Raw genomic sequence first — 46,424 nt, forward strand, 5'->3', positions numbered from 1 at the left:
GCGCGCCCCCTCGTCGGGAGCGCGCCGTCGTCGCGCCGGCCGGCGGTCGTGGCCGCCGCCGGGAGGGGCTCAGTGGCCGGAGGAGGCCCGGCGCGGCGTCACGCCGTCCTTGGGCTGGCCGAGGCCCATGTTGCGGAGCACGAGGCCGAGCACGAGCGAGGCGGCCACGATCACGGCGCCGACCCAGACCACCGCGTCCGGGACCGGGGGCAGCATCCCGACGGCGCCGACGGCCACGCCCAGCATGATGCCGATCATCGCCGTCCACGCGGCGGTCGTGTGGCCGTGGTTCGTGGGCGGGACGGCCGGGGGCAGGTAGGCGACCTCGGCGTTGCGGTTGTCGGTCATTGGAATGTGATGCCCTTTCGTGACGTGGTGCGCGGTCCAGCCTAGCGGTCCGCGGACGGGTCCGTTCCCCGGGAGAGCGCGTCCCACGCGTCATGGGGGTCGTGCTGACCAGGCGCGTCGGGGTGGTCCCCCGACGGCGCCGACCCGCTGCGGAGGTCCGTGCCGTCCGTGTCGCCGGTACCGGGTTCGGCGTCGGCGCGCTCGTGGCGCCCGGAGGTGGCTCCCCAGGCGGGTGCGCCGGCCGCCGCGAGCGCCGCGACGAGCACGGCCGCGACGCCCAGCATCGCGGTCAGCCAGGGCCACACGGCGACGGCGACGGGCGACGTGAGGTCGGTCACGCCGGCGGTCGCCGACGCACCCGACGTCGCGGCGGGGACCGGGTCGAGCAGCACGGCCGCGGCCGAGGCGGCGGCCAGTGCGCCCGCGAGCGCGACCACGACCAGCGCGACCCAGCGCGCCACGCGGCCCGCGATGGCGAGGGCGACGCCGCCCGCCACCACGACGAGCGCGGCCGCGCCGACCGCCGGCGCCGCCGTCGTGCCGGTGACCGCGACGTCGACCGTGGGCTCGAGGGCCGTCGACACCGTCGTGCTCACCCAGGTGGGCGAGGCCGTCGCGAGCGTGAGCCCGCCGACCGCCACCACCGACCACACCGCCCGCGCCCGCGCGCGCAGCGGCCCGCGACCCGGCGGGCGACCGCCGTGCCCCTCGTGCGTGGTCCGTGCTGCGTCGTCCATGTCTGCCTGTCCGTCCGTCGCGCTGTCCGTGCCGTGCTCAGAGCGCCCGGAACCGTGCGGCCAGCTGCACCGCGCGTACCGCCGCGGCGGCCTTGTTGCGCGACTCCTCGTACTCGAGCGCGGGCACCGAGTCGGCGACGATGCCGCCGCCGGCCTGCACCCACGCCCGGCCGTCGCGGATGCACGCGGTGCGGATCGCGATGGCCATGTCCATGTTGCCGCCGAAGTCGAGGTAGCCCACGGTGCCGCCGTAGATCCCGCGGGAGGCGGGCTCCAGCTCGTCGATCAGGGCGATGGCCCGCGGCTTGGGCGCCCCCGAGAGGGTGCCCGCGGGGAACGTCGCGCGCAGGGTGTCGAGCGCCGTCGCGCCCGCCCGCAGGCGGCCGACGACCGTGGAGCACAGGTGCATGATGTGGCTGAACCGTCGGGTGGCCATGAACTCGACCACCTCGACCGACGTCGGCTCGCAGACCTTGACGAGGTCGTTGCGCGACAGGTCGACGAGCATGAGGTGCTCGGCGCGCTCCTTGGGGTCGGCGAGCAGCTCCTCGCCGAGCGCCACGTCCTCCTCGACCGTCGCCCCGCGCGGGCGCGACCCGGCGATCGGGTACGTGGTCACGTGCCCGTCGGTCACCTTCACCAGCGTCTCCGGGCTGGAGCCGACGACCGAGAAGTCGCGCCCGTCGGGGCCGGTGAGCCGGAAGTAGTACATGTACGGGCTCGGGTTGATGGTGCGCAGCGCGCGGTACACGTCCAGCGGCGCGGCCGGGCAGTCCAGGCCGAGGCGCTGGGACAGCACGACCTGGAACACCTCGCCGTCGCGGATCGCCTCCTGCCCGGTGCGGACGGCGGACTCGAACTCCTCGCGCGTGGAGCGGAACTCCAGGGCGGGCTCGGCCACCTCGTCCGGGCTGCGCAGCACGGTGGGCTGCGGCGGCGCCGGAGCGGCGAGCCGCGCCTGCATCGCGTCGAGCCGGGCGACGGCGTCGGCGTGGGCCTCGTCGACCCGCTCGTCCGTGCCGTCGCCGTTGATGGCGTTGGCGATGAGCCACGCGCAGCCCGTGTGGTGGTCGACCGCCACGAGGTCGGTCGCGAGGCTCAGGGCCACCTCCGGCACGCCGAGCTCGTCGGGCGCGTTCGCGGGGAGCGTCGGCTCCCAGTGCCGCACGACGTCCCAGCCGAGCGCACCCGTGAGCCCGCCGGTCAGCGGGGGCAGCCCCTCGATCGGCGGCGTGCGCAGCGCCTCGAGCGCCGCGCCGAGCACGTCGACGACGTCGCCCTCGCGCGGGATGCCCGCCGGGACGTCACCGTGCCAGACGGCGCGGCCGTCCTGCGCGGTGAGCGTGGCGCGCGAGTCGACGCCCACGAACGACCAGCGCGACCAGCCGCCGGACGACTCCGCCGACTCGAGCACGAAGGTGCCCGGGCGGTCCTGGCCGAGCGTCCGGTACAGGCCGACCGGGGTGACGTCGTCCGCCAGCACGCGCCGCACCACGGGGATCACGCGGCGGTCGGCGGCCAGCGCGCGGAACGTGCCGAGCCCCGGCCACGTCGCGCCCCACGCCAGGTCCTGCTCCGACGGGCCCGCCACGGGGGCGGGGCGCGGGGCGGGGTGGGGCTGCGCGACGGTGGGCGTGGTCACCGGTCCTCCTGAGGATCGTCGGGCTGGTCGGGGCTGGTCGGGTTGATCTGCTGGGCTGGGTGCGTCGTCGGTGCCGGCGGCAGGGACGAGGGGCGGGATCAGGCGGCCGGCGCGTCGGGGCCGACGACGGCGCCCAGGTCGCCGCCCGCCTCGAAGCAGGTGCGGGTGCCGGTGTGGCACGCGGCGCCGACCTGGTGGACGCGCACGAGCAGGGCGTCGCCGTCGCAGTCCAGCGCGACGGAGCGGACGAGCTGCACGTGCCCGGACGTGTCGCCCTTGCGCCAGTACTCCTCGCGAGACCGGCTCCAGAACGTCACGCGGCCTTCGGTGAGCGTGCGGCGCAGCGCCTCGTCGTCCATCCAGCCGAGCATGAGGACCTCGCCCGTGTCGTGCTGCTGGACGATCGCGGCGACGAGGCCGTGCTCGTCGCGCTTGAGCCGGTCGGCGACCCCCGGGTCGAGCGCGGGCACGGGGGCATCGGTCAGGTCGGGCACCCGTGCATCTTCCCACGCCCGGCGGGGCCGCGGGGCCCCCGTCCGGCAGTCCCGCACCGGCCCGGACGGTCAGCGGGTCTGTGCCACCCAGCTCGCGTGCATCCGCGCGTAGACGCCGCCCGCGGCCGCCAGCTCGGCGTGCCCGCCGACCTCGACCACGCGCCCGTCGTCGACGACGACCACGAGGTCGCTGGCCTCCGCCGTCGAGAGCCGGTGGGCGATCGTGATGGTGGACCGGCCGGAGGTGAGCGAGTCCAGCGCCCGGGCGATCCGCACCTCGGCGGCGGGGTCGACGGCCGACGTGGCCTCGTCCAGCACCAGCAGGTCGGGCGCCGCGAGGTAGGCGCGCGCGATGGCGACGAGCTGCCGCTCCCCCGCGCTCAGCGCCTCGCCGCGCTGGCCGACGGGCGTGTCGAGGCCCTGCGGCAGCCCGGCCACCCAGTCGGTGAGGCCGAGCGCGTCCACGGCCCCGGTGACGCGTGCCCGGGTCTCGGCGGGGTCGGACGGCGGGTCCGGGCGCAGCCCGTAGGCGACGTTCTGCTCCACCGTCCCGTCGAACAGGAACCCCTCCTGCGGCACGAGCACGACGCGCTCGCGCAACGAGGCGAGCGTCAGCCGGCGCAGGTCGACGCCGTCGAGCAGCACCTCCCCGGCCGTGGGGTCCATGAGGCGGGCGACCAGCTTCGCGACGGTGGTCTTGCCCGAGCCCGTCCGCCCGACGACGGCGACCTTGCGGCGCGCGGGCAGCTCCAGGTCCACCCCGTGCAGCACCTCGGGCCCGTCGGGGTAGGCGTACCGCACCCCGCGCAGCGTCACCGCGGCCGGGCCGCGCGGGCTCGCCGTGGCGTCGTCGGCGTCGGCGACGTCGAGGGGCGTCTCGAGCACCGCGAGCACGCGCCGCCAGCCCGCGACGGCGTTCTGCAGCTCGTTGAGGATCTCCGTGGCCTGCTGCACGGGGCCGGTGAAGAGCTGCACGAGGAACAGGAACGCGACCACCTGGCCCGCGGTCAGGCCGCCGCCGACGCCGAGCAGCGTGCCCACCACCACGACGACGGCGAGCACCAGGTTGGCGACCAGCACGCCGCTCGAGAACACCGACGAGACGAGGAGCTGGGCGCGGGCCTGCGTGGCGCGGGTGTGCTCGACGGCCGCGTCGACCCGGCGTCCGGTCCGCGCCGCCACGCCGTACGCGCGCACCGTCTCCGCGCCCACGACCGCCTCCGAGATCGCGCCGAGCATCGCGCCGACGGCCTGCCGCACCGCCGCGTACGCGCGGTTCACCGTGCCCTGCGCGCGGCGCAGCACCAGGAACAGCGGCACGAAGCACGCCCAGACCACCAGGGTGAGCTGCCACGAGTACACGGCCATGAGCGCGGTGGCCACGAGCACCTGCAGCGTCGACACGAGGAGCTGGATGCCGCCCCACTGGACGAACAGCGAGATCGTGTCGACGTCGGAGGTGACGCGGGACACGAGCGCGCCGCGGCGCTCGGTGCCCTGCGCGAGGGTGGACAGGTCGTGCACGTGCCGGAACGCCTGCACCCGCAGCGCGGCGAGCCCGGCCTCCGTCCGGCGGAACAGGCGGACGTTGACCACCGCGGTGCACAGCCCCGCGACGACGACCGCCCCCGCGGCGAGACCGGTCAGGAGCGCCACCCGACCGGCGTCGGGCCCGCCTCCGGCAAGGATGCCGTCGTCGATCGTGCGCTGCACCGCGACCGGCACGACGACGCGCCCCGCGGCCGCCAGCACGGCGAGCGCGAGGGTGAGCCACAGGCCGTCGACGATCTGCGGCGAGATCTGCACGCCCCGGCGGAGCGTGGCGAGGACGCCCAACTCGCTGGCGGCGGCGATGCGCGTCGTGCTCACGGTGTCCCCTCCAGCTGCTCGTCCCCCGGCAGCCGCTCCCCGGCGGCCGCCTCGTCCGCGAGCTCGCGCGCCCGGCGCTCCGTCTCCTGCTCGTACGCGGTGGCGAGCGCGCGGTAGCCCGGGTCCCGGGCCAGCAGGTCGGCGTGCGGCCCGACGTCGACGACGCGGCCGCCCTCGAGGTGCACGACGACGTCCGCGAGCGCCACCGACGACATGCGGTAGGCGACCATGACGACGGTCGTGCCCGGTGCGTCGCCCCCGCCGCCGCGCGCCGACGCGAGGGAGCCGAGGATCTCCGCCTCGACGCGCGGGTCCACCGCGGACGTGGCGTCGTCGAGCACGAGCAGCCGGGGCCGGCGGACCAGCGCCCGCGCGACGGCGAGCCGCTGCCGCTGCCCGCCGGACAGGTTGGCCCCTCGCTCGCCCAGGGGCGCGTCGAGCCCGCCGGGCAGCGCGCGCGCGACGTCGTCGACGCGGGCGACACGCAGCGCCTCCCAGACCTCGGCGTCGTCGGGGGCGCCGTCGTCGCCCGGGTCGGTGAGGGTCACGTTGGCGCGGACCGTGTCCTCGAAGACGAACGTCTGCTGCGTCACGAGCGCCACCTGGGCGGGGATCTCGCCCGCGGCGAGGTCGCGGACGTCCGCGCCGTCGAGCAGCACCCGGCCGCGGCTCGTGTCGCTGAGGCGCGCCAGCAGCGACACGAGGGTCGTCTTGCCCGCGCCGGTGCTCCCGACGACGGCGACCGTGCTCCCGGGCGCCACGTCGAGGTCGACGCCGTCGAGCAGGGTGACCGTCGTGCCGGCCGCCGGGACGTCGACGCCGACGCCCTCGAGGCGCACCGCCAGGCCGCCCGCCGCGTGCGGGAGCGCCTGCGTGCCCGGGACCAGCGTCGACGGGGCGTCGAGGATGCCCGCGATCCGGTCGTAGCCGACGAGGGCGCGCGGCAGCTCGCCGAGCACCCAGCCGAACGCGCGCACCGGCACCGCCATGACCGTCAGCAGGTAGGCCGCCGTCACGACGTCGCCCGCGTCGACGGCCCCGGTGGCCGCGCGCCAGGTGCCCACGCCGAGCACGGCCAGCGTGCCGAGGGAGGGCAGCAGCTCGATGACCGGGTCGAAGACGGCCCGGACGGTGCCGACGCGCACGTTCGCGGCACGCAACGCGTCCGTACGCTCGGCGAACCGCCGCTCCTCGCGGTCCGCGGTGCCGAGCGACGTGACGAGCAGCGCGCCCTCGAAGGACTCGTGCGCGACGTCGGCCACCTCGGCCCGCAGCTGCTGCGCCCGCGTCACGGCGGGCGTCATGTGCCGCTGGAAGACGACGTTCGCGGCGATCGCGGCGGGCACGACCAGCAGGGCGGCGACGGCCAGCCACACGTCGACGGCGAGGAGCATCCCCGCAGCGACCCCGATCATCACCACGACGCCGAGCGCGAAGGGCAGGGGATTGAAGACTCCGGTGGCGGCCTCGACGTCGGCGCTCGCCGCGGACAGCAGCCGGCCCGCGGGGTGCGCGCGGTGCCACGACACGGGCAGGCGCAGGTACTGCCGGGACAGCCCGCGCCGGTGGTGCGCCTGGATCGCCGCGAACCCGTAGCCGGCCCAGATGCGCCGACCGGCGACGCCGAGAGCGAGGGTGAGCGCCACCGCGGCGAGCACGAGCCCGGCGACCCAGATGCGCGAGCGCGCGTCGGGGTCGCCCGCGATCGCGGGGACGACGACCGCGTCCGTGGCCCAGCCCACGGCGCGGCTCACCGCGACGGTGGCGGCGCCGAACACCGCGGACGCGCCCACGGCCAGCACGTACAGGCGCGGCTCGGAGCGCATGCCGCGCCACACGAGCGCCGTCGAGCGGCGCAGCCTCGACCCCGTGAGCGCGGTCGTGACGGCTCCGCTCACGGCCGGCGAGCCAGTCGCCCGACCGACCCCGCGCTCACCTCCGCACCTCGATGCCCGCCTCGGCCAGCGCCGTCTTGACCTGACCGACCGTCAGCGCGCCGAAGTGGAAGACGCTCGCGGCGAGCACCGCGTCGGCGCCCGCGCGGGCCGCGGCGACGAAGTGCTCCGGGGTCCCCGCGCCGCCCGACGCCACGAGCGGCACGTCGACCTTCTCCCGCACGGCGGCGAGCATCTCGAGGTCGAAGCCCGCAGTGGTGCCGTCGGCGTCCATCGAGTTCAGCAGGATCTCGCCCGCGCCCAGGTGGGCGACCCGCGCCGCCCACTCGACGGCGTCGATGCCCGTGCCGCGGCGACCGCCGTGGGTCGTGACCTCGAAGCCCGAGGGGGTCACCGTCTCGCCGGTGACGCGGCGGGCGTCCACCGACAGGGTCAGCACCTGCCGACCGAAGCGGGCCGCGATCTCCGCGACCAGCTCGGGCCGCGCGATGGCGGCGGTGTTGACGCCCACCTTGTCGGCGCCGGCGCGCAGCAGGTGGTCGACGTCCTCCGTCGAGCGCACGCCGCCGCCCACGGTGAGGGGCACGAAGACCTGGTCGGCGGTCCGCCGCACGACGTCGATCATCGTGTCGCGGCCGCCCGACGACGCGGACACGTCCAGGAAGGTCACCTCGTCGGCACCCTCGCCGTCGTACCGGGACGCGAGCTCCACGGGGTCGCCCGCGTCGCGCAGGTTCGTGAAGTTGACGCCCTTGACGACGCGACCGTCGTCGACGTCGAGGCACGGGATCACGCGGACGGCCACGGACATGCGGGACTCACCCTTCCTTGCTGCTGTCGTCGCTCCCGGCGGGCTCGTCCGAGCCCGGGCCGGACTTCTGCTCCGGGTCACCGCCGTCGTCGCCCTTGCCCTTGCCGGTCGACTCGTCCTCGGTGACCTGGAAGTGCGCGTCCAGGATGTCCACGACGTAGACCAGGGTCTCGTCGGCGAGGTCGCTGCTGGTGCCACCGTAGCCGAGGCTCGGGGGGACCACGAGCAGCACCTGCGAGCCCACGGTCTGCTCGACCAGCCCCTGGTCGAGGCCGTCGACGAGCTGGCCGATGCCGATCGTCGCGGACTGCGGTCGCGTCCCGGCGGTCCACGTGGTGTCGAACTGCCGGCCGTCGCTCCACCGCACGGCGGTGAACCGCATCGTGACGACCTGCCCCACCTGCACCTGCGGCCCGGTGCCCCGCACCAGCGGCTGCACCTGCAGGTCGGCGGGCGCGTCGGCCTTCCGCGGCACGGTCACGCTCGGTGCGCCGCCGTCGCCGCGCTTGACGGTCGGGAGTCCCTTCGCCGCGCTCACCTCGGCGCCGGAGGCGTGCGTCGGCAGCACGTCGACGACGAGGATCACGGGCACGTCGCCGTCCTGCTCGAGCAGGAGCATCCGCGCCCCCACCTTCTGGCCGCGCAGCGTGTCGTAGAGGTTCGAGCCGAGCGACTCGGGCGACATCGAGTACCACCCCGGCGCGTCGATGTACGTGCTCGAGATGACGGTGCCGTCGCGCCCGTCCTCGGCGTACATGTTCAGCAGCACGGGTTCGCCGTCCACCACGGGCTCGCCCGACCCGGGCCACACCGTCCGCGCGCCCGCCTGCACGACGTCGTACGGCTGCTCGTAGTCGAGCGCGGGCGGCTCCCCCACCGCCCCCGAGACCTGCACGGGCGCCGCCGACGGCGCGGACGACGGCCGCTTGCCCAGGTCGTCCAGCAGCGACGAGCCGCACCCGCCCAGCACGAGCGCGCCACCGAGCAGCAGCGAGATCAAAAGGGTCAGACGGCGGAGCACCGCGACAGTCTGCCACGCCCGCCGCTCACCCCTGATCAGCGGTCCGCGCCCGACCTCCGAGCGGCCGCGCCCACGCCCGACCTACATCGACTCGATCAGCCGATCGACGCGCTCGTCCACGCTCTTGAACGGGTCCTTGCACAGCACGGTGCGCTGCGCCTGGTCGTTGAGCTTCAGGTGCACCCAGTCCACGGTGTAGTCCCGGCGCGCCTCCTGCGCGGCGCGCACGAAGTCGCCCCGCAGCTTGGCGCGCGTCGTGGGCGGCGGCACCGCCGTCGACTCGAACACCTCGAGGTCGGTGACCACGCGCTCCACCATGCCGCGCGCGGCGAGCAGGTTGTACAGCCCCTCGGTGCGGGAGATGTCGTGGTAGGCGAGGTCGAGGCGCGCGATGCGGGGGTCGTCGAGCGGCAGGTCGTGCTTGGCCTGGTACCGCTCGATGAGCTTGAGCTTGATGACCCAGTCGAGCTCGCGGTCCACGAGGGACAGGTCGCGGGACTCCAGCGCGCGCAGCCCGCGCTCCCACAGGTCCAGCACCTGCTTGACGACGGGGGTGGCGCCGGCGTGCGCGTCGACGTGCTCGCGCACGCGGTGGAAGTACTCCCACTGGATGTCGACGGCGGTGGCGGTGCGGCCGTTGGCGAGCTGGACGGGGTGCAGGCCTGTGCGGTCGTGGCTGATCTCGCGGATCGCGCGGATGGGGTTCTCGAGGGTGAGGTCGCGCATCGGCACGCCCGCCTCGACGAGGCGCAGCACGAGGTCCGTGGCGCCCACCTTGAGCATCGTGGTCGGCTCGGCCATCGACGAGTCACCGACGATGACATGCAGGCGGCGGTAGCTCTCCGCGTCGGCGTGCGGCTCGTCGCGCGTGTTGATGATCGGCCGGGAGCGGGTGGTGGCGCTGGAGACGGCCTCCCAGATGTGGTCGGCGCGCTGGGACAGGCAGTAGACGGCGCCGCGCGGGGTGGCGAGCACCTTCCCCGCACCCGTGAGCACCTGGCGGGTGATGAGGAACGGCACGAGCACCTCGGAGAGGCGCGAGAAGTCGCCCTGCCGGCGCACGAGGTAGTTCTCGTGGCAGCCGTAGGAGTTGCCCGCGGAGTCGGTGTTGTTCTTGAACAGGTGCACCTTGCCGGACAGGCCCTCGTGCTCCAGCCGCTGCTGCGCGTCGGCCACCAGCCCCTCGAGGATGCGCTCGCCGCCCCGGTCGTACGCCACGAGCTGGTGCACGTCGTCGCACTCCGCCGTCGCGTACTCGGGGTGCGACCCCACGTCGAGGTAGAGGCGCGAGCCGTTGCGCAGGAAGACGTTCGAGCTCCGCCCCCATGCCACGACCTTGCGGAACAGGTAGCGGGCCACCTCGTCCGCGGACAGGCCGCGCCCGTCGTCCGCCGCGCACGTCACCCCGTACTCGGTCTCCAGACCGAAGATCCTGCGGTCCACGACGTCTCCCCTCGCTCGGCCCTGCTGCCCGACCTGCTGCCCCACCTGGTGCCCGACTACGGTGCGACCTGCTCGCCCGTCTCAATCGCCAGTCTCACTCACCGGGCTGCTCGAGCAGCCCGGCCAGCGTCGCGCCCTGCAGCCGGCGGAACGCCCGCCGCCGGCCCGCGCGCTCCAGCACCGCCACCTCGAGGCCGGCGGGCGCGATCTCGCGCTCCTCCCCCTCGGCGGCGACGGAACCGTCCGACCCCACGGCGCCGAGGGTGCGCACCGCGAGCGCGAGCACCTGCGGCAGCGTCATCCCCTCGTGCCAGGCCTCGCCGACGCGCGCGCCCAGCTGCTCCGCCTGGCCGCCCATCACGACGTGCCCGTGCTCGTCCGCGACGGAGCCGTCGTAGGACAGCCGGTAGATCTGGTCGGCAGCCGGGCTGTCCCCCACCTCCGCCACGACCAGCTCGACCTCCAGCGGCTTGGACTCGGTGGTGAACACCGTGCCCAGCGTCTGCGCGTAGGCGTTGGCCAGCCCGCGCGCGGTGACGTCGGTGCGGTCGTAGGAGTACCCGCGCAGGTCGGCGTAGCGGACCCCGGCGACCCGCAGGTTCTCGAACTCGTTGTACTTGCCCACCGCGGCGAACGCGATGCGGTCGTAGATCTCCGAGATCTTGTGCAGCGCTCGCGACGGGTTCTCCGTGGCGAACGCGATCCCGCCCTCGTACGCGAGCACGACGACGGACCGGCCACGGGCGATGCCCTTGCGGGCGAAGTCCGCCCGGTCCTTCATCAGCTGCTCGGGCGAGACGTAGAACGGCATCGTCATGCGCGCGCACCCCCCTGGTTCCCGGTCCGGGGACCGCCGGCGGGGCGGTCGCCGTGGGCGGCCCGGTGGGCGGCCCCGCGCTCGTCGACGATCCTCTCGACCGTCGCGGAGAGCTCCTCGTCCGCCACCCGGCGCACGCCGTCGGCGGTCACGACGTTCACCACGGGCCAGATCTGGCGCACGGGGTCGGGGCCGCCGGTCGCGCTGTCGTCGTCGGCCGCGTCGTAGAGCGCCTCGACCGCGACGCCGACCGCCGCGTCGGCGTCGAGCCCGGGCCGCCACAGCTTCTTCAGCGCGCCGCGCGCGAACACCGAGCCGGAGCCGACCGTGTGGTGGTCGTGCTCCTCGTACCGGCCGCCGGTGACGTCGTAGCTGAACAGCCGCCCGTACCCGCGGTCGAGGTCGTAGCCCGCGAACAGCGGCACGACGGCCAGGCCTTGCAGGGCGAGGGGCAGGTTGCCGCGGATCATCGTCGACAGGCGGTTGGCCTTGCCGTCGAGGGAGAGCAGGGAGCCCTCGATCTTCTCGTAGTGCTCCAGCTCGAGCTGGAAGAGCCGCACGAGCTCGATCGCCACGCCCGCGGACCCCGCGATGCCGACCACCGAGTACGCGTCGGCGGCGAAGACCTTCTCCATCTCGCGGCTGGCGATGAGGTTGCCCGCCGTGGCCCGGCGGTCGCCCGCCATGATCACGCCGCGGCCGCCGTCGTCGGTGCCGAAGGTCAGCGCGACGATGGTGGTGGCGTGCGGGGCGAGCCCGTCGGCGCTCGCGCCGCCGACGTCGCGACGCCCGGGCAGCAGGTCGGGCGCGTGGCCCGCGAGGAAGTCCACGAACGAGGACGAGCCGGGGCGCAGGAACGCGTCCGGCAGCCGTCCCGAGGTGTCAGCGTGGGTCATGGGCGCTCACTGACCGCCCTTCTGCACGAAGCCCCGCACGAACGACTCGGCGTTCGTCTCGAGGACCTCGTCGATCTCCTCCAGCAGGGCGTCCACCTCGGCGTCGCGCTCGGTCGCCGCCGGGGCGACCGGGGCGGGGGTGTCCGCGTCGTCGTCGGGCGTGCGGTCCTCGTGCTGCGGGTTGATCCGTTCCTGACCGGCCATGGTCCGCCTCCTTCGCTGCTGCGGAGCTCCCGACAAGGAGCTCCGGGAGAGTCTCGCGACGCCAGCCTATGCGCTGCGACCGACACCGCGCGGCGACGTCCACGCCGGTTGCGCCCAGGGCTGAACGACTCCACCCCGTGCACGGACGGGGCACGGCTGGGGCCCGTGGTGGGCACGGGGTGGGCACGGTCCGGACGACGTCGTCGCCGGTCAGGCGGTCACCCGTCGCCGCGCAGCCCCTTGAGCAGCGCCGCCGCGTCCGGGCTGGCGTCCAGGAGCGCACCGATGTGCGCACGGGTGCCGCGGGAGGGATCGAGCATCGGCACCCGCTGCAGGGCCGCGGCCCCCGGGACGTCGAAGATCACCGAGTCCCAGCTCGCCGCCGACACCTGGTCCGCGTACCGGGCCATCACCTCGCCACGGAACCAGGCCCGCGTGTCCGCCGGGGCGTGGTGCACCGCGTCCGCGACCCGCTCGTCGTCCACGAGCCGCTCCACGGCGCCCGACGCGACGAGCCGGTGGTAGACGCCGCGCTCGGGCCGTACGTCCGTCCACTGCAGGTCCAGCGCGTGCAGCCGGGGGTGGTCCCAGCCGAGCCCGTCCCGCGACCGCATCCGCTCCAGGAGCCGGTGCTTCGCCACCCACTCCACCTCGCGCGCGCACGTCGACGGGTCCGTGCCCAGCCGGTGGAGCACCGAGCGCCAGCGGTCCAGCACCGCGGCGGTCTCGTCGTCGCCCGGCCCGCCGGAGGCTGCCGTACCCCCTGTCGTACGCGCTGCCGCGAGCGCCGCGACCGACCGGGCCACGACGTCGGCGTACGCCTCCTGGATCCCCAGCGCCGTGAGCCGGCGGCCGTCGGCGAGCTCGAGGGGGGCGGCGAGGGTGAGGTCGCGCGACACCCGCTGGACGTCGGCGACCGGGTCGGCGAGCCGCAGGGCGGCGAGCTCCTCCCGGGCGGGGACGCCCGCCTCGGCCAGCTCGTCGAGGTGCTCGAGCACCCACAGCACCAGCGAGGTGGTACCGAGCTTGAGGAAGGTCGCGACCTCGAACAGGTTGGCGTCGCCGATGATGAGGTGCAGGCGGCGCCACCGCGTGCGGTCAGCGTGCGGCTCGTCGCGGGTGTTGACGATGGGGCGACGCAGCGTCGTCTCGAGGCCCACCTCCGCCTCGATGTAGTCGGCACGCTGCGAGAGCTGGAAGCCGGCCTCCGAGCCCGTCGGGCCGAGGCCGACCCGCCCCGACCCGGCGAAGACCTGCCGCGTCACGAGGAACGGCGTCAGCAGCTCGACCAGCGTGCCAAACGGCAGCGCCCGGTCCACCAGGAAGTTCTCGTGCGTGCCGTAGCTGGCGCCCTTGCCGTCCACGTTGTTCTTGTAGAGCACCACCTCGCCGCCGGGCACCTCCGCGAGCGACCGCACGGCCGCGAGCATGACCCGCTCCCCCGCGACGTCCCACAGGACGCCGTCGCGCGGCCCGGTGACCTCGGGCGACGAGTACTCCGGGTGCGCGTGGTCCACGTAGAGGCGCGCGCCGTTGGTGAGGATGCAGTTCGCGGCGCTCGGGTCGTCGTAGTCCTCGACCGACGGCCGCTCCACCTCCTCCGGCTCCTGCCGGACGGGGCGCGCCCGACCGCGGGACGCCCCGGGCGTGCCCGCCGCGGAGGCCACCTGGGCCGACGCGGGGGTGCTGCCGGACGTCGGGCCGGACGACGAGGGTCCGGACGGCGCGGGGCGCGACGGGTCGTCGGTGAGGAGCGAGGGGTGCGCCGAGGCGCGCTGGAGGTGGAACCCGCGTGCGTCCTGCAGCGGGTCCTCGTCGTCGTAGTCCCAGCGGGCCGGCGGGCGGGCGCCCGCCCGCGCCACCAGGGCGCGGTACGTCATGACCACCTGCGAGCTCATGAGCATCGGGTTGGCCATCGGCCGCCCCGGTGCCAGCACGCCGTACTCGGTCTCGATCCCCATCACGCGACGAACGCTCACGCCACCACCCTAGGTGGCCGGGAACGAGATCGAGGTACCCGTCTCGAAGTCGACCCACGGTGGGTCGATCTCGGGACGGGTACCTCGATCTGGCGTCACCCGCGGCGGGCACGTCCTACAGGTACTGCCCCGTGCTGGTCACCGTGTCGATGGTGCGCGGGGTGCCGTCGCCGCCCTTCTTCTGGACGATCGTGCGGATGAAGACGATGCGCTCGCCCTTCTTGCCGCTGATGCGCGCCCAGTCGTCGGGGTTGGTGGTGTTGGGCAGGTCCTCGTTCTCCTTGAACTCGTCGACGCACGCCGACAGGAGGTGCTCGACCCGGATGCCGCGCTGCCCGGTGGCCAGGAAGTCCTTGATCGCCGACTTCTTGGCCCGGTCCACGACGTTCTGGATCATCGCGCCGGAGTTGAAGTCCTTGAAGTACAGGGTCTCCTTGTCGCCCGACGCGTACGTGACCTCGAGGAACTGGTTCTCCTCGTCCTCGGAGTACATCCGCTCCACCACGCTGCGGATCATCGCCCCGATGGCCTCGTTCTGGCTGCCGCCGTGCTCGGCCAGGTCGTCGGGGTGGATGGGCAGCTCGGGGGTGAGGTACTTGCCGAAGATCTCGGTGGCGCCCTCGGCGTCCGGCCGCTCGATCTTGATCTTCACGTCCAGGCGGCCGGGCCGCAGGATCGCCGGGTCGATCATGTCCTCGCGGTTCGACGCGCCGATGACGATGACGTTGTCGAGCCGCTCGACGCCGTCGATCTCGGCGAGCAGCTGGGGCACGATCGTCGTCTCGACGTCCGAGGAGAGTCCCGTGCCGCGGGTGCGGAACAGCGACTCCATCTCGTCGAAGAACACCACGACGGGCGCACCCTGCGTCGCCTTCTCGCGCGCGCGGGCGAAGATCAGGCGGATGTGCCGCTCGGTCTCGCCCACGTACTTGTTGAGCAGCTCCGGGCCCTTGACGTTGAGGAAGTAGCTCTTGGCCGTCGGGTCGCCGCCCTGCGCGCTGGCGACCATCCCCGCCAGCGAGCTGGCCACCGCCTTCGCGATGAGCGTCTTGCCGCACCCGGGCGGGCCGTACAGCAGCACGCCCTTGGGCGGCCGCAGCCCGTGCTCGCGGAAGAGGTCGGGGTGCGAGAACGGCAGCTCGACGGCGTCGCGGATCTGCTCGATCTGCGGCCCCAGCCCACCGATGTCCTCGTAGGCGATGTCGGGCACCTCCTCGAGGACGAGCTCCTCGACCTCCGACTTCGGCACCACCTCGTAGACGAACCCGCTGCGCACGTCGACCGTGAGCGCGTCGCCCACCCGCAGCTCCGCGTCGGCGACCGACCCGGCGAGGCGCACGACCCGCTCCTCGTCGGCACGCCCGACGACGAGCACCCGCTCGGCGTCGAGCACCTCCTTGACGGTCACCAGCTCGCCGGTGCGCTCGTAGCCGCCGACCTCGACGACCGTCATCGCCTCGTTGAGCTTGACCTCCTGCCCGGGGCGCAGCTCGGCGACGTCGAGGCCCGGGCTCGCCTGCACGTGCATCTTCCGGCCGGCCGACGAGATGTCGACCGAGCCGTCGTCGTGCGCGGCGAGGAACGTCGCGTACGTCCCCGGGGGCTTGGCGAGCTCGTCGATCTGGCCCTTGAGCTCCACGATCTGGTCGCGGGCGGCGCGGAGCGCCTCGGCGAGCCGCTCGTTCTTGGCGGCGAGGAGGGCGAGCTGTGCGTCGTGGCTCGGTCCGGTGGGCAGCGCCGGCTGCTCCGGTCGAGGCTCCGGGCGGACAGGGTTGTCGGACATCGCATCCCCTCTCGTGCGGCCCGGGTGACCGCCTCCCCGGGCGGGAAGGCGTCCCCGGAGTACAGCACCCTAGACATCAACACGGTCGTCCGGGGGTTCATTTCACGGAGCGGTCGCGAGGTTCACACGACCGAGACCTCCCGGTGACCTGCCGACGACCGCCCGTGGGCCGTCAGCCCTGCGCGTCGTCGGGGGCGACGCCGAGGTCGCGACGGACGCGGCGGATCTTCTTGTCCGAGACGGCGCGCTCGCCGAGCTCCTCCTCCGACCACTCGGCGTCGGGGGCGGGGTAGGAGCCCTTGGCCGGGCGCCGCGTGCGCTCCGGCGGCGTGACACCGTCGGCGAGCCGCCGCGCCGTGACGAGGAAGCCGGTGTGCCCGATCATCCGGTGCTGCGGGCGGACCGCGAGGCCCTCGAGGTGCCAGCCGCGCACCATGGACTCCCACGCCTGCGGCTCCGCGAACCGGCCGTCGGCGCGCAGGTCCTCGGCCGTGCGGGACAGCTGCGTGGCGGTCGCGACGTAGCAGATGAGCACGCCGCCGGGGACGAGGGCCCGCGCGACCGGGTCGACGTTCTCCCAGGGCGCGAGCATGTCGAGGACGACGCGGTCGACGCTGCCCGGCTCGGCCACGGTGGGCAGCACGTCGGCGAGGTCGCCGACCGACAGCCGCCACGCCGGGTGCTCGCCGCCGAAGAACGACTCGACGTTGCCGCGCGCGATCGCCGCGAAGTCCTCGCGCCGCTCGATGGAGTGCAGCTCGCCCGCGTCGCCCACGGCGCGCAGCAGCGACATGGTCAGCGCACCGGAGCCGACGCCGGCCTCGACGACGCGCGCGCCCGGGAAGATGTCCGCCATCTGCACGATCTGGCCCGCATCCTTGGGGTAGACGACGGCGGCGCCGCGCGGCATGGACAGCACGTAGTCGCTCAGCAGGGGGCGCAGGGCGAGGTACTCGATCCCCGCCGTGTTGGTCACGACCCACCCCTCGGGGCGGCCGATGAGGTCCTCGTGGCGGAAGTACCCCTTGTGCGTGTGGAAGGTGCCGCCGGGCTTGAGGGTGATGGTGTGCAGGCGGCCCTTGGGGTCCGTGAGCTGCACCCGGTCGCCCTCGCGCAGGGGCCCGCGGCGCAGGTCCGCACCCGTGGCGCGGCCGGTCGGGTCGGCGGTCGGGCGGTTCTCGGGCACGGTGGCGTCGGCGGAGGTCACGACGGGCGAGTCTACCGGCCCGCCTCCCGCCACCTCATCGGCGGAGCGCGGCCGCGACCCGGGCGACGTCGAGCACGCCCGTCAGGCGGCCGGCGTCCACGACCGGCACCACGCGCGCCCCGGACGAGCCGCGGGCGAGGCGGTCGAGGAGGTCGTCGCCCTCGAGCTCGGGGCTCACCGCGGACCCGGGCGGGAACGGGACGACGACGGCCTCCACCGGCGTGGCGGCGGCCTGACCCGCGGGCACGTTCGCGACCGCGGTCGGGTCCACCCAGCCGACGGGCTCCCCGGCGGGCCCGACGACGGCCACGACCGCGCCGGGCTGCCGCGCCGCCGCCTCGGAGACGCCGGCGACGGTGGCGGCGACGGGGAGCACGACGGCCGGCACGGCCAGGCCGCGCGCGGACAGCGTCGCGACCCGGGCCCTGGTCCGCGCACCCTTGATCGCGTCGCCCGCGCCGGACCACAGGAACGCGCCGATGAGCGCCGCCCACGCGACCGTCACCCACGAGGGCCTCCGCCCCTCGAGCAGCGGCCACAGCAGCGCCACGACCAGCACGCCGACCGCCACCACCCGTCCGACCCAGCCCGCCGCGAGCGTGCCCCGCGTGCGCGAGCCGGTCGCGCCCCAGACCGCGGACTCGAGGATCTGCCCGCCGTCCAGCGGGAGCCCCGGCACCAGGTTGAACAGCCCGACGAACGCGTTCGAGAACGCACCGGCCAGGAGCAGCGCGGTCACGACGGACGACACCGGCTGCAGGAGGTACACGACCCAGAACGCGGCCGCCAGCACGAGGTTGGTGAGCGGGCCGACCACGGCCACGAGGGCGCCGTCGAGCGGGCGCCCGCCCGACCCGGTGTACGCCGTGTGGCCGCCCCACAGCGTCAGCGCGATCTCGGTGACGCGGTGCCCGCGCGACCGCGCGACGAGGGCGTGCGCGACCTCGTGCAGGAACACGGACCCGAAGAGGAGCAGCACGAACGCGGCGGCGACGACGAGCACCGCCGTCGTCCCCAGCTGGGGTGCGAACCACGTCCGCACCGAGGGCGCGAACACGAGGGTGAGGACGACGGCTCCGAGGAACCACGACGGGGTGACGAGGACGGGCGCGCCCGCGATGCGGCCGACCACCCATCCCCGGGAGCGAGAGGTCACCCGGCCAGGCTATCCGGGCTGGCTGACCGTCGACCGATCGTCGGCCGGTGCGGGACGGCCTGTCACCGTTCGCCCGTAAGGTGGCGCGCATGACGACGACCGCCGCTCCCGACCCGTCGCCGACGGCGTCGCGGGCCCCGGCGCTGTCGCCGTCCCGCGCGGCCGACTTCATGCGCTGCCCCCTGCTGTTCCGCTTCCGCGTGGTCGACCGGCTGCCCGAGCCCCCGGCGTCCGCCGCCGCCCGGGGCACGCTGGTGCACGCCGTGCTCGAACGGCTCTACGACGCGCCGCGCGGCGAGCGCACGCCGGAGGCGGCGGCCGCCCTGCTGCCGGTCGAGTGGGAGCGGCTCGTCGAGGCCGAGCCGCGGTACGCGACGCTCTTCGACGACGGCGGCGACGCGGCCGACACCACGCCGACGGAGTGGCTCGGCCGGGCGCGGCGGCTCGTGGGCACCTACTTCACGCTCGAGGACCCCAACCGGCTGGAGCCCGCGTCCCGGGAGCTGCGCGTCGAGACGGCGCTCGACGACGGGCCCGTGCTGCGCGGGATCGTCGACCGGCTCGACGTCGCGCCCGACGGCGCGCTGCGGGTGGTCGACTACAAGACGGGCCGCGCGCCCGGGCCCGGCTTCGAGGGCTCCGCCCTGTTCCAGATGCGGTTCTACGGCCTGGTGCTGTGGCGCGAGCGCGGCGACCTGCCGCGCATGCTCCAGCTGCTCTACCTCGGGGACGGCCAGGTGCTGCGCGCCGAGCCGGCCGAGCGGGAGCTCGAGGCCACGGAGACCAAGGTGCGCGCCCTGTGGTCGGCGATCCAGGACGCCGCCCGCACCGGCGACTGGCGGCCGCGCCGCAGCAGGCTGTGCGGGTGGTGCGCCCACCAGGCGCTGTGTCCCGCGTTCGGCGGCACGCCGCCCGCGATCCCGCCGGGCGCGCTGCGCGAACGGCTCGGGGTGGACCCCGGGGGCGCGGCCTCGGACGTGGTCCTCGGCGCGATCCCTGACGTGGCGCCGGACGACGACCCCGTCAGAGCGTGAGGTCCACGACCTCGCCGGCGCCGATGCGCGACAGCGTCGCGACGTCGACCTTCTCCAGCGACGCGGCGCGGCTGAGCCCGTCCAGGTGCGGCACGGGCACGACCGCCTCGACGCCCAGGGTCGCGATGCCCGCGGCCCGCGCCGAGGCGATGCCGGTGGGCGAGTCCTCGATCGCGACGCAGGCCCCGGCGTCGACGCCGAGCCGCTCGGCCGCGACCAGGTAGGGCTCGGGGTCCGGCTTGCCCCGGGTCACCTGGTCGCCCGTGACGAGCGTGGTGAACGCCCCGGCGGGGCCGCGCGACACGACCTCCTCCGCGAGGGCCGAGTAGCTCATCGTCACCAGCGCGCACGGCACGCCCGCCTCGGCGAGGCTCGTGAGGAGGTCCAGCGCACCCGGCTGCCACGGCACCCGCTCACGGACCTGCTCCACGACCTGACCCAGCAGGCGGTCGACGATCGCGTCGGCCGGCAGGTCGACCCCGCCCTGGTCGCGCAGGATCGTCGCGGAGACCGTCAGCGCGTTCCCCACGAGCTGCAGCGCCTGCTCGTGCGTCCAGGTGCCGCCGTGCTCCGCGACGAGCTCCTGCTCGGCCCGGATCCAGTACGGCTCGGTGTCCACGAGAGTGCCGTCCATGTCCCACAGGACGGCCGCGGGCAGCGTCGGGGAGGTGGTCTGCGGGGCGGGGGCGAGGGTCTCGGGCACCCGTCCATCGTACGGACCGGCCCGCGCGCCCCGGCCCCCGCGCCCCCGTGAGATGGGGCACGCCGTCAGGGCAGGGCCACCTCCAGCACCCCCGCGCCCGTCCCGTGTTTCCCGTGGTGCTTCACCGCGGCGTACCCGTCCAGCGCCTCGTACGGGTAGACGTCGGCCGGGTCCCAGCCCGCGGGCCCGACCGGGCCGGCCGTGCCGTCGGTGACCACGTCGTCGAGGTCGACGGCGCTGCCCCGGAACCACGACCCGGAGTCCGAGAACCGGGTCGCGTTCCAGTTCGACACCGCCATCCCCGGCCCGGTGCTGGGCCCGGTGTAGTCGAACGCGTTGCCCTCCGACACCACGCTGGACTCGATGCCCAGCCCGATGCCGTAGCAGTGGTCCCCGGTCACCGGGGCGACCGGGTCCCTCGACGACCCGCTGTACCAGTTGTTCAGCACGTGCACCTGCCCGTACCGCACCCGCGGCGCCCGCTGGCAGACGCCCTCGAAGGCGTTGCCCACGAACGTCATCCGCAGGCGGCCCGCGTCGGTGTCGGCGTTGTCGTCGCCGGAGCCGATGAGCAGGGTCTTGTCGTGGTCGGTGAACCGGCTGTTCGACACGGTGAACAGGTCGCTGCCGTCCTTCACGTCGAACAGGCCGTCGTGGAAGTTCACCGGCCGCCCGTTCGGCCCCGCGGGCGCGGAGGTGTCCGGGAACCGGCCGTCCGTGAAGGTGACGTGGTCGACCCACACGTTCGTCGACGTCACGGACGACATCGCGTCGAAGCGTGCGTTCCACGCGCCCAGCTCGCCGTCCCACGGGTCCCAGGAGGTGAAGTGGTCGACGGGGGCCTCGAGGGTGAGGTTCCGGATCACGACGTCGTGGCTCAGGTGGAGCATGAGGGTCGCCGCGTCGAGCCCGGCGTCGTCGCCGAGGCCGAGGATCGTCGTGTTGCTGGGGACGGGGATCTCGATCTGTCGCTTGAGGTTGTTGCTGCCCGTGGTCCGCAGCCGCCGCTGCGGACCGCAGTACTCGTGCAGGGTGTCGCTCCACCCCTCGTCGCCGAAGCAGCTGAGGTACTTGTCCAGGTCGTACCCCGGCGCGTAGTCCTGCTCGCCGAGCAGGCGCCCGTCGGCGGCCTCGTTGCCGTGGACCGTGCCCCTGACGTACACCACCTTGGGCTCGTCCCGGCGTCCGCCGTTGTCCAGCGCGGCGAGGAGCCCGGCGCGGTCGGTCACGACCGAGACGGAGCCCGCCGGTGCCCCGGCCCCGCCGTCCGTCCCGCCGCCCTGCGTGGCCCAGCCCACCGTGGCCGCGTCGTCGGGCGAGCCGACGGGCGGGCCGCCGACCGCGTCCGCCTGTGCCGCGGGTGCCGCCAGCCCGGCGAGCAGCAGCGCCAGCACGGCCGGCGCGGACGCCGCCGTCGCCCGCCGCCGGACCCGCTGCCGGGTGGGACGCGGGACTGCCAGGGGGATGAAGCTCGTCGACCTCGCTGTCGCAGGCACGGTCACCTCCGTTGGTAAGCGCCTTCCGGTACCGAACCAGGGTGACCCTCGCGTGTCAACGACCATTCCCGCGCGGCGACCTCCGGCAGACCGCCCCCTGTATACGCTGGACGGATGACGACCGAGCCGGAGACCACCGGGCGCCACGCCGCACGGCAGACCGTGATGATCGCCGCGTTCGAGGGGTGGAACGATGCCGGCAGCGCCGCCACCGCCGCGCTCGAGCACCTCGCTCACGTGTGGGACGCCCGCCAGGTGCGCGAGCTCGACCCCGAGGACTACCACGACTTCCAGGTGAACCGGCCCGTGATGGAGACCGGGCCGGACGGCGTGCGCACGATCACGTGGCCCACCACGACGGTGTCGGTCGCGGACCTGCCGGACCGCACCGTGGTGCTGGTGCACGGCATCGAGCCGTCCTTCCGGTGGCGCTCCTACTGCGCCGAGCTGCTCGACCTGGCCGCCGAGCTGGGCGTACGCACGGTCGTGACGCTCGGCGCCCTGCTGGCCGACGTGCCCCACACCCGGCCCATCCCGATGACCGCCACGACGGAGAGCGACGGTCTGCAGGCGGTGCTCGACGTCGAGCCGAGCACGTACGAGGGCCCGACCGGCATCGTGGGCGTGCTGCAGCACGAGGCCGACCGCCGCGGGTTCCAGGCCGTGTCGCTGTGGGCCGCCGTCCCCCACTACGTGGCCAACCCGCCGTCCCCCAAGGCCACGCTCGCGATCCTCGCCCGCGTCGAGGAGCTCATCGCCGCGCCGGTGCCGCTCGGCGACCTGCCCGAGGACGCCGAGGCCTGGCAGCACGGCGTCGACGAGCTCGCGTCGGACGACGCCGAGATCGCCGAGTACGTGCAGCAGCTCGAGGAGGCGAAGGACACCGCCGACCTGCCCGAGGCGACGGGCGAGGCCATCGCTCGCGAGTTCGAGCGCTACCTGCGGCGGCGCGACGTCGGCGGCGACAAGGGCGGCGAGAAGGGCGGGGACAAGGGCCCCGACCGCGGCGGGGACAGGGGTCCGGACAAGGGCTGACGCCCCCGCGACGGCGTCAGGGACGCCGCGTCAGAGCCGGACGCCCAGCAGCGCGTTCACGGCCCGCGCCAGGACGCCGGGCGCACCCTCGTGGTCGTCGGACGTGTCACGACCGGGCTCGAGCGCGACGTCCGCCCAGGCGTCCACGGCGGCGAGCGCGGCGGGGCCGTCCAGGTCGTCCGCGAGCGCCGCGCGCAGGGCGCCCAGCGTCGCCGACGCGTCAGGGCCGCCGTTGCCGGAGACGGCCGAGCGCCACCGCTCGAGCCGTGCGACGCCGGCCTCGAGGTCGGCGTCCGTCCACTCCCACTCGGTGCGGTAGTGGTGCGCCAGCAGGGCCAGGCGGATCGCCATCGGGTCGACGCCCGCGCGGCGCAGCGCGGAGACGAACACGAGGTTCCCGCGCGACTTGCTCATCTTCTCGCCCTCGTAGGCGACGAGCCCGGCGTGCACGTGCACGCCCGCCCCGCCACCGCCCAGCAGGCGGTCGTGCGAGGTGGACATCTCGTGGTGCGGGAAGAGCAGGTCCGCTCCCCCGCCCTGCAGGTCGAAGGGCAGGCCCAGCCCGTCGCGGGCGATGACGGCGCACTCGATGTGCCAGCCGGGACGCCCGGTGCCCAGGGACGCGCCGTCCCACGCGGGCTCACCCACGCGCTCGCGGCGCCACAGCAGCGGGTCGAGGGGGTTCTTCTTGCCCTCGCGCTGCGGGTCCCCGCCGCGCTCGGCGAACAGGGCCGCCATGACCTCCGGGTCGAGGCGCGCCACCTGCCCGAAGTCCGGGTCGGCCGACAGGTCGGCGTACACGTCGCCCAGACAGGGGTCGTCCCCGCCGGCGCCCGGCTCGACGGGAACCCGGTAGGCCGCGCCCTCGTCGAGGAGCCGCTCGACGGCGGCGACCACGGCGGGCACGGACTCGACGGCGCCGGTCCAGGTGGCGGGCGGCACCATGCCGAGGGCGGTCATGTCCTCGCGGAAGAGCGCGACCTGGTCGGCGGCGAGCTCGCGCCAGTCGACGCCCGTGGCGTCCGCGCGCTCCAGCAGCGGGTCGTCGACGTCGGTGACGTTCGAGACGAACGTCACGTCCTTGCCGGCATCGAGCCACGCCCGGTGCAGCAGGTCGAACGCCAGGTAGGTGTTCGCGTGCCCCAGGTGGGTCGCGTCGTACGGGGTGATCCCGCAGACGTAGTAGCGGGCGGCGTGCCCCGGGGCCGGGTCCACGAGCCGTCCGGTGGTGCTGTCGTGCACCCGGACGGGGGTGCGGCGGCCGTCGGCCGGGTCGGGGAGCTCGGGGATCTGCGGGGCGGGCCAGGAACGCACGCGCCCAGGCTACCGGGCGTCTCACCCGGTCAGGTTCCCGACCGGCTGCCCGACCACGTCCCGGTCAGACGACGATGCCGCCGTTCGCGGTCAGCACGCCCGTCAGCAGCAGGACCACGACCACGGCGGCGAGGCCGAGGCGGTACCAGACGAACGGCATGAACGAGTGCGTGGTGATGAGCTTGAGGAATCCGATGATGACGACGTACCCGACGACGAAGGCGACGAGCGTCGCCACGAGGGTCGCGCCGGCGCCGGGCGAACCGGGGGCCGGGTCCTCGCCCACGGACTTGGCGAGCTGGTAGAAGCCCGACATCAGCACCGCGGGGATGGCCAGCAGGAACGAGTAGTCCGCGGCGGCCTTGCGGGTGAAGCCCATGAGCAGCCCGGCGGTGATCGTGCCGCCGGAGCGCGACACGCCCGGGATGAGCGCCAGCGCCTGGGCGAAGCCGAACGCGATCGCGCGGTTCGGGTTGAGCTCGTCGAGCCGGCGTGTGCGCCGGCCGATCTTGTCCGCCCAGCCGAGCAGCAGGCCGAAGACGACGAGCGTCGTCACGGTGATCCAGAGGTTGCGCAAGTAGGTCTCGATCTGGTCCTGGAAGAGCAGGCCGAGCACGCCGATCGGGATGGAGCCGAGCGCGATGTACCAGGCCATGCGGGCCTGGTCGTCGTGGGCGCCCATGCGGGAGCGCCAGTCGCTGCCGTGCGTGCCCACGAGGGACTTCCACCAGGCGACGCAGATGTCGCGGATCGTGCGGCGGTAGTAGAGCAGCACGGCGGCCTCGGTGCCGATCTGCGTGATCGCGGTGAACGCGGCCCCGGGGTCGGTCCCGCCGAGCAGCTCCCCCACGATGCGCAGGTGCGCGCTCGAGGAGATCGGCAGGAACTCGGTCAGGCCCTGGACCAGGCCGAGCAGGATCGCTTCCCAGGCATTCACGGGCGGTCACACTACCCGGACCTGCGAGGTTTCCCGGTAGCCTGGCCAGCCATGGAGCGTCGTCAGGTGGGCCGCACGGGCCTGCGCGTGTCCGAGCTCGGCCTGGGGACCATGACCTGGGGACGGGACACCGACGACCTGGACGCGGCGGAGCAGCTGCGCGACTTCGTCGACGCGGGCGGCACGCTCGTCGACACCGCCGCGACGTACGGCGACGGGGACGCGGAGCGCGTGATCGGGTCCCTGCTCGGTGACAAGGTCTCCCGCGCCGACGTCGTGCTCTGCACCAAGGGCGGCGTGCGCGCCGGCCGGTCGGGCGCCCGCGTCGACGCCTCCCGTGCGGGTCTGCTCGCCGACCTCGACGCGTCCCTCGCCCGGCTCGGCACCGACCACGTCGACCTGTTCCTCGTCGCCTGCCCCGACCCGACGACGCCGCTCGCCGAGACCGCGTCGGCGCTGCGGCTCGCGGTGTCCTCCGGCCGGGCGCGCTACGTCGGCCTGTCCAACCACCCCGGCTGGGCGTCCGCGCGGGTCGCGACCCTGCTGGAGGCGGACGGCACAGGGCTCAGCGCCGTCGAGCTCGAGTACTCCCTGCTGCAGCGGGGCGCGGAGCGCGACGTCGCGCCCGCCGCGGACGCGCTGGGGCTCGGCCTGCTGGCCTGGTCCCCGCTCGGCCGCGGCGTGCTGACGGGCAAGTACCGGCGCGCGATCCCCGCGGACTCCCGCGCGGCGTCGGCCCACCTGGCGGCGTTCGTCGACCCCTACCTGGACGCCGCGGCGTCGTCCGTCGTCGAGGCCGTGGCCACCGCGGCCGACGGGCTCGGGCGCGCGCCGCTCGAGGTCGCTCTCGCCTGGCTGCTGGCCCGCGACACGGTCGCCAGCGCGATCGTCGGGGCGCGGACGCCGGCCCAGCTGAGGGCTTCCCTCGCGGCCGTGGACCTCGACCTGCCGCGCGAGGTCCACGCCGCGCTCGACGACGTCTCCGCCCCGGAGATCGGCTACCCCGAGCGCTGGTAGGCCTGGCCCGGGGCGTCGGCCGGCCGGTCGGCGGGAGCCCCCGCCAGGTCGGGCCCCTCGAGGTCCGTGTCGAGCTCCGCGTCGAGGTCGTCGTCGTCCTCGTCGTCGTCCTCGTCATCGTCCTGGTCGTCCCCGTCGTCGTCCCCGTCGTCGTCCCCGTCGTCGAGGAAGAAGGGCGTGACCTCGGAGTAGACCTGGGCCAGCGCGTCCTCGTAGACCTCGAACGCGTCGGCCAGGACCTCGTAGGCGTCGTCGACCGCAGGGTCGTCGTCGCCCCGGCGGGTCGACACCGCGTGGTAGTGGGCCTCCAGCGCGGCGACGAAGCGGTCCAGCGCGGCACGCGGGTCTGCGGTCATGCTCTGACCGTAGCGCCCCACGGGGCACAATGGGCAGACGAAAACCGCCCGCCAGCACTTCGGGAGGACAGCGGATGGCTTCGATCCCGTCCACGCCGCAGGCAGACGCGCGCCCCGGCGCGCCGTCCGCCTGGCGCAAGCACGGACAGTACGAGTACCGCGTGCTGACCATCGACCGGGGCACGAGCGTCCCGGACGCGCGCAAGATGCTCACCGACGAGGCCGAGTACGGCCGGTGGGAGCTCGCGCGCACCCGCCTGTACATGGGCGGCGAACGCCGGGTGTGGCTGCGCCGCAAGATCATCAAGGTCAGCCCGACCTTCTGACCGGCCGGCACGCCAGGACGCAGGTCAGGACGTCGCATGGCCGACCACTTCCGCAAGTCGCGGGCGCACGCGCCGCCGGGGTTCTTCGCCACCGAGGCGGCGGGGCTCCGCTGGCTCGCCGTGCCGGGCGGCCCGCGGGTCGCCCGGGTGCTCGGGCACGGGCCGGAGCATCTCGACCTGGAGCGGGTCGACGCGGCGCGCCCCACGCCCGACGCCGCGCGCGACCTGGGCCGCCGCCTCGCCGTCGTGCACCGAGCGGGCGCCGCCGGGTTCGGCGTCCTCCCGCCGGGCGCCGGGCGCGGGTACTTCGGGCCGCTCGACGATCCCCTGCCCCTGGCAGCGGGGGTCTGGGGCGACTGGCCCGCCTTCTACGCGCACGCCCGGCTCCGGCCGGTCGTCGCGCAGGGCCGGGAGCGGGGCGTGCTCACCGCGCAGGACGCGGCCGCCGTCGAGCGGGTGTGCGGACGGCTCGGCGTCCTCGCGGGCCCTGCGGCACGGGAGGCACCGGCCCGCGTGCACGGCGACCTCTGGTCCGGGAACGTGCTGTGGTCGCGCGGGCCCGGCGGCTCCGCCGAGGCGGTGCTCATCGACCCGGCCGCCCACGGCGGGCACCGGGAGGCCGACCTCGCCATGCTCGCGCTCTTCGGGGCGCCGCACCTGGACGAGGTCCTCGCGGGCTACGACGCCGCGTGGCCCCTCGCCCCCGGGTGGCACGACCGGGTGCCGTTGCACCAGCTGTACCCGCTCGCCGTGCACGCCGTGCTCTTCGGCGGCGGGTACGTCGAGCAGACCCGCCACCTGCTCGCCCGCCTGGGCGGCTGACGACGGCTGAGGACGGCTGAGGACGGCTGGCGACGGCGTGGTCAGCAGTCGCGCAGCAGGCGGTCCAGCACGCGCGTGCCGAAGCGCAGCGAGTCGACCGGCACCCGCTCGTCGACGCCGTGGAACATCCCGGAGAAGTCGAGGTCGGCCGGCAGGCGCAGCGGCGCGAACCCGTAGCCGGTGATGCCGAGGCGGGACAGCGACTTGTTGTCGGTGCCGCCGGAGAGCGTGTAGGGCAGCACCGTGGCCCCCGGGTCCTCGGCGAGCAGGGAGGCGACCATCGAGTCCACGAGGTCGCCGGAGAACGGCACCTCGAGCGCGGTGTCGGCGTGGATCGGCTCGACGCGCACGGACGGCCCGGCCAGCTCGCGCAGCGTCGCCATCCCCTCCTCCTCGTGCCCGGGGAGCAGGCGCACGTCGACCGTGGCCTCGGCCCGCCCGGGGATGACGTTGGCCTTGTAGCCCGCGTCCAGCTGCGTCGGGTTGGACGTGTGCCGCACCGTCGCGCCCACGAACTTGGCGGCCGGGCCCAGCGCCGCGACGAGCGCGTCGACCGCGGCCGGGTCCTCGCCGTCGAACGGGAGGCCGGTGAGGTCGGACACCCCGCGCAGCAGCTTCTCCACGGTGGGAGTCAACGTGTACGGCCACGGGTGCTGCCCGATCCGTGCGACCGCCGCCGCGAGCTCGGTCACCGCGTTCTCGGCGTTCACCTGGGACCCGTGGCCGGCGCGCCCGTCGGCGACGAGCCGCAGCCACGCGAGGCCCTTCTCCGCCGTCTGCAGCAGGTAGGCGCGCCGACCTCCCACCTCCACCGAGAAGCCGCCCACCTCGCTGATCGCCTCGGTGGCCCCCTCGAAGAGCTCGGGCCGGTGCCGCACGGCCCACTGCGCGCCGCGCACTCCGCCCGCCTCCTCGTCGGCGAAGAAGGCGACCACGACGTCGCGCGCGGGGCGCCGGCCCTCGCGGACCATCTGGCGCACGACCGCCAGGATCATCGCGTCCATGTCCTTCATGTCGACGGCGCCGCGTCCCCACAGGAGGCCGTCGATCTCCTCGCCGGCGAACGGGTCGACCGACCAGTCGTCGGCCGCGGCGGGCACGACGTCGGTGTGCCCGTGCAGCACCAGCGCGGGCCGGGTCGGGTCGGCACCCTCGAGCCGCGTCACGACCGACGTACGGCCGGGCTCCGACTCGAACAGCTCCACCTCGAGCCCCACCTCCGTGAGCAGCCCGGCGACGAGCTCCGCCGCCCGCCGCTCCCCCGGTCCCTCGCCGTTGCCGTAGTTCGAGGTGTCGATCCGCAGCAGGTCGCGGCAGATGTCCACGACCTCCTGCTCGGCGGTGGGGTGCGGGTCCGCGGTCGTCGTGGGAGGCGTGCTCGGGCGCGGGGCGAGGGGCTGGGACGTCACCCCGACACCGTACCGGCGCCCGCGCGCGAAACGTTTAGCCGGGGTGACGCCGTCCGCACCGTGGACCACCGTCGTGCCCACGCACCCACGGACCTCGAGGAGGAGGACCATCATGCGAAGACTCGCGGCATCCCTCGCCGCCGCCGCGCTGGCCGCCGTCGGCATCGTCGCCGCCGTCGGCCAGCCCGCGGCAGCCCACGGGGCCGAGGTGTTCCCCGGCTCCCGCCAGTACCTGTGCTGGGTGGACGCCCGGACCCCGAACGGGCAGCTCGACCCCGGCAACCCGGCGTGCGCCGACGCGCTCGCCGAGAGCGGGCCGAACGCGTACTACAACTGGTTCGGCAACCTGGACTCGAACGGCGCCGGACGCACCGAGGGGTACATCCCCGACGGCACCATCTGCTCCGGCGGCGACCGCGGCCCGTACGACTTCTCCGCGTTCAACGCGCCACGCACCGACTGGCCGACGACGCACCTCACCGCGGGCGCCACGTACGAGTTCCAGCACAACAACTGGGCCGAGCACCCCGGCCGGTTCGACGTCTACGTGACGAGGGAGGGCTTCGACCCGGACCAGCCGCTCGGGTGGGCGGACCTCGAGCTGGTCGACTCCGTGACGGACCCGCCGGACACCGGGGGTCCGGGAGGCGACAACTACTACTACTGGGACGTCACCCTGCCCGCCGACCGCACCGGGCGCCACGTCGTGTTCACGCACTGGGTGCGCTCGGACAGCAGCGAGAACTTCTACAGCTGCTCGGACGTGGAGTTCGACGGCGGCGACGGCGAGGTCACCGGCATCGGCGACGGCACGGGCCCCGTGGACCCGCCCGCCTGCCCTGACGAGGCCCCGGGCGTCCCCGGCGAGGTGATGGCCCACGACGTGCGGGCCACGCAGGCGCACCTCATGTGGGGGGTCTCCCAGAGCGGCTGCGTGACGGGCTACGACGTGCTCGACGCCACGACGGGCGACGTCCTCGCGACGACCGACGGGTCACCCATGGTCGACCTCACCGGGCTGGACCCCGGCTCGACCTACGAGGTGACGGTGCGGGCCCGCAACGACAACACCGGCGAGGTCTCCGCCGCCACCGCGGCGGCCGCCTTCACCACGACGACCGACGACGGCCAGCCGACGGACGGCGCGTGCACCGCCGCCTACACCACGACGAGCTCGTGGTCCGGCGGCTACCAGGGCCAGATCGTCGTCACCGCGGGCGACGCCGACCTCGCCTCGTGGCGCGTCGACGCCGGCGCCATCATCTCCACGAACATGTGGGGCGGCGAGCTGGCGGACGGCGTCGTGACCCCGGTGGCGTGGACCACGCACGTCGCCGCCGGCCAGAGCGTGACCGTCGGCTTCGTCGGGTCCGGGCAGGCGCCCGCCGACGGGGCCCTCGCCTGCTCCTGACCGGCCGTACCCGCACCACGACACCGGGGCGCTCACCGGGCGGCTACGACCGCCGCTCGGTGAGCGTCCCGTCCGCGGCCAGCACCAGCTCGGCGTCGAGGCCGAGCCGGTCGAGGAACGCCCGGTCGTGGCTCACGACGAGCAGCGCGCCGCGGTACGCCGCCAGGGCCTGCACCAGCTGGTCGGTGCTGGCGATGTCGAGGTTGTTGGTGGGCTCGTCCAGCACGAGCAGCTGGGCGGGCGGGTCGGACAGCAGCAGGCGGGCCAGGGTCACGCGGAACCGCTCGCCGCCGGACAGCGTCGCGACCGGGCGGCCCACCTGGTCGCCCCGCACCAGGAACCGCGCCAGCCGGTTGCGCAGGTCTCCCGGCGCCACGTCCGGTGCGCCGGCCCGCACGGCGTCGAGCACCGTCTGGTCGTCGTCCAGCACGTCGAGCCGCTGCGGCAGGTAGCCGACCCGGTCGGTGAGCGTCTCGGCGACCGCTCCCGTCCCGACGTCGGCGCCCACGGGCGCCACCCCGACGAGCCGCTCCAGCAACGTCGTCTTGCCGACGCCGTTGGGTCCGGTCAGCGCCACGCGCTCCGGCCCGGCGAGCACGACCTCGCGCCCGTCCGTGCCCCGCAGGACGGCCAGCCGGCGCCCCGCAGGGACGTCCGGGTCGGGCAGGTCGACGACGATGCGGTCGTCGTCGCGCACGGAGAGCTCGGCGGCCTCGACCGCCGCCCGAGCGTCGGCCTCCTTCCCGGCGGCCTGGCCGCGCCGCGCGGCCTGCGACTTCTCGGCGGAGTTGCGCCGGTCGTTGATGGCGGCCTTGACGTACCGGCGCTCGACGACGTCCTTGCGTCCCCGGCGCTCGGAGTGCGCGATGCGCTCCTCGGCCTTGATCCGCTCGCGCTTCTCGCGCCGCAGGATCTGCTCGGCATCGCGCAGGGCGGAGCGTGCCGCCTCCTGCTGCGCCGCCAGGTGCTCCTCGTACTGCGCGTACGTGCCGCCGTACGTCGTGAGCGAGCCGGTGCGCAGCTCCGCGGTCTCGTCGACCAGCTCGAGCAGCTGCCTGTCGTGCGAGACGACGACGAGCGCGCCGCGCCACGTGCGCACGAGCTCGTGCAGGCGCTCGCGGGCGTCGCCGTCGAGGTTGTTCGTCGGCTCGTCCAGGAGCGCGACGTCGGCGCCCCGCAGGCGCACGCCCGTGACGGCGACGAGCATCGCCTCGCCGCCCGAGAGGGTGCCGACCGGGCGGTCGAGCACGCCGTCGCCGGCCGGGAGACCCGTGCCGGCGAGCTCGGCGAGGGCGCGCTCCTCGACGTCCCAGCCGTCGCCGACGACGTCGAACAGCGCCGCGAGCTCCGCCTCGGGCGCCGTGCCCTCCGTGATGGCGCGCACCGCGTCGACGACGTCGCGCACGCCCAGCAGGTCCGCGACCGTGGCGTCGGTGTCGAGCGTCAGCCGCTGCGGCAGGTAGTCCGCGACGCCGGACACGCTGATCGACCCGGACGTCGGGCGCAGCCGGCCGGCGACGAGGCGCAGCAGCGTGGACTTGCCCGCGCCGTTGAGGCCGACGAGGCCGGTGCGGCCGCGGGAGAAGGCGCCGGACACGCCGGCGATCGGGGTGGCCCCGTCGGGCCAGGAGAAGGTGAGGTCGTGCAGGACGACGGAGGGGTGGGGAGCAGGCACGAAGACTCCAGCGGTGCGAGGAACGGCGGACGGCGGGTGCGTCGACGCCGCTCCCCCGGGCCGCACTCGAGCGTGCAGGCCGGCAGGGAGCCTCGGGGTCGACGCGTCAGGCGGTCGTCCGGATGCCCGTCATCGCTGTGGTGCGCCTCTCGTCCTGGAGCCGTCCCCTCTCACGCGCGGCGGAGGCCGCGGGGACGGCGTCGATGCTACCCGACCTCGGGGCGAGGGCCACCGGATTTCGCCGCGGGCGCGCCCCGGCCGTGCAGCCACGTCTCGAACGCCTCGCGCGACGTCAGGCGCGGCACGTAGAGCTCGGCCTTGAGGCGGGAGTTGTCGAGCACCGGCCGGTGGCGCAGGAACCCCACGCGCTCCGGGCCGTGCACGGTGAGGCGCAGCGCGTGACCGACCCGCAGCGCGGCGGCCAGCGCCCACGCCGGCACGTCGAGCGTGCGGCGGCCGAGGCTCGCGGCGATGTCCGCCACGGTCACGACGCCGTCCCCGCACACGTTGAACGTCCCGGTGGTGTCGCCGGTCGCCCCCGCCACGACCGCTCCGGTCACGTCGTCGACCCACGCGAAGACGAACGGGCTCTCCGAGCCGCGCACCCGCAGCAGCCGGCGGGCGCGCCACAGCGCGGTGATCTGGTTGTCCACCCCCGGGCCGAGGATCGTCCCGATCCGCAGCACGACCTGGCCGAGCCCTGGATGGTCGGCGCGGTAGCGCGCGAGCATCTCCTCGACCTCGCGCTTGTGCCGCGAGTACGTGAACTCCTCGTTGCCGCGCACCGGGTCGGTCTCGCGCAGCGGCACGGGGTTGTCCGCGTGGTACCCGTACGCGGCGCCCGACGACGAGATCACCACGCGCCGCGCCCCGGCCGCCACGCAGGCGTCGAGCACGTTCCGGGTGCCGTCGACGTCGACGGCGCGCTCGGCCGCCGCGTCGAGGGTGCCCGGGTTCACGATCGCGGCGAGGTGCACCACGGTGTCGACGTCGTGCTCCGCGATCACGCCCGCCACGGACGCCGGGTCGGTGACGTCCAGGCGCGCCCAGGTCGCGCCGTCGGGCACCCGCGCCTCGCGCAGGTCGCCCGCGACGACGTGCGCGACGTCGTCGCGGGCCGCGAGGGCCGCCACGGCGTGCGACCCGAGGAACCCGGCCCCGCCGGTCACCAGCACGCGGATCATGCCGCCACCTCCTCGCGGGCCGCGCGGGCCCGCGTCCGTCGCGCCCAGACGGTCGCCAGCGCCAGGCCGGCCACGATGTCCCAGATGCCCCACCAGCCGGCGACGACCGCCATGCCGCCCAGCCCGCCGAAGAACGTGAAGACGAGGCCGAGGCCGAGGCCCGCGTTCCGGATGCCGACCTCGAACGTGACCGCCTTCACCTCGCGCGGCGCGAGCCGTCCGGCGCGGCCGGCGAGGTAGCCCAGGCCGAGGGCCGCGGCGTCGTGCAGGAACACGGCCAGCAGGACCACGCCGATGGACGCGACGAAGACCGCGAAGTTCCCGGCGAGCGCGGCGACGATGAAGCCGACCAGCGCCACGAGGCTCGCCCAGCGCACCGGGCGGTGCACGCGGGCCGCGAGCGCCGGCCAGCGCGTGCGCACCAGCATCCCGGCCGCGAACGGCACGCCGATCACCAGGAGGATCTCGAGCAGCATCTGCCCGGCGTCCAGGCGGACGTCCGTGAGGATGGCGCCGGCCGTCGGGTGCAGCGACCCCCACAGGGCGAGGTTGAGCGGCATCGCGACGATGTAGATCGCGTTCCCGACGGCGGTGAGCGACACCGACAGCGCGACGTTGCCGCCCGAGCGGTGCGTGAGCACCTGGGACACGCTCCCGGGCGGGCAGCACGCGACGAGGATCATCCCGAGGGCGACGGAGGCCTGCACGTCGAGCTCAGCGTGAGGCCGAAGGTCACGGCGGGGAGCGCGACGAGCTGGGCGAGCAGCGCCAGCACGGCCGCCCGCGGCGCGCGGCGCAGCGCCCGGAAGTCCGCGGGCGACGTGTCGAGCGCGATGCCCAGCATGATCAGGCCGAGCACGAGGTCCAGGGCGACCATCGAGCCCGGGGCGAACCGCACGGCGACGTCGTCGATGTTCATGCCGCGCTCCCCGCGGCCGGCGCGAGCTCGTCGGCCAGGCGCCGCACGGTGCGGCGGTAGGCGTCCTTGTTCACGTAGTAGCTCATCCGCTCCAGCCCGAGGTAGCGGTAGCCGCCCGTCAGGTCCGGCCACGGCTCGGTCAGGCGACGGCGGAACCGCACTGCCCGCGCCCGGGCGCCGACGTCGCCGTCGTCCCCGGCCGCCACGCCCGCGAGGTAGCGCGCCACCAGCTCGGCCTGCTCGGCGCGACCCTGCCAGCCGATGCCCGACGCCTCGAGCATCCCGACGACGAACAGGCCGTTGCCCGAGGGGGTCACGATGTTGCAGAACAGCCGCGGCGCCGTCCCGGAGCCCGGCCCCGCCCACGCGAGATGGCGGGGGTCGAGGAACGGGTAGTCGAGCCGGTAGCCGGTCGCGAGCAGCACGAGGTCGTAGTCGCCGCTGCTGCCGTCGGCGAAGTGCACCGTGCGCCCGTCGCACCGCGCGACGTCGGCCCGCACCCGCAGGTCGCCCTGGCCCGCGTGCTGCAGCACGAGCGAGTTCACCACGGGGTGCGACTCGTAGATCTTGTGGTCCGGCTCCGGGAAGCCGAACCGCCGCGGGTCGCCGTTCAGCAGCCGCAGCAGGCGGGAGTCGACGGCCTGCTTGACGCGTGCGGGCAGCGGACGCCCCTGGTTGAGGGTGTCGGTGGGCCGGCCCAGCAGGTAGCGCGGGACGAACCAGTAGCCGCGGCGCACGGACAGGTCGACCGACGCGGCACGGTGGACGGCGTCGACCGCGATGTCGCAGCCGGAGTTGCCGCCCCCGACGACGAGCACCCGCTTGCCCGCGAACACGTCCGCGCTCTTGTAGGCGCTCGAGTGCAGCACCTCGCCGTCGAACGCGCCGGGCAGCGTGGGGACGTTCGGCTCGGCGAGCGTGCCGTTCGCGATCACCACGTGCGAGTAGGTGCGCTCGACCGCGTCGTCGGCTCCCGACCCCGGGGCCGACCCGGCGGGCGCGGATCGCACCGTCCAGCCGCTGCGCCCGCTGTCGTCGCCGCCCACCGGCTCGACGCCGAGCACCCGGGTGCCGAAGCGGAAGCGCTCCCGCAGCCCGAACTCGACGGCGTACCGGCGGAAGTAGCGAAGCAGCTCGCGATGGCTCGGGTAGTCGGCGGCCGAGTCCATCGGCAGCTCGTCGAACTGGGTCGTGGTGCGCGAGGAGATGAGGTGCGCCGACTCGTAGACCGTCGAGCGGGGGTTGTCGATGTCCCACAGCCCGCCGACGTCCGTGTGGGCCTCGTACCCGTCGAAGGCGAGCCCGGCGCGGTCCAGCGCCCGCGCGGCGGCCAGGCCCGACGGCCCCGCCCCGATCACCGCGACCCGTCGTTCCAGCCCCATCGCCAGCCTCCATGCTCCCGGCGCGCGCCGTGCGTGCCTCGATCCGCGCCCTTGCGCGCAGGGAGCATACGGTCCAGGCGCTGCGGCGCCCAAAGCCGACCGGTCAGGCGGCGGCGGGGGCCTCCGCGGGCCACGGCTCGCTCGGCTCGCGCGGGTCGCCGGGCACGTAGGACCCCACCCACGAGTCCTGGAGCACGCCGCGCTGCGCACCGAAGCGGCGCAGCAGTCCCTCGTACCGGAACCCGAGCTTCCACGCGACGCGGCGCGACGCCCAGTTGCCGACGTTCGCGCGCCAGCGCACGACGCCGAGCCCCAGCCCTTCGGGGTCGACCGCCCAGTCGACGACGAGCCGCGCCGCCTCCGTCGTCAGGCCGCGGCCCCGTGCGTCCGGGGCGCACCAGAACCCCAGCTCCCCCGCCGGCTCGACACCCGGCCCGCCCTCCCTCGACATGCCCACCATGCCGAGCACCGGGCCGTCGATGCCTCCGGGGGCGCGCACGGCCCAGGTGAAGTCCTTCTCCTCGGACCAGCCGTCGGCGACGAACCTCTCGACGAAGCCCACCGCGTCGTCGCGCGTGTACGGCGACGGCACCGTGGTCCACCGCGCGATGGCGGGGTCGGCGCAGACCTCGGCGATGCGCTCGACGTCGGCGGCGGTCGGGACGGACAGGCGGACGCGGTCGGTGGCGAGGACGAACGGCTCCATCGGGGCATCGTGGCACGCCCGGCCGACGGCCTCACGGCTATTTGTCCGGGGTCTCCTCGGGTGTCTCCGTGGCCCCGCGACCGCCCGGCGCGGCGTCGGCGTCCGGCGGGACGACGATCGGGGCCACGGCGAGCGGCCGGTCGCCCGGCCCGGGCTGCTCGTCGAGCTCGGGGTGCGGCCGGTCGCCCCGCAGGGTCGAGAACACGGTCCACGCGACCGCCATGAGCGGGACGGCGATGATCGCGCCGAGGATGCCGGCCAGCACGGTGCCGGCGGTGACGCCGAGGCCGATGACCAGGGGGTGCAGGGCGACCTGCTTGCCCATGATGAGCGGCTGCAGCACGTGCCCCTCGAGCTGCCCGATGAGCGCGATGCCGATCGTGACGATGAGGGCCGTGACGAACCCGTTGGCCGCGAGCGCCACGACGGCCGCGATGATCATCGCCAGCGGCGCGCCGATCAGCGGGATGAACGCGCCGATGAACACCAGCACGGCCAGCGGGGCCGCCAGCGGCACCCCGAGGATCGTGAGCAGGATGAACGCCAGGACGCCGTCGACGAAAGCGATGATGACGGTGCCGCGCGCGTAGCCGGAGAAGCTGTACCAGCCGGCCCCCGCGGCCGCCTGCCACCGGTTGCGGTGCTCCTGGGGGATCTGGCCGAGGAACCAGCGCCACATCCTGCCGCCCGACGCGACGAAGAACACCGTGCAGAAGATCGACAGGGCGAAGATCGCGAAGCCCTCGAAGACCGAGCCCGCACTCTGCGCCGCCTGGCTGACCAGCGAGTCGGCGTTGTCGGCGATCCACTGCCGCCCCTGGTCGATCCACTCGTTGATCTGGTCGCCGGTCACGGAGAGCCCGAACGGCCCGCTCTCCACGTAGGTGAGGATCTGCTGGACGCCGGTGTCGAACTGGCCGGCGAGCTGCTCCCACTGACCCGCCACCGACGCGACCACGTACGTGAGGAGGCCACCCAGCACGAGGAACGCGCTGAGGATCGCCAGGGCGGTGGCCAGCGCTCGCGGCATGATCTTGGCGTAGAGGTCGGCGACCGGGTTCAGCACCGACGCGAACACCAGCCCGAGGAACACGGCGATGAAGACCAGCTGCACCTGCACGGTCGCCCAGAACACGAGCGCGACCGCCGCCGTCAGGGCGATGAGCCGCCACGACCAACCGGCCGACGTCCGCAGCCAGGCCGGGACGTTCTCGCTCGCGCGCTTCGCCACCCGTGCGCTCCTCTCCCCCGCTCGTCCGCCCAGTGTGCCGCACGGTGCCCACCCGTCGTGGGAGGACGACGCGCGTCGCCCGCCGGGGTGAACTTCCTGGTGAATCTCGCCCGGCCGGCCGTGGGCCGGTGCGCGACGTGCGCCGCCGCCGGACGATGGACGCACGTCGCCCGGCGACAGGAGGAGCCCACCATGACCACGACGTCCCCGCAGCCCGGCAGCGCCCCCGCGCCCCCTCCGCCGGCGGCGCCCGCGCCGATGCCCGCGTACGACGCCGAGACCCTCGCCGCGGTCCTCGCCGTCCTGCCCGAGGTCGACGCCGTCGAGCTGAAGCTCACCGTGCCCGGCGCGGACCACCGCCGGGTGCTCGACAGGCTCGGGATCGATGCGCTCGACGCGACGATCCGCCAGGTCGTGTTCTTCGACACCCCCGCGCTCGACCTGTCCGCCGCGGGCCTCGTCGTCCGCGCCCGGCGCACGCAGCGCAAGGACGGCGACCTCACCGCGAAGGTGCGACCGATGCTGCCGGCGGACGTCCCGGCGACCGTGCGGCGGGCGGACGGCTTCAAGGTCGAGGTGGACGCGTCGCCCGCCGGCTTCACCTGCTCGTGCTCCGCGACGCGGCGGCTCCCCGACCACGACGTCCGGGCCCTGCTGGACGACGTCGGCCGCCTCCCCGGCCTGCTCGACCGCACGCAGCGCGCGCTCCTCGAGCCGCGCCTCCCGGCCGGGGTCACGCTCGACGACCTGCGCGTGCTGGGTCCGACGACCCTCCTCAAGGCGCGGTTCGCACCCGAGGGGCTGCCGCGGCGCCTGACCGCCGAGCTGTGGTTCCTGCCCGACGGCGACCGCGTCCTCGAGCTGTCCACCAAGGCTGCGCCGCCCGAGGCCTTCCAGGCGGCGGCCGAGACGAAGGTGTTCCTCGCGGGCCGGGGCGTCGATCTCGGCGCGCCCCAGGAGACGAAGACCCGGGCGGCGCTGGCCGCGTTCGCCGTGCGCTCCGCCGCGGTGTGACGTACGCGCGCCGTGACGAGGTGCGGGCGCACGAAAAAGCCCCCGGGTTGTGGACCCCGGGGGCTTGTTCGTCGCTGTCTCAACGAGTGTCCGGAGGGGGACTTGAACCCCCACGCCCGATAAAGGGCACTAGCACCTCAAGCTAGCGCGTCTGCCATTCCGCCACCCGGACGAGTGGACCTCGACAGCGCCTCGGCGCCGTCTCGGTGCGGGGAAAAACATAGCACGGCGGGGGCGTGCTCTCGCAAACCGCGACGTCGCCCCGCTGGTCACAGGCACGGGCGTCGGCGGCGGCGTGTAGCGTCCTGCCCGGCCCGGACCAACCGGTCAAGGGTGCGGAACTGGACAAGCACGACCGGACGGGAGAACGACGACGTCATGATGGGTGGGCACCACGCCGCGTCGGGAGCGGCCGCCTGGGTCGCGGTGACGTCGACGGCGCCGTTCGCGTTCGGCTGGCACCCCGTCTCCGAGGTCGGGGTGATGACCGGCGCGCTGGTCTGCGCGGGCGCCGCGCTGCTGCCCGACGCCGACCACCACAGCGGCACCATCGCCCACTCGTTGCCCCCGGTCTCCGAGGGCGTCTCCAAGCTCGTCGCGACCGTGTCCGGCGGGCACCGCAACGGCACGCACTCCATCCTCGGCATCGCCGTCTTCACCGCGATCGCCTGGGTGATGGGCATGGTCTCCGTCAGCACGGAGGCGTTCGGCGAGGTGCTCGTCGGCCCCGGCGTCATGGCGGTCCTCCTCATCGCGTTCGCCCTGCGCGCCTGGAAGGTGACGGGCGGCAGGCGCTGGTGGACCTGGACGCTGTCGCTGCTCCTCGCCGCGTGCGTGGCCGTCTTCGCGCCCGAGGAGTGGAACTGGATGCCGCTGGCCGTCGCCCTCGGCTGCACCGTGCACGTGCTCGGCGACCTCGTCACCACCGCCGGCGTCCCCCTCCTGTGGCCGCTGAAGTTCCGCTCCCCCTACTGGGTGCGCCGCTACCGGGTGCTGCCCTTCGACGACGTGTGGCGCGACGGCGGCAACATCTCGCTGCCCGTCCTCGGCGACGCCGGGTCGTGGCGGGAATGGGTCGTCATGACGCCGGTCAGCCTCTACGCCGTCGTCGGCGTGGCCTGGGCCGCCCTGGGACAGATGGGCTTCGACACCCAGCCGGTGTGGGACCAGGTCACCGCCTGGGCGAGCGCGATCGGCGGCTGACAGCCACGCCCCGGGACGGTCAGCGCGCCAGCGCGGCGCGCAGCCGGGCGTCCTCCTCCGCAGCACCGGGCAGGCCCAGGCGCGGGTCGTCGACGACGCGCCCGCCCAGCACGGCGTCGAGGTAGCGCCGGTCGGCGTCGAGGCGAGCGACCGCGTCCGCCGTGGGCGACCCGTGCCCCGGCACGACGACGGCGCACCGGGCCACGAACGGCGCGAGCCGGTCCAGCCCTGCGAGGAAGCGCTCGACGCTCTCCTTCGCGCCCCCGCCCGCGATCTCGTCGAGCGGCAGCGGGAGCTCGACGTCGCTCAGCACGTCTCCCGCCACCAGCACCCGGCTGCGCGGCAGCCAGAGCGCCCCGTGCCCGGGGGCGTGGCCGTCGTGGACCACGAGCTCGGTGGGCGGCAGCACGCCGTCCGGGTCGGGGACCCCACGCGCGGTCGCCGGGACCGGGGCGACGCGCCCGAGCAGGTCGAGGACCTCGGCCGGGTGCCCGGCTCCCCCGTAACGCTCGGCGTCGGCGCGCGCCTCCGCCAGCAGGCGCGCGCGCTCCCGGCGCGCGACCCGCGCCGCCCGCGCCGTCGCCCAGCGCGGCACGTCGAGCCCGAGACGCGGGTGCCACAGCAGATGGTCGTGGTGGGCGTGCGTCGCGTACCCGGCGACGACCCGGCCGCCCCGGGCGTCCACCCCGTCGGCGACCGCCACCAGCTCGTCGGGCTCCCACGCCGGGTCGACCAGGAGCGCAGCGCAACCGCCGTCGCCGGACCCGGGCGGTGCGAGCACCAGGGTCGTCGTGGTGTGCAGACGGCGGGCGGTGCGGACCAGGACGTCCTCGACGCCCGGGCCACCCTCCACGACCGGCGCGAACCCCATCCCCGCACCCTACGGAGCCGAGAAGACGAAGAAGACCGAAAAAGACATGGACCGCCGTGACCCGCTCCTGCCATGCTCCCCGCAGGCGGCACGCGATCGGCGCGGGCCCGCACGCGAAGGAGGGCAGAGCGATGGACGACGTCGTCATGCGCGCCCTCCCGGAGGCTCTCCGGCGGGCGGACACCACCCGATCCTGAGGGGCCGCTCGAGCTCCTCGACCTGAGCAGGAGTCTCGCGTGCACCAGCACACCCCTTTCCCTTCCCTTTCTTCCTCGTCCTCCTTCGCCGCCTTCTCGGTCGCCTCGGACGGCGACCTCCCCGTGGAGCCCGGCCCCGACCAGCGGTGGTCCACCTGGACCTCCGTGACCAAGGGCCAGCGCGGCCCCGAGCCGCGGCCCGACTGGGTCGTCACCGCCGACGCCGCCCTCGACACCGAGCTCGGCGTGCTCAAGACCGGCAAGGAGGCGGACGTCTTCCTCGTCGAGCGCGCCGTGCCCGACGACCCGACCCGTCGCAGCCTGCTCGCCGCCAAGCGGTACCGCGGCCGCGACCACCGCCAGTTCCACCGCGACGGCGAGTACACCGACGGGCGGCGCGTGCGCCGCACCCGCGACCAGCGCGCCATCGAGGACCGCAAGTCCTCGTGGGGCAAGGCGGTCGCCGCGACCCAGTGGGCCGACGCCGAGTTCCTCGCCCTGTCCCGCCTGTGGGACGCCGGTGCGCCCGTGCCCTACCCGGTGCAGATCGACGGCACCGAGCTGCTGCTCGAGTTCGTCGGCCGGGAGTCGGCGGACGGCACGGCCGAGGCCGCGCCGCGCCTCGCCCGCACCCGGCCCGACCCGTCGCACCTCGCGGACTGGTTCGAGCAGCTGCGGCACGGCATGGGCGTCATCGCCCGGCTCGGGTGGGCGCACGGAGACCTGTCGCCGTACAACATCCTCGTGGACGGCCTCGGCGACGGGGCCGACGACGGCGGGCGGCTCGTGATCATCGACCTGCCCCAGGTCGTGGACCTCGTGGCCAACCCGTTCGGCGCGGACCTGCTGCACCGCGACTGCCGCAACGTGTGCACGTGGTTCGCGTCCCGTGGCCTCGACGTCGACCCCGACGAGCTCTTCGCGGACGTCTTCGCGCAGGCGTGGTGAGCGCCCGTCAGCCGCCCGCGCCGACGGAGCGGTCCGGGGCTCCGTCCTCCTCCGTGCACGTCACGGTCCGCCCACCTCGCGCCCGGGACGTCCCAGACCGTGCCCTCGCCGCAGTCCCCCGCGGTCATCGAGCCCTCGACGGCCGAGAGTGTGAACGTGCGTCCCGACCCGCCGTTGAACTGGAGGGAGAAGCCGTCCGGGCCGAAGACCCCGGCGGCGACGGCGGCTCATGAGCGCTGATCATGGCGCGGGGCTACCGTGAACGGATGGCGAATCCGACGGGCTCGTACGACGGCGAGGCGCTGTCCTCCTTCCTCGCGGACCTGGGCCTGGTGCTCGGCGCGGAGGACCTCGAGGCGGTGACCGACCGCTACGACCTGCCCGCCCTGCTCGTGGGCCAGGAGAGCTCGACCCTCCTCGCGTCGCCCGAGGACGTGCTCGACCTGTCCAGGAGCCGCCCGGTCGCCGCACGGGCGCGCGAGGCCGTCGCTGTGCTGCCCGAGCTGGTCGCCCTCGAGGAGGTCGGCTGGGGTCTGCTCTGGGTCGAGGTCCGCTGGTCCTACCGGGACGAGCTCGCGGCCGAGATCGCCGACGAGAGGTGCCGCTACCTCCTCCGGCGCGGGCGCGGGACCTTCGAGGTCTGCGTCGTCGCTCCCCTGGGCTGACCCCCCGCCCTCTTCCGCTCGGCGTCGACACATGGTTGTATATAAGCAACGACTTATACGAAGGAGGGTCGCCATGACCACCATCACCATCGACCCGGTCGCCACCGCAGGCCTCGTGGCGCGGGAGATCCGCAGCGGCGAGCGCGACGGCGCGCCGACGAAGATCGCCGTCGCCCGCCGTGCCTACGCCACCGACCGGGCCGACCTCTGGGACGCGGTCACGTCCGCCGCCCGCATCCCCCGCTGGTTCCTTCCGGTCAGCGGCGACCTGACGGTCGGCGGCCGCTACCAGCTCGAGGGGAACGCGGGGGGCACCGTCGAGCGCTGCGACGCCCCGGCGAGCTTCGCCGTCACCTGGGAGTTCGGCGGCTCCGTCTCGTGGCTGACCGTCGCCCTGACGGAGGACGGCGACGGCACCGTCCTCGAGCTCGTGCACGAGGCCGTCGTCCCGCAGGAGCTCTGGGACCAGTACGGCCCCGGCGCCACCGGCGTGGGCTGGGACCTGGGGCTCATGGGGCTGGGCCTGCACGTCGCGGACCCGACCGGCGCGATCGACCCGAAGGCCGCGGAGGCCTGGTCGCTCTCCCCCGAGGGCGTCACGTTCTCCCGGCTCGCCGCCGCGGGTTGGGCGGACGCCGCGATCGCCGACGGTGACGACCCGGACGCCGCCCGCGCGGCGGCCGAGCGCACCGTCGCCTTCTACACCACGGTGCCGGAGGCCTGATGCCGCACGCTGCGGCGTCGGCGGGAGGGCCTTCCGCGACCCCGGGGGAGGTCCCGGAGGGCGAGCGGTCCGCGCCGCGGGGGCCCTTCGAGGCGCTGGGCGACCCCGTGCGGCGGCGTCTGCTCGAGCTGCTCGCCGCCGGCGAGCGGCCCGCCGGAGCATTGGTCGACGCGCTGCGGGCGGAGGCCCGCATCTCGCAGCCGGCCGTCTCGCAGCACCTGCGGGTGCTGCGCGACGCGCGCCTCGTCACGGTGCGCGCCGACGGCACGCGCCGCCTCTACGCCGTCGACGACACCGGGCTCGACGTCGTGCGCCTCTGGCTGGGGCGCTTCGGCGACCCGTTCGCCCAACCACTCGACGCCCTCGCGACCGAGGTCGCCCGCGGCCGTCGCGCGCGGCGGCGCGGGACCGGCGGCGCCGGCTCGGAGGACGCCGCGAGCGCCGCCGGCTGACGGCGCACCCGGTCAGGCGCTCGGGGCGTCGGCCGGCCGTGCCGCCGAGGACTCCGCCCGGTGGCGCGGCTCGTGGTACGGCTTGGGCAGCTTCAGGTGCCGCTCGGCCAGGATGCCGCGCAGCACGTCGGGGGCGTCGGTGATGAGGCCGTCGACGCCGAGGTCGAGCAGGGACCCGATCGTCGCGGGGTCGTCCACGGTCCAGGGGACCACCCGCATCCCGGCGTCGTGGGCCGCGTCGACCAGCTCGCGGGTGGTGAACGGCACGTACCCGGGGTCGTCGACGCCGCCGCCCTGCGGATCGCCGTGCACCGGCGAGACGGCGTCGGCGCCGAACGACGCGGCCGCGGCGACGAACCTCTGCTGGAGCGAGCCGTCGAAGTCGTCGATGTCGAGGCCCCCGAGCCAGGGGGACGCGCCCGGCAGACCCTGCTGCAGGAACTGCTGGCCGTTGGTGAGGGCCACGAGGGGCAGGCGCGGCTCGACCTCGCGCATCCGCATCAGGGAGCCCCAGTCGAAGCTCTGGATCGTCACCTGGTCGACCAGGCGCGCGCGGCGCACCTCCCGGGCCACGACCTGCACGAACTGCTCGCGCGGCGCGGTCTGCTCCAGCGCGCCCGCCTCGACCTTGGTCTCGACGTTCAGCGTGACCTGGCGCGCCCGGTAGTCGTTCACCAGGTCGAAGACCTCCGACAGCAGCGGGATCCGCTCGCCCGGGTGCAGCTCCTGGCCGGGGAACTGCGGCTGGCGCAGGGACCCGCAGTCGACGGTGCGGACCTGGGCGAGCGTGAGGTCCTTCACGTACGTCGTCCCGGGCACGTACGGGTACTCCGGGTCGCCGGGGAACGCCGGCCCCGTGTCCACGCACTTGGCGGGGTTGAGGTCGCGGTCGTGGGTCACCACGGCGTACCCGTCGGCGGTGATCTGCACGTCCAGCTCGAGGGTGCTCACCCCGAGCTCGAGGGCGTTCGCGAACGCGGGCAGCGTGTTCTCCACCGTCATCGCCACGCCGCCCCGGTGGGCCTGCAGGTCGAAGGCCCGCGGGCCCCCGTGCCCGCCGGGGCCATGCCCATGCCCCTGCCCCGCGACGGCCGGCGCGGCGCCCGCGGCCAGGAGGGCGGCACCGGCGAGGGCGCTGACGAGGACGGCGACGACGGGTCGACGGGTGCGCATGCGCCGAGCCTGCGCGCCCGCGGTGGCCCGCGGGTGGCCCCACGACGGCGTGTCGCCGACAGCTCGGTGAACTCCCCGGGGTGGCCGGCAGGTTCCGGGGGTGTCATCGGAAGTCCCGCGACCGGGTGGACACGGGCAGCCGCAGCGGCGCGAGGTGCTCCGCGAGCAGGTTGACGGCGCCGTCGGCCTTCTCGACCCGGCCCCGGACCACCATCGCGGGGGCACCGCGCGCCACGGTCCGGAAGCGGCGCCACAGCCCCGCCGTGCAGATGACGTTGAGCAGCCCCGTCTCGTCCTCGAGCGACAGGAACGTCACGCCGCCCGCCGTGCCCGGGCGCTGCCGGTGCGTCACGACGCCGCCCACCGCCACCCGCCGGCCGGGCTCGGTGGCGCACACTCCCGCGACGGTGAGCACCCCCGCCTTCTCCAGGCCCTCGCGCACGTGCTCCAGCGGCGACGTCGAGCCGGGCGTGATGCCGGTGGCCCAGGCGTCGGCGACGTCCGTCTCGACCGGGGTCATGCCGGGCAGCGTCGGGGCATCCACCCCGACGGACACGCCCGGCAGGGTGCCCGGCCCCTCCTGGCCGAGCGCCCCGGCGGCCCACAGCGCCTCGCGACGCCCGGCCCCCAGCCCCTCGGTGGCGCCCGCGGTGGCGAGCGCCTCCAGCTGGGCGGTGCTGAGCCCGACCCGGCGGGCCAGGTCGCGCAGGTCGCGGAACGGTCCGCGCTCGGCCCGCTCGGCGACCATCTGCTCGGCCAGGTCGTCGCCGATCCCGCGCACCGCCGACAACCCCAGCCGGACGGCCAGCGCCGGGTCGGGCGCCGGCCCGAAGTCGTCACGCCCGGAAGGCGGGGACGACGATTCCGCCGAACGCTCCACGCCCGCCAGCGCCCGGGAGGCGTTGACGTCCGGCCGCAGCACCTGCACCCCGTGCCGGCGCGCGTCGGCGGCCAGCGACTGCGGCGAGTAGAACCCCATGGGCTGCGCGGCCAGGAGGCCGGCGTAGAACGCGGCGGGGTGGTGCACCTTGAGCCACGAGCTCGCGTACACGAGGTAGGCGAACGAGTAGGCGTGCGACTCGGGGAAGCCGAAGTCCGCGAACGCCTTGAGCTTGTCGTAGATCTCCTCGCGCACGGCCGGGTCGTCCACCCCCTTCGCGCGCATCCCGTCCATGAGCCGCCCGCGCAGCGCCTCCATCCGCTCCACCGACCGCTTGGAGCCCATCGCCCGGCGCAGCTGGTCGGACTCGGCGGCGCTGAACCCCGCGACGTCGATCGCCATCTGCATGAGCTGCTCCTGGAACAGCGGCACGCCCTTGGTCTTGCCGAGGGAGCTCTCCAGCAGCGGGTGCAGGAAGGTCACCGGCTCGCGGCCCCGCGCCCGCTCGATGTACGGGTGCACGGAACCGCCCTGGATGGGGCCGGGGCGGATGAGCGCGACCTCGATGACGATGTCGTAGAACGTCCGCGGCCGCAGGCGCGGCAGGGTGGCCATCTGGGCCCGCGACTCCACCTGGAACACCCCGACCGTGTCGGCGGCGCACAGCAGGTCGTAGACCGCCGGGTCGTCGTCGGGCAGGCCGTGCAGCGTGAGCCGCTCCCCGGTGTGCTCCTCGATCGAGTCGAACGCGTACCGGATGGCGGTGAGCATCCCGAGGCCGAGCAGGTCGAACTTCACCAGCCCCGCGTCGGCGCAGTCCTCCTTGTCCCACTGCAGCACCGTGCGCCCCTCCATCCGCGCCCACTCCACGGGGCAGACCTCGATCACCGGGCGGTCGCACATGACCATCCCGCCGGAGTGGATGCCCAGGTGGCGCGGCAGCCGCAGCATGCGGTCGGCCAGGTCGAGCACCGGGCCGGGGATCTGCCCCTCCTCCTCGGCCGACGGGGGGCGCTGCGCAGGCACGACGTCGTGGGC

At 74.9% G+C, this 46,424-nt stretch carries 43 protein-coding genes, 1 tRNA gene and 1 pseudogene; 12 read left to right on the forward strand and 33 right to left on the reverse strand.

Going from position 1 to position 46,424, the window contains the following annotated elements; translation table 11 throughout:
- Positions 1-69: 69 nt before the first annotated feature.
- From ACFWEK_RS00475 to ACFWEK_RS00550, 16 genes are all read right to left on the reverse strand, one after another.
- Complete coding sequence (locus ACFWEK_RS00475) at positions 70-348, reverse strand: HGxxPAAW family protein (protein WP_430546172.1); 279 nt, start codon at positions 346-348, stop codon at positions 70-72.
- Positions 349-389: 41 nt separating this feature from the next.
- Complete coding sequence (locus ACFWEK_RS00480) at positions 390-1,085, reverse strand: Trp biosynthesis-associated membrane protein (protein WP_430552715.1); 696 nt, start codon at positions 1,083-1,085, stop codon at positions 390-392.
- 37 nt (positions 1,086-1,122) lie between these two features.
- Positions 1,123-2,676: an anthranilate synthase component I gene (locus tag ACFWEK_RS00485; protein ID WP_430552737.1), complete on the reverse strand. Its 1,554-nt coding sequence runs from the start codon at positions 2,674-2,676 to the stop codon at positions 1,123-1,125.
- Between the two features lie 149 nt (positions 2,677-2,825).
- Entirely contained in the window at positions 2,826-3,221 is a 396-nt protein-coding gene (hisI, locus tag ACFWEK_RS00490) for a phosphoribosyl-AMP cyclohydrolase (RefSeq protein WP_430546174.1), read from the reverse strand.
- 69 nt (positions 3,222-3,290) lie between these two features.
- Positions 3,291-5,090 (reverse strand): ABC transporter ATP-binding protein, encoded by a 1,800-nt coding sequence (locus tag ACFWEK_RS00495; RefSeq protein ID WP_430546175.1) that lies wholly within the window; start codon positions 5,088-5,090, stop codon positions 3,291-3,293.
- Complete coding sequence (locus tag ACFWEK_RS00500; RefSeq protein ID WP_430546341.1) at positions 5,087-6,916, reverse strand: ABC transporter ATP-binding protein; 1,830 nt, start codon at positions 6,914-6,916, stop codon at positions 5,087-5,089. Before ACFWEK_RS00500 ends, ACFWEK_RS00495 begins: the two co-directional genes overlap by 4 nt.
- A gap of 106 nt (positions 6,917-7,022) precedes the next feature.
- Positions 7,023-7,796: an imidazole glycerol phosphate synthase subunit HisF gene (gene hisF / locus ACFWEK_RS00505; RefSeq protein WP_430552716.1), complete on the reverse strand. Its 774-nt coding sequence runs from the start codon at positions 7,794-7,796 to the stop codon at positions 7,023-7,025.
- A 7-nt stretch (positions 7,797-7,803) separates the two neighbouring features.
- Positions 7,804-8,817: an FKBP-type peptidyl-prolyl cis-trans isomerase gene (locus ACFWEK_RS00510; protein ID WP_430552717.1), complete on the reverse strand. Its 1,014-nt coding sequence runs from the start codon at positions 8,815-8,817 to the stop codon at positions 7,804-7,806.
- A gap of 81 nt (positions 8,818-8,898) precedes the next feature.
- Positions 8,899-10,260: a Pup--protein ligase gene (gene pafA, locus ACFWEK_RS00515; RefSeq protein ID WP_430546178.1), complete on the reverse strand. Its 1,362-nt coding sequence runs from the start codon at positions 10,258-10,260 to the stop codon at positions 8,899-8,901.
- A gap of 94 nt (positions 10,261-10,354) precedes the next feature.
- Positions 10,355-11,077, reverse strand: a complete 723-nt coding sequence (gene prcA / locus ACFWEK_RS00520; protein WP_430546179.1) for a proteasome subunit alpha — start codon at positions 11,075-11,077, stop codon at positions 10,355-10,357.
- Positions 11,074-11,973: a proteasome subunit beta gene (gene prcB, locus ACFWEK_RS00525; protein WP_430546180.1), complete on the reverse strand. Its 900-nt coding sequence runs from the start codon at positions 11,971-11,973 to the stop codon at positions 11,074-11,076. Before prcB ends, prcA begins: the two co-directional genes overlap by 4 nt.
- Before the next feature lie 6 nt (positions 11,974-11,979).
- Positions 11,980-12,177, reverse strand: a complete 198-nt coding sequence (locus tag ACFWEK_RS00530) for a ubiquitin-like protein Pup (RefSeq protein ID WP_079575068.1) — start codon at positions 12,175-12,177, stop codon at positions 11,980-11,982.
- A 218-nt stretch (positions 12,178-12,395) separates the two neighbouring features.
- Positions 12,396-14,138 carry a depupylase/deamidase Dop gene (gene dop, locus ACFWEK_RS00535; protein WP_430552738.1) on the reverse strand — a complete coding sequence of 581 codons (1,743 nt, stop codon included), beginning with the start codon at positions 14,136-14,138 and terminating at the stop codon, positions 12,396-12,398.
- A gap of 133 nt (positions 14,139-14,271) precedes the next feature.
- The gene (gene arc, locus ACFWEK_RS00540; RefSeq protein WP_430546181.1) at positions 14,272-15,939 is read right to left on the reverse strand and encodes a proteasome ATPase; all 1,668 of its coding nucleotides are present in this window, start codon (positions 15,937-15,939) and stop codon (positions 14,272-14,274) included.
- Positions 15,940-16,111: 172 nt separating this feature from the next.
- Positions 16,112-17,146 carry a tRNA (adenine-N1)-methyltransferase gene (locus ACFWEK_RS00545; protein WP_430546182.1) on the reverse strand — a complete coding sequence of 345 codons (1,035 nt, stop codon included), beginning with the start codon at positions 17,144-17,146 and terminating at the stop codon, positions 16,112-16,114.
- A 34-nt stretch (positions 17,147-17,180) separates the two neighbouring features.
- Positions 17,181-18,302 (reverse strand): site-2 protease family protein, encoded by a 1,122-nt coding sequence (locus ACFWEK_RS00550; protein WP_430552718.1) that lies wholly within the window; start codon positions 18,300-18,302, stop codon positions 17,181-17,183.
- A gap of 89 nt (positions 18,303-18,391) precedes the next feature.
- Between ACFWEK_RS00550 and ACFWEK_RS00555 the strand changes: the two genes are divergently transcribed.
- Positions 18,392-19,336: a RecB family exonuclease gene (locus ACFWEK_RS00555; protein WP_430552719.1), complete on the forward strand. Its 945-nt coding sequence runs from the start codon at positions 18,392-18,394 to the stop codon at positions 19,334-19,336.
- Here the strand turns inward: ACFWEK_RS00555 and ACFWEK_RS00560 are convergent.
- On the reverse strand, positions 19,326-20,039 hold the full coding sequence (locus ACFWEK_RS00560) for an HAD family hydrolase (protein ID WP_430546185.1): 714 nt from the start codon (positions 20,037-20,039) through the stop codon (positions 19,326-19,328). The two genes, ACFWEK_RS00555 and ACFWEK_RS00560, sit on opposite strands and share 11 nt — an antisense overlap.
- Positions 20,040-20,104: 65 nt before the next feature.
- The gene (locus ACFWEK_RS00565) at positions 20,105-21,535 is read right to left on the reverse strand and encodes a polysaccharide lyase family 1 protein (protein WP_430552720.1); all 1,431 of its coding nucleotides are present in this window, start codon (positions 21,533-21,535) and stop codon (positions 20,105-20,107) included.
- A gap of 114 nt (positions 21,536-21,649) precedes the next feature.
- On the opposite strand from ACFWEK_RS00565, the gene ACFWEK_RS00570 reads away from it, so the two are divergent.
- Positions 21,650-22,570 (forward strand): PAC2 family protein, encoded by a 921-nt coding sequence (locus ACFWEK_RS00570; RefSeq protein WP_430552721.1) that lies wholly within the window; start codon positions 21,650-21,652, stop codon positions 22,568-22,570.
- A gap of 30 nt (positions 22,571-22,600) precedes the next feature.
- On the opposite strand, the gene mshC is transcribed toward ACFWEK_RS00570, so the two are convergent.
- The gene (gene mshC / locus ACFWEK_RS00575) at positions 22,601-23,884 is read right to left on the reverse strand and encodes a cysteine--1-D-myo-inosityl 2-amino-2-deoxy-alpha-D-glucopyranoside ligase (RefSeq protein WP_430552722.1); all 1,284 of its coding nucleotides are present in this window, start codon (positions 23,882-23,884) and stop codon (positions 22,601-22,603) included.
- Between the two features lie 64 nt (positions 23,885-23,948).
- Positions 23,949-24,821, reverse strand: coding sequence for an undecaprenyl-diphosphate phosphatase (locus ACFWEK_RS00580; protein WP_430546189.1), 873 nt, complete (start codon positions 24,819-24,821; stop codon positions 23,949-23,951).
- Positions 24,822-24,872: 51 nt separating this feature from the next.
- Between ACFWEK_RS00580 and ACFWEK_RS00585 the strand changes: the two genes are divergently transcribed.
- Positions 24,873-25,838 (forward strand): aldo/keto reductase, encoded by a 966-nt coding sequence (locus ACFWEK_RS00585; RefSeq protein ID WP_430552723.1) that lies wholly within the window; start codon positions 24,873-24,875, stop codon positions 25,836-25,838.
- On the opposite strand, the gene ACFWEK_RS00590 is transcribed toward ACFWEK_RS00585, so the two are convergent.
- Positions 25,820-26,194: a primosomal protein gene (locus tag ACFWEK_RS00590; RefSeq protein ID WP_430552724.1), complete on the reverse strand. Its 375-nt coding sequence runs from the start codon at positions 26,192-26,194 to the stop codon at positions 25,820-25,822. The genes ACFWEK_RS00585 and ACFWEK_RS00590 overlap by 19 nt on opposite strands.
- Positions 26,195-26,268: 74 nt before the next feature.
- Here ACFWEK_RS00590 and ACFWEK_RS00595 point away from each other — a divergent pair, with 74 nt between their 5' ends.
- Both ACFWEK_RS00595 and ACFWEK_RS00600 read left to right on the forward strand, forming a co-directional pair.
- On the forward strand, positions 26,269-26,520 hold the full coding sequence (locus ACFWEK_RS00595) for a DUF5703 family protein (RefSeq protein WP_430546192.1): 252 nt from the start codon (positions 26,269-26,271) through the stop codon (positions 26,518-26,520).
- Positions 26,521-26,556: 36 nt separating this feature from the next.
- On the forward strand, positions 26,557-27,342 hold the full coding sequence (locus ACFWEK_RS00600; RefSeq protein ID WP_430552725.1) for a fructosamine kinase family protein: 786 nt from the start codon (positions 26,557-26,559) through the stop codon (positions 27,340-27,342).
- A gap of 41 nt (positions 27,343-27,383) precedes the next feature.
- On the opposite strand, the gene ACFWEK_RS00605 is transcribed toward ACFWEK_RS00600, so the two are convergent.
- Positions 27,384-28,751: a M20/M25/M40 family metallo-hydrolase gene (locus ACFWEK_RS00605; RefSeq protein ID WP_430552726.1), complete on the reverse strand. Its 1,368-nt coding sequence runs from the start codon at positions 28,749-28,751 to the stop codon at positions 27,384-27,386.
- 112 nt (positions 28,752-28,863) lie between these two features.
- Here ACFWEK_RS00605 and ACFWEK_RS00610 point away from each other — a divergent pair, with 112 nt between their 5' ends.
- Positions 28,864-30,162: a lytic polysaccharide monooxygenase gene (locus ACFWEK_RS00610; protein WP_430552727.1), complete on the forward strand. Its 1,299-nt coding sequence runs from the start codon at positions 28,864-28,866 to the stop codon at positions 30,160-30,162.
- Positions 30,163-30,205: 43 nt separating this feature from the next.
- On the opposite strand, the gene ACFWEK_RS00615 is transcribed toward ACFWEK_RS00610, so the two are convergent.
- The 7 genes from ACFWEK_RS00615 to ACFWEK_RS00645 form a co-directional block, all read right to left on the reverse strand.
- Positions 30,206-31,837 (reverse strand): ABC-F family ATP-binding cassette domain-containing protein, encoded by a 1,632-nt coding sequence (locus tag ACFWEK_RS00615; RefSeq protein ID WP_430546196.1) that lies wholly within the window; start codon positions 31,835-31,837, stop codon positions 30,206-30,208.
- Between the two features lie 206 nt (positions 31,838-32,043).
- Positions 32,044-33,021 carry an SDR family oxidoreductase gene (locus ACFWEK_RS00620; protein ID WP_430552728.1) on the reverse strand — a complete coding sequence of 326 codons (978 nt, stop codon included), beginning with the start codon at positions 33,019-33,021 and terminating at the stop codon, positions 32,044-32,046.
- On the reverse strand, positions 33,018-33,728 hold the full coding sequence (locus ACFWEK_RS00625) for a bile acid:sodium symporter family protein (RefSeq protein WP_430552729.1): 711 nt from the start codon (positions 33,726-33,728) through the stop codon (positions 33,018-33,020). Before ACFWEK_RS00625 ends, ACFWEK_RS00620 begins: the two co-directional genes overlap by 4 nt.
- A complete protein-coding gene (locus ACFWEK_RS00630; protein WP_430552730.1) occupies positions 33,701-33,940 on the reverse strand; it encodes a hypothetical protein in 240 nt (79 codons plus the stop codon). Before ACFWEK_RS00630 ends, ACFWEK_RS00625 begins: the two co-directional genes overlap by 28 nt.
- On the reverse strand, positions 33,937-35,322 hold the full coding sequence (locus tag ACFWEK_RS00635) for a flavin-containing monooxygenase (protein ID WP_430552731.1): 1,386 nt from the start codon (positions 35,320-35,322) through the stop codon (positions 33,937-33,939). Before ACFWEK_RS00635 ends, ACFWEK_RS00630 begins: the two co-directional genes overlap by 4 nt.
- 103 nt (positions 35,323-35,425) lie before the next feature.
- Positions 35,426-36,028: a GNAT family N-acetyltransferase gene (locus ACFWEK_RS00640; RefSeq protein WP_430546200.1), complete on the reverse strand. Its 603-nt coding sequence runs from the start codon at positions 36,026-36,028 to the stop codon at positions 35,426-35,428.
- Positions 36,029-36,065: 37 nt separating this feature from the next.
- The gene (locus tag ACFWEK_RS00645; RefSeq protein ID WP_430546201.1) at positions 36,066-37,259 is read right to left on the reverse strand and encodes an AI-2E family transporter; all 1,194 of its coding nucleotides are present in this window, start codon (positions 37,257-37,259) and stop codon (positions 36,066-36,068) included.
- Positions 37,260-37,451: 192 nt separating this feature from the next.
- Here ACFWEK_RS00645 and ACFWEK_RS00650 point away from each other — a divergent pair, with 192 nt between their 5' ends.
- Entirely contained in the window at positions 37,452-38,273 is an 822-nt protein-coding gene (locus ACFWEK_RS00650; RefSeq protein WP_430552732.1) for a hypothetical protein, read from the forward strand.
- A gap of 87 nt (positions 38,274-38,360) precedes the next feature.
- On the opposite strand, the gene ACFWEK_RS00655 is transcribed toward ACFWEK_RS00650, so the two are convergent.
- Positions 38,361-38,445: transfer RNA gene (locus tag ACFWEK_RS00655), tRNA-Leu, on the reverse strand.
- Positions 38,446-38,651: 206 nt separating this feature from the next.
- Here ACFWEK_RS00655 and ACFWEK_RS00660 point away from each other — a divergent pair.
- The gene (locus tag ACFWEK_RS00660) at positions 38,652-39,476 is read left to right on the forward strand and encodes a metal-dependent hydrolase (RefSeq protein WP_430552733.1); all 825 of its coding nucleotides are present in this window, start codon (positions 38,652-38,654) and stop codon (positions 39,474-39,476) included.
- Between the two features lie 19 nt (positions 39,477-39,495).
- On the opposite strand, the gene ACFWEK_RS00665 is transcribed toward ACFWEK_RS00660, so the two are convergent.
- Positions 39,496-40,347, reverse strand: coding sequence for an MBL fold metallo-hydrolase (locus ACFWEK_RS00665; protein WP_430552734.1), 852 nt, complete (start codon positions 40,345-40,347; stop codon positions 39,496-39,498).
- Positions 40,348-40,667: 320 nt separating this feature from the next.
- On the opposite strand from ACFWEK_RS00665, the gene ACFWEK_RS00670 reads away from it, so the two are divergent.
- The 4 genes from ACFWEK_RS00670 (at position 40,668) to ACFWEK_RS00685 (ending at position 43,333) form a co-directional block, all read left to right on the forward strand.
- On the forward strand, positions 40,668-41,492 hold the full coding sequence (locus ACFWEK_RS00670; protein WP_430546205.1) for a serine protein kinase RIO: 825 nt from the start codon (positions 40,668-40,670) through the stop codon (positions 41,490-41,492).
- 266 nt (positions 41,493-41,758) lie between these two features.
- Positions 41,759-42,157, forward strand: coding sequence for a hypothetical protein (locus ACFWEK_RS00675; protein ID WP_430546206.1), 399 nt, complete (start codon positions 41,759-41,761; stop codon positions 42,155-42,157).
- A gap of 73 nt (positions 42,158-42,230) precedes the next feature.
- Positions 42,231-42,881 (forward strand): SRPBCC family protein, encoded by a 651-nt coding sequence (locus ACFWEK_RS00680; protein WP_430546207.1) that lies wholly within the window; start codon positions 42,231-42,233, stop codon positions 42,879-42,881.
- Entirely contained in the window at positions 42,881-43,333 is a 453-nt protein-coding gene (locus tag ACFWEK_RS00685) for an ArsR/SmtB family transcription factor (RefSeq protein WP_430552735.1), read from the forward strand. The genes ACFWEK_RS00680 and ACFWEK_RS00685 overlap by 1 nt, the downstream gene beginning before the upstream one ends.
- A 12-nt stretch (positions 43,334-43,345) precedes the next feature.
- Here the strand turns inward: ACFWEK_RS00685 and ACFWEK_RS00690 are convergent, their stop codons facing one another.
- Positions 43,346-44,506 (reverse strand): glycerophosphodiester phosphodiesterase family protein, encoded by a 1,161-nt coding sequence (locus ACFWEK_RS00690; protein ID WP_430552736.1) that lies wholly within the window; start codon positions 44,504-44,506, stop codon positions 43,346-43,348.
- Positions 44,507-44,609: 103 nt separating this feature from the next.
- A pseudogene (locus ACFWEK_RS00695) lies at positions 44,610-46,424 on the reverse strand (error-prone DNA polymerase); the annotation flags it as partial.

The sequence above is a fragment of the Isoptericola sp. NPDC060257 genome (assembly GCF_042726645.1).
Taxonomy (GTDB): Bacteria; Actinomycetota; Actinomycetes; order Actinomycetales; family Cellulomonadaceae; genus Isoptericola; species Isoptericola nanjingensis.

Excerpts from the sequence above, each read along its gene's own strand:
- ACFWEK_RS00500 (WP_430546341.1), bottom strand. The coding sequence starts at position 6,916 with ATGCGCTCCGAGCCGCGCCTGTACGTGCTGGCCGTGGGCGCGTCCGCG.
- arc (WP_430546181.1), bottom strand. The coding sequence starts at position 15,939 with ATGTCCGACAACCCTGTCCGCCCGGAGCCTCGACCGGAGCAGCCGGCG.
- ACFWEK_RS00640 (WP_430546200.1), bottom strand. The coding sequence starts at position 36,028 with ATGGAGCCGTTCGTCCTCGCCACCGACCGCGTCCGCCTGTCCGTCCCG.
- ACFWEK_RS00475 (WP_430546172.1), bottom strand. The coding sequence starts at position 348 with ATGACCGACAACCGCAACGCCGAGGTCGCCTACCTGCCCCCGGCCGTC.
- ACFWEK_RS00600 (WP_430552725.1), top strand. The coding sequence starts at position 26,557 with ATGGCCGACCACTTCCGCAAGTCGCGGGCGCACGCGCCGCCGGGGTTC.
- ACFWEK_RS00650 (WP_430552732.1), top strand. The coding sequence starts at position 37,452 with ATGACCACGACGTCCCCGCAGCCCGGCAGCGCCCCCGCGCCCCCTCCG.
- ACFWEK_RS00555 (WP_430552719.1), top strand. The coding sequence starts at position 18,392 with ATGACGACGACCGCCGCTCCCGACCCGTCGCCGACGGCGTCGCGGGCC.
- ACFWEK_RS00595 (WP_430546192.1), top strand. The coding sequence starts at position 26,269 with ATGGCTTCGATCCCGTCCACGCCGCAGGCAGACGCGCGCCCCGGCGCG.
- ACFWEK_RS00680 (WP_430546207.1), top strand. The coding sequence starts at position 42,231 with ATGACCACCATCACCATCGACCCGGTCGCCACCGCAGGCCTCGTGGCG.
- ACFWEK_RS00665 (WP_430552734.1), bottom strand. The coding sequence starts at position 40,347 with ATGGGGTTCGCGCCGGTCGTGGAGGGTGGCCCGGGCGTCGAGGACGTC.
- ACFWEK_RS00585 (WP_430552723.1), top strand. The coding sequence starts at position 24,873 with ATGGAGCGTCGTCAGGTGGGCCGCACGGGCCTGCGCGTGTCCGAGCTC.
- ACFWEK_RS00480 (WP_430552715.1), bottom strand. The coding sequence starts at position 1,085 with ATGGACGACGCAGCACGGACCACGCACGAGGGGCACGGCGGTCGCCCG.
- hisF (WP_430552716.1), bottom strand. The coding sequence starts at position 7,796 with ATGTCCGTGGCCGTCCGCGTGATCCCGTGCCTCGACGTCGACGACGGT.
- ACFWEK_RS00690 (WP_430552736.1), bottom strand. The coding sequence starts at position 44,506 with ATGCGCACCCGTCGACCCGTCGTCGCCGTCCTCGTCAGCGCCCTCGCC.
- ACFWEK_RS00660 (WP_430552733.1), top strand. The coding sequence starts at position 38,652 with ATGATGGGTGGGCACCACGCCGCGTCGGGAGCGGCCGCCTGGGTCGCG.
- ACFWEK_RS00570 (WP_430552721.1), top strand. The coding sequence starts at position 21,650 with ATGACGACCGAGCCGGAGACCACCGGGCGCCACGCCGCACGGCAGACC.
- ACFWEK_RS00530 (WP_079575068.1), bottom strand. The coding sequence starts at position 12,177 with ATGGCCGGTCAGGAACGGATCAACCCGCAGCACGAGGACCGCACGCCC.
- prcA (WP_430546179.1), bottom strand. The coding sequence starts at position 11,077 with ATGACGATGCCGTTCTACGTCTCGCCCGAGCAGCTGATGAAGGACCGG.
- ACFWEK_RS00635 (WP_430552731.1), bottom strand. The coding sequence starts at position 35,322 with ATGGGGCTGGAACGACGGGTCGCGGTGATCGGGGCGGGGCCGTCGGGC.
- ACFWEK_RS00675 (WP_430546206.1), top strand. The coding sequence starts at position 41,759 with ATGGCGAATCCGACGGGCTCGTACGACGGCGAGGCGCTGTCCTCCTTC.
- ACFWEK_RS00685 (WP_430552735.1), top strand. The coding sequence starts at position 42,881 with ATGCCGCACGCTGCGGCGTCGGCGGGAGGGCCTTCCGCGACCCCGGGG.
- ACFWEK_RS00620 (WP_430552728.1), bottom strand. The coding sequence starts at position 33,021 with ATGATCCGCGTGCTGGTGACCGGCGGGGCCGGGTTCCTCGGGTCGCAC.
- ACFWEK_RS00630 (WP_430552730.1), bottom strand. The coding sequence starts at position 33,940 with ATGAACATCGACGACGTCGCCGTGCGGTTCGCCCCGGGCTCGATGGTC.
- ACFWEK_RS00590 (WP_430552724.1), bottom strand. The coding sequence starts at position 26,194 with ATGACCGCAGACCCGCGTGCCGCGCTGGACCGCTTCGTCGCCGCGCTG.
- dop (WP_430552738.1), bottom strand. The coding sequence starts at position 14,138 with ATGGGGATCGAGACCGAGTACGGCGTGCTGGCACCGGGGCGGCCGATG.
- ACFWEK_RS00610 (WP_430552727.1), top strand. The coding sequence starts at position 28,864 with ATGCGAAGACTCGCGGCATCCCTCGCCGCCGCCGCGCTGGCCGCCGTC.
- prcB (WP_430546180.1), bottom strand. The coding sequence starts at position 11,973 with ATGACCCACGCTGACACCTCGGGACGGCTGCCGGACGCGTTCCTGCGC.